Genomic DNA, 57671 nt, shown 5'->3' with positions numbered 1-57671 from the left:
CCCGCGGTTCCGATTGCCTCTCAATTGCTTCACGCAACTGGTACAGCTTGGGCTGAAAAAATGAAAGGGACAGACCATGGCTCGATTGCTTATTTCGGGGATGGTGCGACTTCAGAAGGGGACTTTCACGAAGGCTTAAACTTTGCGAGTGTTTTTGATGTTCCAGTCGTCTTCTTTAACCAGAACAATGGGTTCGCGATTTCGGTACCTGTCGAAAAACAAATGAAATCAAAGACAATTGCTCAAAAAGCGGTTGCATATGATATTCCTGGAATCCGACTTGACGGAAATGATGTATTTGCGGTTTATTTCGAAACGAGAGAAGCTATGAAAAATGCACGAAACGGAAATGGACCGACGTTGATTGAAGCCGTAACGTATCGTTATGGTGCACACACAACAGCTGATGATCCAAGCAAATATCGTGACCAGGAAGAAAGTAAGCGTCGTCGTGAGCAAACCGACCCACTCGTACGAATTGAACGCTATATGGAGCATAAGGGCTTCTGGGAAGATTCTTGGAAGGCTAAAGTAGAAAATGAGATCACAGTTGAAATCGAGAAGGCTGTTGAAGAAATGGAAGCGTTCGGAGCGGCTCCATCTACAGATATGTTCACGCACGTATTTGAAACACCAACATGGACAATACAGGAGCAGTTGGATGAATTCGAAGCTCGGGCAAAGGAGGAAGTGTAGATGAGTACGGCAGTTAAGACGCAAAAACAAACGATGGTTCAAGCAATCACGGATGGCATGAGGACGATGATGCGAGAACACGATGATGTTATCGTATTAGGAGAAGATGTTGGCCGCAACGGCGGTGTTTTCCGTGCAACTGATGGACTGATCGATGAGTTTAGTGACAAGCGAATCATTGATACACCTCTTGCAGAATCGGGAATTATCGGAACATCCATCGGACTGGCAATGAACGGTTTTCGCCCGATTGCAGAAATGCAGTTCCTTGGATTCATTTATCCAGCTTTTAATCAAATCATGACACACGCTTCTCGAATTCGTTCACGTACACTCGGGCATTTCACTGTACCTCTGGTAATCCGTGCACCTTATGGGGCAGGAGTTCGTGCACCTGAAATTCACTCGGATAGTGTGGAGGCACTCTTTACACATATGCCTGGAATTAAGGTCGTTGTACCATCAAATGCATATGACGCAAAAGGATTGTTAATTGCGAGCATCGAGGATCCAGATCCAGTTATCTTCCTTGAGCCAATGCGTTGCTACCGTTCGCATAAGCTAGAAATCCCTGAAGAAAAGTATATTGTTGAAATTGGTAAGGGAGCACGTCTTCAAGAAGGAGAGGATATTACCCTAATCGCTTGGGGCGCAATGATTGATGTAGTAAAGAAGGCGGCTAAAGAAATTGAAGAGAGCGAAGGTATCACGTGTGATGTTCTTGATTTAAGAACATTGTTCCCGCTTGATCGTGACCTAATCGCGGAATCGGTTCAAAAGACTGGTCGTGCGGTTATCGTACATGAAGCACCCGGCACTGGTGGTGTTGGAAACGATATCGTATCCCTAATAAATGATACATCCTTCCTGCATATGCGCTCGCCAATTAAGCGTGTAACAGGCCATGATACACCAGTACCAATGTTCGCAATAGAAGATGATTACCTGCCAAATTCAGACCGTGTAAAACAAGCCATAATTGATACTGTACGTTTCTAAGATAGGAGGAGTAAGATGATCGAAGTAAAGCTTCATGACATTGGCGAAGGAATTACAGAAGGAGAGATCATCCACTTTCATGTTTCTCCTGGGGACACTGTTAAGATCGACCAGCCTCTTGTTGAGGTTCAAACTGATAAAGTTACTGCGGAGCTTCCATCTCCAGTTGCAGGTAAGGTAATAGATATTAAAGCTTCTGAAGGAGACGTCGTTACGGTCGGAACAACGATTGTCTTAATTGAAAAAGAAGGTAGTAAGCCTTCTAGTGAAACACCGGAAGAAAAGCCGGTAAAAGAGAAGGTTGCAGTCAACCAAGTCTCCTCAGCTAAAACAGAATCAGTAAGCTCAATCGAACCGATGACTCGATTAACCCGAAGAGTACTAGCTGCACCATATACCCGAAAAGTAGCACGTGAAAATAAAATTGATATCGAACAGGTAAATGGAAGCGGTCCTGCAGGAAGGGTCACAGAGGAAGATATAATCCGTTTCGTAAACGGTGAACAACAAGATACACATGATGAAGCCGCTGAAGATTCTGTAACAACTGCGCAAATAATCAAACCGACGATCGAAGTGAAGGAAATCCCATTTAAGGGTAGAAGAAAGCAAATTGCCCAAAAGATGACGCAGTCACTCTATACGATACCGCATGTTTCACATTTCGACGAGGTCGATCTAACAGACCTTCTTGAATTGAAGAAAACATTGAAACAAGCAGATCCCGATGGAACGAAGGGCATGAACGTATCCCTTGCTGCATTTTTCCTGAAAGCGATACAGCTATCATTACGTGATTATCCTATTTTCAATGCAAAGCTTGATGAAGAAAATGAAGTCATTCGTCTCGAGGGCGAAGTGAATATGGGTCTAGCAACAGATACTGACGATGGACTTATCGTTCCTGTAGTTAAAAATATCGAGCAAAAGTCTATTTCTACAATTAACAGTGAAATGAAGGAATTAATTAAAAAGGCGAAAACAAACCAATTAAAGCCATCAGAAATGAAGGGTGGTACATTTACGATCAGTAATGTTGGGCCACTTGGAAGTACTGGTGCTACTCCGATAATTAATCACCCAGAAGTTGGTTTAATGGCTTTTCATAAAACAAAGAAAATGCCAGTCGTCATTAATGATGAAATCGTCATTCGTTCGATCATGAATGTTTCCATGACATTTGATCATCGAGTTGCTGATGGTGCGACGGCGGTAGCTTTTACAAATCGTTTTATACACTATATCGAAAATCCTGCAGCAATGACATTGGAGCTGATATAACATGGTTGTCGGTGAAGTGATACAAGAACGTGAGCTGATTATTGTGGGTGGCGGACCTGGAGGATACAATGCAGCAATCCGTGCTGCTCAACTAGGCATTGAAGTTACGTTAATCGAAAAGGGAGATCTCGGTGGAGTTTGCTTAAGTAAAGGCTGTATTCCTTCCAAGCTCTCTGCTCACACAGCAAGTAAACTATCAGACTGGAAACACTTGCAACAGATTGGAATTGAAGCAGGTGAGCCATCTTTTAACCTGGAACAGCACCATAAGTATATGGGACAAATCGTTTCCTCACTGCAAAAAGGTGTGGAAAGTCTTTGTAAGGCGAACAAAGTAGAAGTGATCAACGGTACCGGTTCTTTTATGACTGGAAATCGAATCGGTGTTGAAGTAGGCGATACGTTTGAAATGTACAAATATGAAAAGGTGATTATTGCGTCTGGTGCGAGTTCATTCATCCCCGAAGTGTTTAAGGTAGATTCAGAGCGCACTTTTTCTGCACAATCGATATACGGTATTCAAGAGATTCCTGAACACCTTTTCATTTATGGTACTGATTACATTGCGCTTGAAGCGGCAACTAGCTTTAACGCTCTCGGATCAAATGTATCGATCGTAATGGATGATGCTGGATTTGGATTTGATGCGGATATAGAGAAGGAATTAGGCAGAGTATTGAAGAAATCCAAAATTAAAGTTATTAAAAATAGTTCGGTTGATTCTGTTGAAGAGAAGGATGGGCAGGTGATCGTTCATCTTACAAAAGGAGAGGACGAAAAGCTTTCTCTTGAAGGTAGCCATCTACTTGTTTCAGCAGGTTTTACACCGAATACGAAAGAAATTGGAATCGACGCACTGTCTATCGAGACAGATAAAGATGGGTTTATTGTCATCAACGAAAACAGTGAAACTTCTGTAAAAGGAGTGTATGCTGTAGGAGATGTCACGATTGGTCCTTCACTTGCAGTGAAAGCCATTAAACAAGGGAAAATTGCTGCAGAGCATTGCGCGGGACGTAACAGTGAACTAAACCTTCGTTATATACCAGCGATCGTGCATACCTCCACACCTATTGCAACGGTCGGTCTGACAGAAGCAGGAGCTGTTGAAGAAGGATTCTCAGTGACAACCGGTCAATTTTCAATGTCCGGAAACGGTTATGCGGGCATTACTGGGAATAAAGAAGGCATTGTTAAAGTGATTAAAGATGCTGAAACAGACCTTCTACTCGGTGTTCATATGATCGGTCATGGTGCTGTAGAAATGATAACATCAGGTGTGACTGCTATGGAAATGGCAGCACGCGATGAGGATCTTATGTATGGATTCTATCCGCATCCAAGCTTTAATGAAGGCTGGCTTGAAGCACTGGAATGCTTATCTGGGGAAGCTATTCATTTACCACCAAATAAGCAACAACAGAAAAGTGCACCTGAACCAGTTAAATCGTAAACCATTAAAATTGTGCTACCACAGTTTTTTATGAGAGCTGTGGTAGTTTTTGCAGTGTTTCGGAAGCTATAAAATTGTTAGCGTTGTATAAATTTACTAGGGCAGGTACTTGCAGAGTTATAAGCTATTAGGACTGGGCAAATGGTATTTGCGGTCCTTGTAACTACCTGTAAAGGGAAGGTTTTGAGAGATCAATAAACCTTTTGCAATGGATCGAGATGTTTGTAGGAACTCCGTACACTGTTTATTTGTAATGGTTGTATCAATTAAAAGAGCATAGTCGTACAAAGTGTGGATATGGGCATCTTTGTATATGCTCTCACAGTAAGCACAACTCCACTTTCCACGTAATCTCATCATCGGTATTTTGTAGCAAGATGGACAATGTACCCCTCTCGTTATTTCAGACTGATCCAAACCAAATTGTTCAAGTATGTTGGTGTCTAGTGACGTATCCTTTTTGATTAGTAGGCGTGACAATCTTTTTACGTCTTTTTGGGATACGATTTCTTTTTGAAAACGTAAGCTTATCCCTTCAATTCGTTCGGGGAGGGTAGCTGCATGGAGAACTTTCTTAGTAATATCGGGTTGATTACTCAATGTTCTGAATCCTGTTCGTGGGTTACTGATTACTACAAAAGGAATGATCGGTATTTGGGGAAATTTAGCTTTTTGAATGAGAGTGGAGAGTTGATTTTGTTGCCGATTAACTTGTGTAATAGGATCAGGAAAAATATCTTCACGATCATCGATTTCCCGAATAAGCTGTTTAGTATTTTGATCAAAGGTCAGCATGCCAGAATAATTTTTCACTTCTAATAATAAGAAAACACTTGTGGATAAAATAAGGGTGTCGATTTGGAAGAAATGGCCTTTTTCATCTGGGAGTCTTAAACCGTTCAGAATAAAGTATCTGTTTTCGGGGAGATAAGAAAGATGAAAGTCGGAGGATTCCTCACCTCTATGTCCTGAGGATCTCTTTCTTAATTCCTCTTTAATTCTTTGTATCTTCGGATGTGTTGGGGATATACGTCGGAGTAAAGCATCCAGCTTTTGAATTATTAAAGGAACCTTTCGTTCTATTTTCAAATAACCACTCCTTTTTTAAAAATAACATATAAATTCTGTTAAAATAATAGAATTCCTTTTAAAAAAGCGTTTTTATGCAAAAAGTTGATTCTAATATGTAAAAGGAACTCTAAAAGTGAAGGTTGACTGTTGTCAACCCTCAATATTGGTCGTATTTAATAATTTTTATATTGTAACTCGAAAAATACGATCGCAACTTGGAAAATACGAGCGTAACTCGAAAAATACGATCGCAACTTGGAAAATACGAGCGTAACTGGAAAAATACGATCGTAACTTGGAAAATACGAGCGTAACTCGGAAAATACGAACGTAACTGGAAAAATACGATCGTAACTCGGAAAATACGATCGCAACTGGAAAAATACGATCGCAACTCGGAAAATACGTGCATAATCAGAAGATACAAGTGCACCTGGAAGTCTCAGTACAATCGGATGTTTTTTCACGTTAAGAAAGGTATCAGTGTAATTAACGCTCAGCTTAAGCAAAGGTTGGCATTACTTAATATTCTTGTGGCGGTAAGTACGTATTTGTCGAGGGGTAAGGGCATAATCCGAGCATAGGAGAGACCCGTCCATTCTACATAATACAAAATATTCGTCCTTATCTTGTATGGACTTTCATCATTAAAGCCGCTATTGATATGAATAATAGATAATCATGAGCAGAGTACATGCTTCAGCTGTATCATTTTTATATTCATGTTCATAGTTTGCTGAAAATCGAAGGACCTCATTTTCCTTTAAAGGGTGCGAGTGATCTTTAACAATTAAAGTCATCTGTCCTATTTGAACGAATACATACTCTTCTACACCTTCGCCATGTGCTGCACTTTTATAGCTGCATCCAGGTTCCAATGTAACCGAATACGCCTCAAACCGTCGATTGGCTTCAGTCGGAAATAGCATACGTACGAGATACCTTCCTTGATCCTCTAACAATGGTTCTACATTTTCAATTTTCACTTTTGAAAAGGCTGGCTTTTCCTCTTCAACAAAGGATGAAAAAGAGACGCCAAGGCCGGATGCGATTTTCCACAAGGTACTTACAGTAGGACTTGAAACACCACGTTCGATTTGACCAAGCATCGCCTTACTTACCTCGGTTTCCTTAGATAAATCCTCAAGACTTAAATGACGTTGTTTTCGAATTGATTTAATTTTATTTCCAATCATTTGATTCACTTCTTGTGACATATTTTTTCTCCTTGACCTTAATGGATGTTATAACATACAATAAGTATAATATAACATATATAAATTGTAATTATAAATGAGGGAGGGACATTGAATGAATACAGTACTTGCCGGACGGTTGTCATCATCACTGCTAAGTCAGGGGTTAAAAAGCGGTATCGGAATTGCGATCGGCTACATGCCTGTTGCTTTTACATTCGGACTTTTAGCGAAAAGTTCTGGGTTATCGTTATTTGAAACGGTAAGTATGAGCGTTTTGGTCTTTGCAGGAGCGTCACAATACATTGCACTCACGTTAATTGCAGCAGGTATTGGAGCACTAGAAATTATTACAACAACGTTTATTGTAAACATTCGTCATTTATTAATGAGTGCCTCCATAAGTGAAAAGGCAGAAGCGGATCCCAAATGGCTTAAAGCACTTTATAGCTTTTTTATAACTGACGAAACGTTCTTAGTTGCAGCTACTCGAAACGAGAAAATACAAGCGGCCTATATGCTTGGCATCGGGATCATTGTCTATGGTAGCTGGGTTGTGTTTTCAGGTGTTGGTTACTTGATAGGAGCTGGACTCCCTACAATCCTACAGGAAAGTATGGGTATCGCTCTTTATGCAATATTTATCGGACTGCTCGTTCCAAGTGCGAAAACATCAAAGAAAGTTATTATGTTGGCAGCAATAGCAGCAGTTATTAATAGTATTTTAACGTTTGCGAGCACAATGTCAACGGGATGGACAATTATTTTATCAACACTTATCGCATCTATAGTAATTGAAATGCTTTGGAAAGGGGAGCATCAAAATGCTTGAATCATATATTTGGGTGATTATCGGAATGGCGGTTGTAACATTTATCCCGAGAATGCTTCCACTCGTAGCATTCCAAATGGATACGATTCCACCGTTTGTTAGAGGTGTACTGAAAAATGTTCCCTATGCGATATTGGGTGCATTAATTTTCCCAGGTATTATCACATTTAATGAAAATAGTTGGTTAGGAATAATCGGTGCAATCACAGCATTTATCGCAGCATATCTTGGGGCAAGCCTGATTATCATCGTATTGGTGTCCATTCTTTCTTTAAGTTTAATAGGATTCGTGCTGATTTGACAGCCTTTTTGCTTTTTTAATTATCGAAAAGGTGGTATAGTGAGAATACTCTAAAAGGATGGTGAGCAATAATGATGTTGCTTCGTTATCTAGTAATAGGATTTTTTTCAGTAACAGCTGTTTCTTTAATTGCCTTTCAATCAGTAGAAGTATTTCAAGCATTCATGGAAATGTTTTTTCACGACATAAGAAAAAAATAAAGCGTTTTCACAAAAGAGCTCATAATGAAAGCTCTTTTTTTCTTTGTTAATTTGAGGGATTTGATTTCCTATAAGTGTGTCGGGTTTTCTTTTATAAGGGTTGGGAAAACTAAAACAGAATCTAAAAAAAGGAACTGATAACGTGAAATTAATAGCGATTGATATGGATGGAACACTTGTAAACAATGAGATGTCTATCAATAGAGAAAATGTTGAAGCAATAAAGCTTGCACAAAGATCAGGAATTAACGTGGTAATTGCCACCGGTAGATCTTATGAAGAGGCGATCACGCCAGTAGAAGCAGCAGGATTAACATTGCCAATCATCTGCATTAACGGCGCTCAATTTCGTTCATCGGATGGAACGATCTTGGATAGTATTCCGATTTCAAAAGAACTTTACAAGGAAACGGCTAAAGTTCTCAACGCACATTCAGTTTATTATGAACTGTACACTAATAAAGGAACGTATAGTGATGATGGTGATATGGCGATTGAAATCATTGTTGATATCATTCGTAGTGCCAACCCAGAGATTCCGGAACATAAAGCCCATGAACTTGCAGAATATCGTGTTCGGAATGGCCGACTAGAAACGGTAGAGCACTATAGCTCGGTACTTGAGAACCCGGATATGGAAATTTATAAATTATTAAGTTTTTCAAGAAATGACGAAGATCGAAGCAACGCATTTAACTCATTGTTAACATTCAGTGAGTTAGCAATTAGTTCATCAGCTAAAGATAACATTGAGATCACACACCGTGATGCCCAAAAAGGAATCGCTATACAAAAGTATGCCGAGGAGCTAGGAATTGATTTGAAAGAAGTCATGGCAATTGGGGATAATTACAACGATGTTTCCATGTTCGAACTTGCGGGGTATAGTGTGGCAATGGGAAATGCGGAAGAGGATATTAAGAAGCTCTGTTCATTTACAACGAAAACAAATGATGAAAGCGGAGTTGCGCATGCAATCTATACATTTATGAAGCAAAATGACAAGGTGCTTTAAAATGGAAATGGAGGGAGCCCGACTTGAGAGCTTCCCCTGTTAAATTAAATATGCATAGATGTAATGTCTAGCTCCAGCGCCCAGGTGTTCGAGGTCGCTTCGATTATTCCACAAACACAAAAAGCGTGTTATGTTGCAGAATCTCCAGCGCTTGCACCACAGGCATAAGGGCAACTAAGGTAATCGCCTTAGCGTTTACCAAGTTTTCTTTATCACACCTGAACAGGGCGCTTCCGCTTTTCTAATATTACACAATTCGTTTCCGGATAGCCGAACTGATGTAATCGATGATACTTACGAATACGATGATAACGAGTAAGATCATACCGACTTCATCCCAATTACGGTTTCTTGATGAGATAACGAGTAATGTACCAATACCACCAGCACCAATAATACCGAGGATAGTGGACGCACGAACATCAATTTCGAATCGATAAATCGCATACGACATGAACTCAGGTATAACTTGTGGGATGATTCCATAGAAAAAGATTTGAATCTTATTAGCTCCATTCGCTTCCATCGCCTCAACGACATTCATATCAATTGATTCGATTACCTCAGAATAAAGTTTACCGAGCATACCAACTGAGTGGATCGCTATCGCAAGTACACCAGCGAAAGCACCGGGTCCAATTGCTACGACAAAAATTAAGGCGAGTAAAATTTCAGGGAATGTGCGATCTGCATTTAGAATCCATTTTCCTATAGTATTAAAAACAGGATTGCTATTAATGTTCGAAGCTGCTAAGAACCCAAAAGGGACAGCAAGAATAGCGGCCATGAACGAACCAGCAAATGCAATGAACAATGTTTCCATCATATAGTCCATTACCTTAGAAGCAAAGGTGAAGTCAGGGCTGAATAGCTTAGGAATTACACGATCAATGTTGATCAACGTACGTTCACTGAATATCCTGCCCCATGGTACTTCAATCGTAGCAAATGTCCAAACATATAGTACAGCTAATCCAATGCTAATGACGATGTTTCTAAGTATTTTGAGTGAGTTTTTCTGCGGTTTAGGAGGTATATTGATGTTCACTATACAAGTTCCCTCCTTAACTTGTTACTAATGTAATCAATGACAACAACGACAACAAACGTTATAACGATTATCGTACTTACATTTTGATAGCTCAGAAAGTTCAGCTGCTGACGAAGAATTAATCCGATTCCACCAGCACCAACAAACCCTAGAACAACAGAAGCACGTACGTTGATTTCGAATACATATAAAGTAAACGATACGAACTGTGGAAGCACTTGTGGAACGACTGCATACCAGATTACTTGAATTGTGTTGCCACCAGATGCACGGATTGCCTCCAGAGGGTTCATGTCAATCGATTCGACCGTTTCACTGATTAGCTTGGCGAGAATTCCGAGTGAGAAAATAATCAATGCTAGAATACCTGGAAATATACCGATTCCGAATAACCCAACAAATACAACGGCAAGGATGAGTTCAGGAATGGTTCGCATAATATTTAAAAACATTTTTATAAAGTTATAAAGGAACTTATTTTGTACAATGTTGTTAGCTGCAAGTAAGCTGAATGGAATACATAAAATACCTGCGATTGTCGTAGCAACTAAAGCCATTTTCAGCGTTTCAAGAAGCTTCTCCCATACGATACTTGCATACGCCCAGTTTGGTGGAAAAAGCTGAATGACCATGTTCCATACGTTAGTAAAGAAAGCTTGATCAAAGCGAAGTACCGATGCGTTTGTCATATATGAACTGAAAATATAGAAAGCAAGCACAATCACCATAATTACATTCATCTTTAGCTTTGTTCGACCCGAAACGAGACTCGTAGGAACTCGTCCTGTAGGGTTAAGGGGTTTCGACATCTTCCTTGCCCCCTCGAATATCATCCTCTTTAATTGGACGACCGTAGATTTCTTCAAATGTCTGTTCATTTACTTCACTGGCAGGTCCATCAAAGACGATCTCACCTGCGCGCATCCCGATGATTCGGTCCGCATATTCCATCGCCATGTCAATAAAGTGGAGATTAACGATTGTCGTAATATTATCCTCTTGATTGATTTTCTTTAAATACTTCATTACCTGATGAGACGTCGGAGGGTCGAGACTTGCAACCGGTTCGTCAGCAAGGACAACTTTTGGCTGCTGGGTCAGTACACGGGCAATTGAAACACGCTGTTGTTGTCCACCACTGAGCTGATCAGCACGGGAATAAATCTTGTTTTCGATATTGACTCTCTTTAAGCTTTCATACGCAAGTGCCATATCCTCTTTGGAGTAGAGGTTTAGGATGCTTTTCAATGTTCCTGTATGACCTAAACGCCCAGATATTACATTTTTCATAACTGTCGAACGTTTAACGAGGTTATAGTTTTGAAAAATCATACCAACCTTCGTACGGAGGTTCCGAAGGTCTTTCCCACGGTAATCGAGGATATTCTCGTTATCTATGAGTAGGTCGCCCGAAGTAGGAGTAACTAAGCGGTTTATGCTACGAATAAAAGTAGATTTCCCAGCCCCTGATAATCCTACAATTACAACAAACTCTCCATCATTTATCTTTACATTTACATCCTTTAATCCTTGTGTCCCATTCGGATAAACCAGTGATAAATCCTTCAATTCAATCATACGAACTCCCCTTTTGAAGCAATTAAAAAAAATGTTCTGACATAAAGAAAACTTGGCAATGCCAAGCCTTTGGCGCAGGGTGAGCCTTAGTTGCCCTTATACTATAGAAGGTATTTTTATACTTTCTTAACGTGTGAAAAAGGGGAGAAGGCTTGCTCCTCCCACTTTTAACCGTTAGTCTAGTGAAATTGAATCTTTAAACTTTTCGTATGTGTCTCGAACGACATCATATTCACTATCTTCAGCCTCAATGATTGCATCCCAAGTATATACATCATTCATGATTTTGATCATTTCTTTATCTTCATTGAATGAAAGGAATGTTTCTTTGATTTTCTTTTTGAATTCGTCATCAAGTTCTTTCGTCAAGGAAATGGTGTCATTTGGAATTTCTTCTGTATACTCAACAACCTTAAGCTTCTCCATCACGTCTGGGTAATCTTCTTTAATGGTGTCACGGGCATCATCAAACGTTGTTGCGACGTCAGCTGTTCCGTCGTATACAGCGATTAATGCGTTATCATGTCCACCAGACTCAACGGTTGTTTTAAAGAAGCCAGATTGAACATCCTCCACATCAAACATGTCCATGATTTGAGCTGCCGGGAATAAAAATCCACTTGTAGAAGTCAAATCGGGAATTGCCCATGTTTTCCCTTTCATATCTTCGAGAGAATCGATTTCAGAATCTGCCCGGACAACATATTGTGCTTTGTATGAACCGCTTCCATGTCGCTCGGACTTCAAGATAACCTCAACACCATGCTTATCATTAGCTAGAACATAACCGAAAGCTGGTAGGAATCCGATCTGAACCTTGTTACTACCCATTGCTTCAACAAGAGCAGAATAGCTGGTCATTACTTTTCCTTCGACTTCCATACCAAGTTCTTCTCCAAGTTTATCTGCAAGTGGCTTAACTGTATCCGCAATTTTATCTGAATCCTGTGATGGCACGAATCCCATAACGAGTTTCTCTGGTTTTCCGTCCCCTCCGCCGCCACCGTTTGAACTATCGCTAGTGCCACATGCTGCTAACCCAATCGTAAGCAATGCTGCAAACAATAGTACAATAAATCTTTTCATCCCTTTTCCCCCTAAAAAAATTTAATTCAACACTTTAATTATGCAATAATTCTGTAAATTTAGCTATAGAATTTTTACATATTTTACACTATATTTACAGTTCCTTTTTGCTATAGATTGCTAGAAGCTTTATAATTGCAAGAGATTAAGGGGTTGAAATTTTTTGATAAGGGATGAAAAAAATGAAGCATTATTATCCAGAAAGTAAATTGATTATTTTTGACTTAGATGGAACATTATACGAGGATACTGATCACTTCGATTATTATGCTTCTTTATTAAAGGAAAAAGTGGCAATAGACTTAAGAAGTCGTTTTCAAGCGGATTACGAAGCGATGAAGTGTGGAGAACATCCAATTGGGATTGGGAAAGCATATGACGTTGACCGAGATGTTGTGTTGACACTCGATCCATTAACATTACAAGTGACACACGTTCAAGAATGGGATGGAACACAATGGAGCGCGGAGAAAATTGATGCCATCTACTCAGACCACCTTATCTTTGATTTTGAACATATGATTGCGATTGGTGACGGTTGGTGGCTACCATTTGCTGCAGCCAAGCATTACGGAGTCACAGGTGAAGAGACGTATTCCTGCTATACGAAAACAAAGGACTTCATGGTCACCGATCAATTTCAGCTGACAAAAACGCCTGGATTAATTGACGGACTTAAACGATTGAAGAACGAAGCAGAGATTGTTTTAGTAACAAATAGTGAAGCGGATGATGTCGGCCGTTTATTAAGTGAGCTAGAATTGGATAGCCTTTTTCAAGAGATCGTACCGCTTGCCCAAAAGCCTGTGCAAACGAAAAAAATCTTCCTAGAACTCTTTGATAAGCATAACGTAAAGCCTCATGAAGCTGTTTCAGTAGGGGATAATCTGATTAATGAAATCGTACCCGCTTTGTTGTTAGGAATGAAAACAATCTATATTCAACCTACTGGTATCGAACTCGAACATGAAAATTTGAAGGTTGTATCAAGCCTTTCAGAAATATTTAGCGAAATAAAATGATAATGACAAAATAGATGAAACGATTGAGCCGAAAGGGTATTCATGCATGCATTTAATATAAAATGAGGCACGTTTGCTCCTCTGGCTTATTTTTTCAGAAAACATTGATAATGATTCTCAAATTCATTGACAATGATTATCATTTGAAATAAACTTAAGAAGGAGATTAAAGAAGAAGGTTAAAAAGTACTTTAAAAAAGGGGAGAAATATATGTTTTCTCTTGAAACAAAAAACATAACGCTTTCTTATAATGAAACAAACATCATTGAAAACTTAAATTTAAATATACCTAAGGGCAAGATAACTGTATTAATCGGGAGCAATGGTTCAGGGAAATCCACTCTTTTAAAGGCAATGGCCAGATTATTAAAGCCCAAGCAAGGTAATATTAATATTAATGGTAAAGATATACATCATTCCTCTACAAAAAAAATTGCAAGACAGCTTGCGATTTTGCCACAGTCACCCGTAACACCTGAAGGACTCACCGTTCTTCAGCTTGTGAAGCAAGGGAGATACCCTTATCAAAACTGGCTTCAACAGTGGTCAACAAAGGATGAAGAGGCTGTTCAATCTGCATTAAGTGCAACGCGTCTTGTTGAACTTGCAGACCGCCCAGTCGAAGCTCTTTCAGGGGGACAAAGACAAAGAGCATGGATTGCGATGGCTCTTGCTCAAAATACAGAAACGATTTTACTGGACGAACCAACGACTTATTTGGATCTCGCACACCAAATTGAAGTCCTCGATCTACTGTTTGATTTGAATCAAATGGAACAACGTACTATCGTAATGGTTCTTCATGACCTGAATCTTGCTTGTAGGTATGCAGACAATATCGTTGCAGTCCATGATAAAACAATTTATGCACAAGGAGCACCAGAACATATTGTTACACCGACTATGGTGAAGGATGTTTTTGGTTTGGAAGCTCAGGTTTCTTGTGATCCTATGTTTGGAACTCCGTTGTGTATTCCGTGCGGGAAGGGTCGTAGAGCAAACAATGCCATACGCGCAGCTCACGCCTGAACATCAGTCATTTCTAGCTGAAAATTGTCGTCTATGTCTTAAGAAGCCCTCTGATGGTTACTCTATTGCAGCAGAGGATTTGCTGCATTTACATACAGCCGAGGCATATATTGAAAAGATTATGCCGCTCATCAAAGCGCCTAATCAGCTAGTGACAGCTTCACAGTTTTCAAAAAGGTATGCGTTTTTGATGGTTGCCCCGTTTTTTTCTAGTTTTAGTTTGTTAAACCGTGTATTAGATATACAACCAAATAATTGTGTGGTGGAAGCCAAACAAAGTGATGGTCACTTTTTACCGGAACTATCACTACTTTCACTTGAAGCCAAACAAGTCAATAAGGACCGAAAGATAGAGATGGAATCAGGTCTTGAACAGTTGTTTCGCAATCACATATCGGTTATTTGGGGAAACTTAGCGAAAACGAGTAATGTACCTTTTCCTGTTTTATGGGAAAATACAGCGACTTATATATATTGGCTTTACGAAACTACGTTTGCAAAGCATGCTGAAGGAGAACTAAAGGCTACAATTGCTGAGGATTTTCAAAATATATTAGACGCACCTGGCGAATGCTTTGGTCTAAAATATAATCCTTTCAAAAAGTATTACTTTGAGAAACAGCCACTTATCAAGAGTGATCCGGGGATACGAGTCCGGAAAACATGTTGTCTTTACTATGAAATAAGCCCTGATCGAACATTTTGCAAAAATTGTCCTAGATGTTTATCTGGCTATGTTCCTCAACCTACAGAGTAACCAATACAGCACAAGGCATTTGTCCGTCAAAACGGCAAATGTCTTTTTTATAGTATCAAAATTTATAAGTTGAACTGGATTTAGGTATTGTCTTTTTGAGATTTGTAGTGGGCATTTTGATGAGGTATTGGACTATAACGAGGAATAAATCGAAGGAACGTCAACTTAACGATGTAAAGTTCATCCGTTGCCACCCATTTAGGTGGGAAAGTCATATAACGTTTGAGTTGAGATGCCTTTTTGGGGAATTAATATGAATTTACCTCCGCCCCAAATATTAATTCGGCCACGAAATCCAATATATCGGTCGCGGATTGAATTATATCGGCCACGCATAGTAAAATAATCTTAATTTTTCACTGTGTCCCTTGATGAAAAAATTTTAAACTCCTAATATACAAGAGAAAGAACGGATCTCCATACGATGGCCGATCCGTTTTTTCTTAGGTGGTTATAGAAAATATGAAACTTTGTTGTATAGATTAAGAGCGTTTCCGTTTTTCTTATCAGCCCAATTCCAAATTGATAATCAAAATCAAGGGGCTGGGTTAATAACTAAATTCACATCCTCCGACAGAAGTTGTTTTTTTGCTGAACACCAAAATATTGATATTAATGAATGTACACACTAATGAGGGTACGTACAAATGAGTACTTCACCGGTTCTAAATATGGACAGGATTCACTAGAATAGGTAATGGGACAAACGATAAAGGGGTGAATAAATGAAAAATAAAAAGGCAGTATGGATAGCTGGCGGATTCATATTGTATGCGTTCGTTATGACTTGGTATTTGTTTATGGGAGCAGATACATCCGTTCCAGCTCAATATCAGGGAAGTTCTGCAGACCCATCTGTGTTTATGACCGAGCGTGAAATCGAGTTGAGTCATGATTTTTCACGAATTAAACACTTATTGTATTTCCTTTCAGTACCTTTGGAATGGATGATTTATTTATTGGTGCTTGGGTTCGGCTTGTCGAAGTGGTTTCGAAACAGAGCAACGGACGTGTCGCGATTCCCGATTGTTCACAATGCACTTTATGTGGTGTTTTTATCGTTAACTGCCTTTATACTTGCATTGCCAATCGATTATTATAGCTACACGGTGTCATTGGATTATCAAATTTCTACACAGACATTTTCCAGCTGGATGAGGGATAATGTCATTTCATTTTGGATTAACACCCTGTTTCTTTTTGTAATTGTTCAAGTACTGTACTGGCTGATGAAAAGGTCGGAAAAACGTTGGTGGTTCTATGGATGGTTGCTTTCAATTCCGTTTACATTATTCATGTATTACATCCAGCCTATCTGGATTGATCCGCTATACAATGACTTTTACCGACTAGAGGATAAAGTGCTTGAAGATAAGATTCTAGCACTTGCAGATAAGGCAAAAATATCAGCCGATCGAGTTTATGAAGTAAATATGTCTGAGAAAACGAATGCATTAAATGCCTATGTGAACGGTATTGGTTCAAATCTGAGGATTGTCTTATGGGATACGACCTTAGAAGAGCTTGAGGATGAGGAAGTCCTGTTTGTTATGGCTCATGAGATGGGGCATTTTGTAAAAAACCATCTTTTATGGAATCTAATTGGCTCGATTGTATTTTCGTTCTTCGGGTTATGGCTCGGATCGAGGGTTTTTTACTGGATGCTTAATAAATGGGGCAGACATTGGGGAGTTGAAAAGCCTTCGGATATTGCCTCGCTCCCAGCACTATTACTCGTTTTCTCAATCCTGTCGTTTATAGCAAGTCCAATTGAAAATACAATTTCACGTCAAGCAGAACATTCTGCAGATGAATATGCGATAGAAATGACCAAAGACCCAGAGGCTGCGGTGGGTGCATTTCAGAAATTATCGGTTTCAGGATTAAGCGAAGTAAATCCCCCATGGCTCGTAAAAGTATTTTTGTATGGTCACCCTACGATGTTAGAGCGTATTCACTTTCTAGAAAAATGGAATCAAAAGGAATCGGTCGACCAAAGTCTTAATGAAAATGAGAAAATTGAACAATAATAATAATTATGATAGATGTGGTTAAGGACTTATGTGACGGAGAAAGTCAGTCCTTATCACATCATGTTTCAGAAGTATGTGAAAGGGGAATTACTCTTCTAACGAATTAAAAAAGCAGAGGAGTGATGTTATGGATCGACGAGACCACCATGATGAGATGGACGTTCGTGAAGAAAGAGTCGAGAAAAAGAAAGATTCTGGTAGAGTCGCATCAACATTTATAAAATATGCAGCGTATCTAATCATCTTTTTCGGACTATTATACTTTATCGTGAATTATATACTGCCAATGTTCTAGGAAATCTCCGCGATTCTTCGCGGGGATTTTTTTGGGTCTAAAAAAAACTATTAAAAAATGTTGTGAGCTTGTTCATTTTTTTACCTATTCCGTCCTATAGTATAGAAACGAGTTCTTTTTGAGGTGAAAAAATGAAGGGGAAGTTTCAATACGGATTGTTGATCAGTTTAACGGTTCTTTTCGGATTCTTAGCTTGGCAGAACCCGAGTGTGAGTGAACGTAGTAAACAGGAGATTGATAAGGCGAATACAATTAAGGTTGGCTCAGTCGTTTCAGGTGCAGCAGAGATAGGCCGTAAAGCTCCCGATTTTACACTAAGTACGATAGATGGAAAAAACGTTTCCTTATCTCAATTCCAAGGGAAAACGGTAATTCTGAATTTCTGGACGACTTGGTGTACGTACTGTAAAGATGAAATACCAGAACTGATCAACTTTTATCATTTGCACAAAGAGGATGATGTGGTTGTACTAGCCGTAAATTTGAGTTCAGAAGAGGAAAGTCTTGAACCTGTAGCAATGTTTGCCCACGACCTTGGGATTCCCTTTCGTATTCCCCTGGATAAGGAAGGGAAAGTAGCTACTGCCTATAAGGTTGTCATGATTCCGACGACCTTTGTCATTGCTCCAGATGGAACGATTCAGCATAAAATTCTTGGTCCCGCTAACCTTAAGCAGCTCGAGAAGCTTCTTTTCAAATAGGATGTTTTGATTCCCATCTTAGAGAAAAGGCTTTTTCATCGAATGTCCTGTTAATCTACCCAATTCATCTATTTTTTCATTCAAATAAAGCTTATCCATATTTATTAATGTAGAGCGATCAATTCCTTCACATATGGCTTCAGCAAATTGCCAGAGTGTCTGTTGGGTGGGTGGTTTAGGGCTCTTTTCGGCTATCAAAGCCAGTGCTTCAAAAATAGCAGCAAGCACAGATACATCCTGCCTTCCGTAGTGTCTGATTTGGTAAAAGCTTTTATAAAGTACGTGAGCAAAGGACTCTTTGTTCAAAATGATCCGAAGGTTTTGTTTTTCATCATAAAAGTACGGTTCTTCTAGAGATTTTTGGGGGAGGCGTGATAAGACCTTCCCTAGACGGTGTATGCAAACGATGGCAGTATAAGGATCATTAACGGCAGGTGAGATCGCACGTAAAGCAATTTCGGTTAGCTTTTGGATTCCATATTCGAGGTCCTGTTCTGTGGTCCGATTATGACCAATTCGAATGTTTTCTAAATACGTCTCAATCGAAAATTTCCGATCATCAAGCGACCAGTATAAAAAGAGAGTGGACCCCTTATCTATGTAGTCTCCAATGTTCTTTTCCATCCTTATCAGCAGGTCATCCTTTTGGGCAAGCTGGATGATCATTTTAAGATTTATGTGCTGTATATATCCTGATTGGTAGGATTGGGCCTTCCTACATTCCTTTAACCTTACTTCCTCATCTTCCCAACTCGACCAAGGCGAGGAGCTTGTAGACTTTAAATTGGTACTTTGCTGCTCATATGTTTCAAGGATGACCAAGCAATTATCAGTAATGTTCTTTATGAGGTTATTTACTTGGATCCACGTTCCGACATGATGAATGAAATAGACAAAGAAACCGAGGCAGAGGGCAGCAACTAATATAGAAAAGGTTGGCACAATAAGAAAACTCGCTTGGTCTGAAATGTTCATCCATAGCAATAAAAGGAGAAAATAAAAGAACGAACCAATAAAGACTCCTAATACTCTGCGTGTGATCGGATCACTCAAAAAATTATCAAGGGTACGAGGTGAGTATTGAGATAAATAGGTTGATAAAAGGACCATAATTGAAGAAAATGTAATGGCCGTCATTGTTAAAATGGAAGTCGCCAATGCACTCAGGATTAGACGAGACGTATCACGGTCTGTTAATAGGAACGAGGGGATGTGTTGATGGATATCGATACGTTCCATCCACATGTCCACTTCAACCGATAGTAAAGCAAACAATATGGCGAGAAAACTATAAAAGGCAGGTAGAAACCAGAAGCTGTAATAAATTCTATGTAGCCAGATCTTAATACTCATCGGATAACAATCCACCTAACAAATGATATTGAAGGTCGGTTATAATGACCTAACTATGTTAGTGTTTGTTATATAAAGATAGATTATAATTTAATTTGGGTATATTCAGATTCTCTTTCAACTGTTTTTGCAAGCCGTTTTATTTTCTCATTGATAAAGTTGAGATCCCAATCCAGTAAGACGTCTTTATCAATACCCTCGACAAAGTAAATCGCGAAATCCCAAATCGTCTTTCGAATTGAAAGGTCTTTATTCTTTTCAACAATACCATGGAGCACGGATAAAGTAGATGCACAGACTGAAACATCTTGGCGACCATAGTGCCGGATTTGATAGAATGATTTATACAAGAGCTCACGATAGGACTGGATGTCAATGATAATACGTAATTCATCCTTTTTGTCATAATGATAAGGCTTCGGAAAAGAAACGGTTCCTAATTCAGCAAGTAATGTACCAATTCGATTGATACAATTAATTGCTGTATGAGGGTCATTTATTGCGGGTGATATGGCCCTTAGTGCAATTTCAACAAGCTTTTGCAAGCCGAATTCCACATCTTGTATCGTCGTTCGCTCTGTTCCAATTGAAAAGAATTCATGGTATTTTTTTTGCGTTTTCTCACTTAGTTTCTTAGGATTTATAACCGTAAATAATGAAGTGCCCTTAATAATATAGTCTCCGATTCGACGCTCAATTTTGATAACGAAATCATCATCACAAGCTCGTTTCATCATTGTTGGAAGGTCGATCATCTGTAAGTAACCTGACGTGTTGGAAAGGATCGTTATTGCATTTGAAGAATCCATATTATCTACATCATTAGAAGCGGACAATTCTTTCATTTGGGTCTTTTCGTCGCTAAGATGAAAGCTGTTATTAATCGTTTTTTGTGTGCTACTGGTAATTTTGTCAATTAAATTATTTACCTGTGTCCATGTTGCTACATGATGGATGAAATAAACAAAGAACACGAGGCAAATAATAGCCCAGATGACAGCTAGCCCAGGTGCAATAAATAAGTTTTTATCACTGACTCCTTTTAGAAACAAAAGCAATAATAATGAAAAAATGATTCCACCAGTAAAAATTCCAAGCACCCGTTGCGTAATCACATCACTAATAAAGTCCTGTAATGTACGAGGTGAGAATTGGGAAGAGTATGTTGTTAATACAACCATAATGGATGAAAAGGTGATCGTTGTCATCGTCAAAATAGAAGTTGCAATCGCACTAAGAATCGTTTGGCCTAGCTTCATATCTGTCAGCAACACATTAGGTATGTAATCATTGATAGAATCAGATGGTACTATTTCTTCAATTGTAATCGTTAGAATGGCTAATAGAAGGGCAAGTGTTCCATAAAATGTTGGTAGGAACCAAAAACTCCGTCTAAAGGTAATCCAATTTTGATTTAATTTCATCTTTTGCTCCTTTAATAGGAAGTTCGAGTACATCTACTTATCGTTATACCCAAAAAAGAAGAGGATGACTCCTATAATTGAAGTCATCCTCTGAATTTACCTTTATATTTCGTAAACGATATTAACCTTTAAACATTTGTACGAACATTTTACCGTATTGACCGCCATCTACAATACCAATTCCCACTTCTGTGTATTGGCTACCAAGGATGTTTTCGCGGTGTCCTTGAGAGTTCATTAGAGAAGTATGTGCACCCTCAACTGAACCGTTTCCGGCAATGTTTTCTCCAGCTGTGTTGTAGTCAACTCCGAATTGCTTCATCATATCGAACGGAGAACCATATGTTGGAGAGTTGTGGCTAAAGTAATTGTTTTCAATCATATCTTTTGCTTTAATTCGTGCAACTTTCGTAAGTTCTGGATCTACTTTTAATGGAGCTAGTCCAGCCTTTTCGCGCTCTTGGTTTACAAGATCGACCATTTGTTGCTCATCTGCAGTTAAAGCAAAGTTTGATTCGTTTTCAGCTGCAGGTTCTTCAGCTGGTTGTTCTGGCGCCGGTTTTGGAGCAGGTGCTTGCTCAGGTGCAGGCTTTTGCTCAGGTGCAGGCTCAGTTTGTTTTTGTGGTTCAGGTTGCTTTTCAGGAGCTGGTTCAGCCTTTTTTTCTGGAGCTGGTGCAGGCTGCTCAGCTTTTTCCTCAGATTGTTCTTGCTTAGGCTCGTCTGCCTTCTGTGGAGCTTCCTTTTGCTTCTGTTCTTGAAGCTGTGCTTTTGCTTTCTTAAGAAGTTCATCAATTTTGTTTTGAGTAGCAGGGTCAAGTTGACCGTTTTGCTTCTGCTTTAGACAGTTTTGAATAAACTCCTGAGTTTTATCCTGATCTATTTGAACCTGTGCGTATTGCTTGTATACTTCTACTTGAGGTTGCTGCTGTTCAGGCGTCGATGCCTCACTTATCCCAGCGTTCACCCCAAAGATTGATGCTGATAGTAATGATGTGACAAGAATTTTCTTGAACAAATTATCCAACCTCCTTGAGTAATAGTTACATAGACACATTTCGGTTATGATTCTATCACCATGGGGGTAAGGAATTAATTGGAAGTCACCTCCGACACCCAACCTCTTTTTTTACATTAAAATATGGACCGTTTTTATGAGAAGATAAGAAGGTATACAGTTTTATCGCACCTAAGCAGGACGCTTACGCTTTTCTTAATAATTTCAATTCTTTAAGATTTAATGTAGGATAAAGATCATTTTATAACGAAAACAAGAAACTGTGTACGAAGAGTATAGTAGTTAAGAAGTATTTAGGGAGGAATTAGCTTTGTACCCAGAGTTGGTTAAATATAAACAGATTAAAAAACAATACGAGGAACAATTAGAACGACTGACGCTAGATCAGGGTGACCTAGAAGAAGAAAAGGAAGAATTATTAAAGAAGTATGAAGAGATTCTCGAAAAGGTAGGAAAGCAAAAACATCTTGATAATCAATCGTATGTATCTCAATTAAGTTCTGAAGTGCAGGGTTTGACGAATGAAATCGGCGATGTAATGGAACAGATTGCGAATTTGTCGCATGCGAAGAAAGATAGATTGAGCGAATGGGCAAAGCCATTACAAAAAGGCTTAGACCGTGAAGTTATAGCTGCAAAGCAACATTTAAAATTGAAAAAGAATGAATTTAAAAGATACCGTATGGAGTTGTTTCTACTTATCCAACAGGTGTTTGAAATTGAAGAATATGTGTATGACATCCACCGCTCTTATTCAGAAGCGTGTGTGGAGCATATGACAGATGATGAAAAGAAAACTCTTAAATTACAGGCAGTCCATATTCGAAAAGAGGCAAAAGATATGCTGCAAGAACTGCAAAAAGATTTGGAACATATCATACATACAGAGAAAATGCCTGAATGGTTTAATGAAAAGATGAAATTCTAATAAGTCCTGAGTTCGTACTGTTTACCATAGTGTTAGACAGCTATTCCGAATCCAAATAAAAGAAAGCCATAGCTTGGGGGAGGAGCCATGGCTTTCATACCGAACAAGATTGGAAGGGAAATAGTAAATTACAGATTTTTATGCGCTTGTAACCAACTATTAAGGAATAGGGGAAGTACATTATTAATTAATATACAAACGCAGTACCTACAATGATCAACAAGATGAACAATACGACGATTAACGCAAAACCTCCGCCGCCTCTAGAGTAACCCATAAATCCACCCCCTTCGAGCACTTAAATCCGGTGAGGTAGTTCCTCACATTATTACAATATGCAGATTTAATGGATTGGTATGGACAAGTGAATTAGGACAAATATGGATTTTTTGATAAAGGGGGTAAATTTGTTCTTTTTTATCTGAAGGAAAGACGTAGGAAGCGAAGTCAGTTGAACAATTGCTTTTCAGTGATATGTAAATAAATACCCTTCGTATATATTTTACCTTATGCTGTATCCTTTATACTTGGTATGATTGGACTTACATCAATTAAAAATGCAATTGATCAAGCAAGGAAAAACGCTAGAAATATTGGAAGAGCAGCCTAAAAATTAATTTGGGCTGTTTTTAGTTTGTTCAAATTAAACAGAACTATGTAAAGTTGACTACATTATGTGAAAAAAAGGGTCGAATTAAAGATATACACTAGTATGACTGGTTGTTTTACCATAATAAACAGCGTGTGATAACTGCGGATCCGGTCATGCTAAACATACATCCCAAGAAAATGGGGTATGATAATGAAGAAAATATCGACTGTATTGTTGTGTTCTTTTTTATTAACGGGATGTGCTGATGGTTTAACGGTTTCCCAAGAATCGTTGAAGTCATCCAAGTCACATGATGTAGAGTTAGCATCGTCAACCGATCATGTAATACCTCAAAAAAAGATTATTAATGCACCAATGATCAACCAACTTCCGCAATTACCTCGGGGTTGTGAAGTTACAAGCCTTGCGATGCTATTGCAGCATGCCGGTGTAAATGTAGATAAGATGACACTTGCAAAAGAGGTAAAAAAAGACCCGACGAGCTATCAGAAAAGAAACGGCCAAGTCTTTTTTGGTAATCCGAATTCTGGATTTGTAGGGGATATGTACACAAAGAACAAACCAGGATTAGGTGTGTATGAAAAGCCAATTGCCACGCTAGCAGAAAGTTATCTTCCAGGTAGGGTTGTCAATTTAACGGGTTCTGATTTTAACAAGATTCTCGAATACGTTCAGAAGGATAAGCCGGTATGGATAATAAGTAACACAACCTATTCAAGGCTTCCTGATCAATATTGGCAAACGTGGAATACACCAACCGGAAAAATAAAAATCACATATAAAGAGCATTCTGTCCTTGTGACAGGGTATGATGATCAATATGTGTATTTTAATGATCCATTACGAGGGATTAAAAACCATAAAGCGCCAAAACAGCAATTCATTAAGGCATGGGAACAAATCGGAAAACAAGCGATAACTTATGAAGACTAAAATGCATGTAGGCAGGTTCACTCATTTGAGTGAACCTGTTTTTGTATGTATTTAATTTTGGTAGATTCAATAAATACCTTGACTTAAGTAGGGAAAACTTGAAGAATTAGTAGCAGAGTAGTCGAATATAGTCGAATTTCTACAATTATAAAAGTAGGTGATCGTGATTTTTAAAAGAAGATGGCTGACTGTACCAGTTATAGTAGCGGCAATTTATACATATCAATCATTTGATTCAGGTCCACCATTTGAAGGTTTGTTCGAAGCGAAAGAGCCCGCGGAAGCTCTTCAAGAAGAATCTTCGAATCCTGAAAAGGAAATTAAATCTAGTAACCTCTCTAAACCTTCGGATGCCGAAGAGAAAAAGAACCCTGAACCATCTTTAACACATGATGATGGAGGAGTGGGTAATGATACGGCAATAGAGGTCAAAGCAGGGGCGAAGAAGGAAAGGACAACTTCACAAGATAATGTCGAAGAAAACACTGTGTTGTTGGATGTTCCTTATCTTTTGCAACTGCCTGAGCTTCAACGTGGCTGTGAAGTTACCTCGCTCGCGATGATGCTACAGCATGCAGGTGTTAATGTGGGGAAAATGGAGCTCGCTGAAAATATCCATAAGGTTCCGTATTGGACGGCCGATGGCTATCGGGGAAATCCTCACAAAGGCTTTGTAGGTAATATATATACATTTGAAAAAGATGGCTATGCGGTTTACCATGAACCCATTGCGGATTTAGCTGAGACGTATTTGCCTGGTAGAATAGTAGATTTATCAGGACAACCCTTTCAAACTGTACTAGATCAAGTGAAACAGGGATCTCCTGTCCTAGTGATTACCAATAGCAAATTCCGGCCACTTCCTGAAGACGAGTTTCGATATTGGAAAACAAATGCTGGTGAAGTGAAGATTACCTGGAATGAACATGCCGTTGTGATAACAGGCTATAGTGATGAACATATTTACATTAATAACCCACTCGGTGGTGAAGATGTAAAGCTTAATAAAGAATCGTTTATTGGTGCCTGGAAACAGCTCGGTAGTCAGGCTGTTTCATATAACTGATATAGGATTTTCAAAAAGTATCTGCATGATAAACTACGAATAATTACCATTACTGAGATGCTTCAAAAAGGTTGACTCCAGATGTTCCGATTATACATTGTGGATCGGAACATCCATTTGAATCAACCTCATTTTGTAATTCTTACACGTTAAGAAATACTTCCGAAACGGCTTAGTTGCGTTCGGATTGTTTGCTTTTTGTCTTCTGATTCTGCTTGTTTATAGGAATCAAGCAGCTCATCAATTTGATCACGCAAAATTCCATTACTCCAAAGTACATAGGACCGATATTCAGTGCTTCGAATGAATTTTTTGAGCATATTGTGTTCAGGACCAAAGTAATACGTCAAATCACTATGAAACTCATGAAAATCCCCAATATCGACTGCAAGAATCGTGTCATCAAGCAGGAAAAGTGTCGCTTCCTTTCTTCGCATCAAAACCGGAACAGCATAAAGTTGGTTTTCAGGAAGTACCCCTTTGGAAGTTGGTAAAAATAAATATGGATTATCCTTATTGTCAAAACCTACGAAAAAATCAGCTGCGGACTCATGGAGACTTGCTTTGCGAAGCATTGTCAAATGAACCATTAATCGTTGAGATTCAATCATTTCCCCGCTCCTCCTATTAATCTAATTTGTATCAACAGAATGTCCACAATCGTCTCTTTTTATACGTTTGAAAATGTTTACGTACGTCTTCGAAGTTTAATGAGTTTAAGTATAGGTTCTGTAGTAGCTCGTCCCATTTAAAAAGTCTGTTTGACAATTTTGCTAGAAAGCGTTTACACTAAGAATAATATTAGAGAACTTAGAAAATTATGAAGGAAGTTGTCCAAAATGCAAAACTTTTTTAGAAAACGAAATAATAGGGATACAATTCAATTGCTAAATAAAGAGCCGATGTCCGATTAAACAATCGAGGCAGCGGCTTTTTTTAATGGAAATTTTATCTCGCTAAATTGGTAGCGCATTAGGAAGGGAGGAGGAACGTATTTGATTACACTTACAGGTAATACGTTAACGTTAAAAGAAATCAGGCACGTCTTATTTGACTTAGAGTATGTTCAAGCCTCAAAGGAAAGTCTTGCAAGGGTTAAGGAGAGCCGAAAAGCGGTAGATGAAATCGTAGCAACTAATAAAGTCGTCTATGGCATTACAACAGGGTTTGGAAAAATGAGTGATGTGTGGATTGAGCCTAACCAGGTAGAAGATTTGCAGCTGAATTTAATTCGCAGTCATGCATGTGGAGTAGGTGATCCGTTTCCGGAAGTTGTCAGCCGTGCCATGCTGTTGTTGCGTGTAAATGCATTGTTAAAAGGATTTTCCGGAGTACGTGTGGAAGTGATTGATATATTAATTGAATGCATAAACAAAAGAATTCACCCGGTCATTCCCCAGCAAGGCTCACTTGGTGCCAGTGGGGATCTTGCCCCGTTGTCCCATCTCGCGCTTGTTCTACTTGGGGAGGGTGAAGTTATATATAAAGGAAAAAGGATGCCTTCAAAGGAACCTTTGAAACGTGAAGGTGTGGATCCAATCGTTCTCAGTGCGAAAGAAGGACTTGCGCTGATTAATGGTACACAGGCGATGACAGCGATGGGAGTCGTCGGTTATTTAGAAGCTGAACAACTTGCTTACCAGTCGGAAGCAATCGCGGCTATGACATTTGAAGGGTTAAAAGGAATTATCGATGCCTTCGACGAGTCCATTCATTTGGCAAGAGGCTATCCGGAGCAGGTTGATGTTGCGGAACGATTTCGGATGTATGTGAAAGGAAGCAAACTCACTACGGAACAAGGTGAAGTTCGTGTGCAAGATGCCTATTCGTTACGGTGCATCCCGCAGGTCCATGGTGCTACCTGGCAAACTTTGAATTATGTAAAAGAAAAGCTTGAGATTGAAATCAATGCAGCTACAGATAATCCGCTTATTTTCGATAGTGGTGAAAAGGTTATCTCTGGCGGGAATTTTCATGGCCAACCGATAGCGTTTGCGATGGATTTTATGAAAATTGCAGTTGCAGAGCTTGCTAACATCTCAGAACGGAGAATCGAACGTATGGTGAATCCGCAACTAAGTGGATTGCCACCGTTCCTATCAGCAAACCCAGGTGTTGAATCTGGTGCAATGATCTTACAGTATTCGGCAGCTTCGCTTGTTTCAGAAAATAAGACGCTGGCACATCCAGCCAGTGTGGATTCAATCCCATCATCTGCCAATCAGGAAGACCATGTCAGTATGGGGACAATCGGTTCACGGCATGCCTATCAGATCATTCAAAACACAAGAAGAGTTCTCGCGATAGAATGGTTTTGCGCAATGCAGGCTATTGAATTTAACGGTATAGAAAACATGGCGCCAAGAACACAAAAGGTGCACAAAAAAGGCCGGGAAGTGGCAGAGAGTATAACGACAGACCGTGTCTTCTCCTACGATATCGAACGTCTCACTACTGAATTAAAGGATAGTGATTGGAAGCGTTTATTAATTCATCAATGAGGTATGCAGTCAAATAAAAGAAATGGAGGGATTTTGATGAAAAAGACAATACAAGCTCCTAGAGGAACGGAATTAACGACAAAAGGATGGGTGCAGGAAGCGGCTCTCAGAATGTTAATGAATAACCTTGATCCTGAGGTAGCCGAAAATCCTGAAGAACTCGTTGTATACGGTGGTATCGGGAAAGCGGCTCGGAATTGGGAGAGCTTTGATGCGATTGTTTCGGCTTTAAAAAGATTAGAGAACGATGAAACGCTGATGATCCAATCAGGTAAGCCTGTTGCAGTTTTTCGCTCACATAAAGACGCGCCTAGAGTATTGATCGCAAACTCTAACCTTGTACCAGCATGGGCCGATTGGGAGAACTTCCGTGAGCTCGAAAAGAAAGGCTTAATCATGTACGGACAAATGACTGCTGGAAGCTGGATTTATATTGGAACACAGGGAATCCTTCAAGGAACTTATGAAACATTTGCAGAAGCAGCTCGCAAGCATTTCAATGGATCACTAGAAGGAACACTTACAGTTACAGCAGGATTAGGTGGAATGGGTGGTGCTCAACCACTTGCCGTTACTATGAACGGGGGTGTCGTCATCGCCATCGAAACCGACCCAGTGCGGATTGAGCGGAGAATCCAGACACGCTATTGTGATACGAAGGCAACCAGTTTAGATGAAGCCCTTCAATTGGCGAAGGAAGCAATGGAAGAAAAGAAACCGCTATCGATTGCCTTACTAGGTAATGCAGCTGAAATACTTCCTGAACTAGTCAATCGTGGTGAGAAACCTGATCTAGTGACAGATCAAACATCAGCGCATGACGTTCTGAATGGTTACTTGCCAATTGGTTTTACATTGGAGGAAGGTGCGGAACTCCGAGAACGAGATCCTGAAGCGTACATTTTAAAATCCAAGCAAAGCATCAAGCAACATGTTCAAGCAATGGTTGATCTACAAAAAGCTGGATCCATCGTTTTTGATTACGGAAACAACATTCGTCAAGTCGCAAAGGATGAAGGCTTCGAGGACGCATTTGCTTTTCCGGGATTCGTACCTGCATTCATTCGACCGATGTTTTGTGAAGGTAAAGGACCATTCCGTTGGGTTGCACTATCCGGTGACGAGCGGGATATCCATGCGATTGACGATAAGATTTTACAAGAATTTGCTGATGATGAACATTTATGCAATTGGATCAAGATGGCCAAAGAAAAGGTTGCCTTTCAAGGATTACCATCACGAATTTGCTGGCTTGGGTATGGTGGGCGAGCACGGTTAGGAAAGATTATTAACGACATGGTTGCCAACGGTGAGGTGAAAGCTCCAATTGTCATCGGTCGTGACCACCTCGATTGTGGATCAGTAGCCTCCCCGAACAGGGAAACAGAAGCGATGAAGGATGGCAGTGATGCAATCAGTGACTGGCCAATTTTAAATGCAATGATCAATGGTGTGAACGGAGCTAGTTGGGTATCGGTTCACCATGGCGGCGGTGTAGGTATGGGTTACTCACAACATGCTGGAATGGTTATTGTTGCAGATGGTACAGAGGAAGCAGCCGAACGCTTAGATCGTGTACTCACTTCAGATCCCGGTATGGGAGTAGCAAGACATGCTGATGCAGGGTATGAGCTAGCCATCCAAACTGCAAACGATAAAGGGGTTCAAATCCCGATGCTGGATGCACAAAAACTAACGAAAGGAAGTGCTGAGTAGTCGTGACAAACCAAGTAGATACTTTACTTTACAATATAGGACAATTATTAACAATGGACGGCAAAGAGGGAGTTAGAAAAGGACCGGATATGATGGAGATTGGTCTTGTTGAACAAGCGACCGTTGCTGTTAAGGACGGGAAAGTCATTTATGCGGGACCAGCAGAGAACGCTCCTCAGTTTGAAGCAAATGAGGAAATCGATTGCCATGGGAAGCTCGTTACACCGGGACTTGTGGATCCACACACCCACCTCGTCTTTGGGGGATCACGTGAACATGAACTCGCGCTTAAGCAACAAGGCGTACCATACCTTGATATTTTAAAACAAGGTGGCGGAATCTTATCGACTGTTAATGCGACACGTGATGCAAAGGAAGAGGAGCTATACAATAAGGCACTTTTTCATCTCGATCGCATTATGAGCTATGGAGTAACCACGATGGAGGCGAAAAGCGGCTATGGTCTTGATGAATTAAATGAGCTGAAGCAGCTAAGGGTAACTAAGCAGCTCCAAAAGGATCATCCGCTCGATATCGCTTCTACTTTTCTAGGAGCTCACGCTATTCCGCCCGAATATAAGGACGATCCTGATGCTTTCTTAAGCGAAATGCTTCGGGTGATGGAAGTGGTTAAGGAAGAGAATCTCGCACAGTTTACCGATATTTTCTGTGAAACGGGTGTCTTTACGGTCGAACAGTCCCGTAAGTATTTAGAAAAGGCAAAGGAATTGGGCTTTGAAGTCAAAATTCATGCGGATGAGATTGACCCCCTTGGTGGAACGGAAATGGCTTGTGAAGTGGATGCCATTTCAGCTGACCATCTTGTCGGTGCTTCTGAAAAGGGAATTGAAAAGCTTGGGGAAAGCAGAACAATCGCTGTACTTCTTCCAGGCACCACTTTTTACTTGAACAAAAATGAGTTTGCGAAGGCTCGCGATATGATTGAACATAATGCAGCTGTGGCACTTGCAACTGACTTTAACCCAGGTAGTTCGCCGACTGAAAACTTGCAGCTCATTATGAATCTAGCAGCCTTAAAGCTAAGGATGAAGCCTGAGGAAATTTGGAACGCTGTAACCGTCAATGCTGCCCATGCAATTGGTTATGGAGAACGGGCAGGTAAGATCAAAGAAGGCAGAAATGCAGATATTGTGATCTGGGATGTTCCGAATTACCTCTATATTCCTTATCATTACGGCGTGAACCATGTGAATACGGTTATAAAAGGTGGAGCAGTGGCTTATAAAAGGGGTGAGCAGCTTGGGCGAGTTACCGTATCTTAAAACGTCAGGTCAGGCAGACTCCGGGATAGCCACGTCACCAAGCTCACGAGATTATACGTGAATGGGATAAATCTGAAAAGGTGAGCGGTGTAATCCTTACTTTTTTAATCAATCGAATATAAAGTGTGGGCTTGTAGAGATGATCGATTCTCTACAAGCCTTTTCTGTGTTTTTAAGATGAAAATCATTCATTTTTGCTGCTTTTTCTAAATCTTTAAATAGGACAAGCGGTACATATAACTGAATTCCCTCTGCAATAAATACACCGGATTACATAGTTTTAAAAGTTGATTAGTTCCCTCTAATTCCTCATTCCATAATAGGTCTAATGTATTACGATTTAATTACATAATGTTTCAAAAACTCTATGAAAAAACAATTTTAAGAGGTTGTTCAAAAAGTCCGGTAAAAATAGCTGTCGAATTTCTTCGTTCCTTGGAAAAGGAGTACACTTTTCCGGCGTGCGAGGCAATGCTTCCGTAGAATATTCTTGTGCTCGGTCTCTTCGGACTTGCACACGGACGTGCTGACTTCGACGTTTTCACAGGACGTGAAGTACTAAGTCGAAGTTCCATATGTACCTGCGTCTACAAGCGTATTCTTGGATGTAAGCTTCCTCGGTACAACTCGTAGTGTTTATGCAAGTACCGCTCGTCGTTCCGGTCCTCGAGACTTTTCGCGCCTCGAACTTCTCGGCTCTTTTTATCCTCTTTTTTGAACACGCACTTTAAGGGAGGAAAAGGAATGAAAAAGAAACATGTTGTCGCTTCTGCCGTTTTGGCGACGAGTATGCTGTTCACTTCACTCGGAGGTGCCGGTGCCGCCGACCATGAAAAGAAAGCTCCGACAAAACCGGATATGGCACCAGCTATGGTCAACTTAGACAACAACAAAATTTTTGATAATCTCGAAGTTAAGCTCGCAAAGAAAGAGGCAAATGAAAAGATTCCGGTCATCATTCAGTTCGATGAATCAAAGACAAATGGAAAGGCGCAAAAAGCGATCCAGAAAAGTCTAGGGAAATTCAAGACAAAACACGTGTATAATAGTGCACTCAATGGAGTAGCAGTTTCAATGACGAAAAGGCAAATCAAGATGCTTGAAAAGATTCCATTTGTAAAATCGATTGAATTCGATGCACCTGTAAAGGCTTTAAATGGGTCTGCAAATAAATGGTTTGGAACAGAGAAGGCTCGAAGTGATTTCAACTTAACTGGTGACCTCGATGGGAACCCGAATTCCTACTCGAAAGACGATGCAGTTGTCGCAGTTATAGACACAGGTATTGATGCGAGTCATGTGGACCTTGATGAGGGAAAAGTGATTGGGTGGTTGGACTTGGTTAATGGCCGTTCAACACCTTATGATGATCAAGGTCACGGCACACACGTTTCAAGTACGGTCGCTGGTGACGGAGATGGCAATGCGGATCATAAAGGAGTAGCACCTGAAGCAGCATTGGTAGGTGTAAAAGTTCTTGATAGCCAAGGAAGCGGAAGTATGAGTGATGTTACAGCTGGTATCGACTGGGCTGTTCAGAATAAGGACAAATACGGTATCGAGGTGCTTAGCCTAAGTCTCGGAACTTCAGGAAGCTCTGACGGAACCGATTCTACTTCCCAGGCTGTAAATAATGCAGTGGACGCGGGACTTGTCGTTACTGTAGCGGCTGGTAATTCTGGACCTAGTAAACAAACGGTTGGATCTCCCGGTGCGGCTGAAAAAGTCATTACCGTTGGTGCAGGTTCGGACCTCGGTGTAGGTGGTTACTTCCTAGCTGACTTCTCCAGCCGCGGTGAAACAGCAGATGGACGAATTAAGCCTGACATTGTTGCACCTGGATATCAGATAACCGCGGCTGCAGCAAACAGTGGTAATGGATATGCAACCTACAGTGGTACAAGTATGGCAACACCTTTTACAGCTGGGACGGTAGCGCTAATGCTTGATGCGAACCCTTCTCTTACACCCAATCAAGTTAAAACCATTCTTGCGGATACTTCACAGGATTGGGGTCCAGCAGGGAAAGATGTAGATTACGGGCATGGGATGCTTGATGGTTATGCAGCGATTGAGGATGCAGGAAATCTGAACGGCACAAATATTGCAAAACCAAACCATTTTGCCAAACAAAATTCACTAGGCAATACGGGAAGCGCTGATGAGTATTCCTTTAATGTTACAAATACGAACTATCCGGTTGCCGTGACGATGATCATTCCGGAATGGCAGCCAGGCTTCTGGTTCTGGGGGAGTGAACCAGACTTTGATGTATACGTTTATAATCAGTCCGGGCAGGTCGTTGCGGAAGCAGAAGGAGCAGAACGCCAAGAAACCATTTCGTTTAATCCGACGAGCACGGGAACGTACACTGTAAAAGTTTCTTCTTATGACGGAAGTGGCGATTACTATCTTGATTTAAGTGCGGGAGCCAGTGGGTTAAATTTGACTTCAGATCAGTAAACAAAATAAGTGCGAGGAATCGCGAATTAAGATTAGAGGGTTCCCCGATAACGAAAACACCTTCGATTCTCTACGGTAAGGAATCGAAGGTGTTTTTATTGCACGTTAAGAAAGTATAAAAGTTTGCGGCATGGATGTAATGTCCAGCTTCAGCGCCCAACCACTTGGATCACTTCAGGCCTCCTGCGGCGGCAACAGCCTCCTCGTCGGTCTTCCAGTGACCTTCGTGGCTAAGCAGGGCGCTTGCGCTTTTCTTAATGAGTATTTTTCCTAATCATTTTAATTTTCTAAAAAAGTAGTTGACCGATAATTAGCACTAATCTATACTATTAATAACTTCACAGGAGAAACTAATAAAAATATAATCATTTTTCTAAGTTATATTTATGTTTTTTGCTTTATATACCATTTTTTAGTGATAGTTAATAACATGATGTGAATAGGTGATGTAATGAAAATAAAAAACCAAGACTTTTTGAAAAAAGAAAATCAAAGCTTAGTATTGGAAATTATTCTTAATCAAGGGCCGATTTCTCGTGCTGAAATTGCTAAACGGACAATGATGAGCCCAACTTCGGCATCACGGATCGTTGCTTCTTTACTTGAAGTAGAATTGATTCGTGAAGTCAATTTAATAAGTGACGGAATAGGTAGGAAAGCAACTTACTTTGTTCCTAATGAAAATTCAGTAATATCTATTGGCGTAGAGATTGACCAAAACGCAATACGCATTGGTTTCATGAATTTTGTCGGTAATTTAGTTGTGCTTGAACATTTTAATTACCAGCCGGTTGATCCGGGCGAGACGATTCAATATATCACTAATAAAATTCGTAATATTATTAATCGAGAAAATATAACTTTCGAACAGATTGCTGGAATCTGTTTGGGATTACCTGGTCTAATTCAAAACGAGACAGGGATGATTAAATTATCTGCACAATTTAACTGGAAACAGGTTCCTTTAGGTGAAATGTTAGAAGAGAAAATAGGTTTTCAGGTGTTTGTCGATAATGAATTAAAGTTAAAAGCACTTGCGGAATACATCACTAATCCAGAGCCGGAAAAAGAAAATATGGCAATGATCGGATTTGGTAGTGGTGTAGGATCTGCTTTGGTCACTAAAGGTGATATTTACCGTGGAGAAGGAAATTTTTCGGGAGAGATTGGACATACAATAGTTGATCCTTATGGAATTTATTGTCCTTGTGGTAATTTCGGATGTTTACAAACATATATCGCTGAAAAATTTCTGTTAGCGGAAGCATCCAAAACGAAGTCTATAGAAAATATCCAAGAGTTAATTTCTGAATCTGAAAATAAGGAAAAATGGGCAATAAACATATTGGATAAAGCTATTACATATGCGGCAATTACGATTAATAATGTGGTTTGTGTATATAATCCAGACACTGTGGTCTTATCTGGTAGTTTAATTGAAAATTATCCAGTAATAAAAGAAAGAATTCTAGAAAAGTGTAAAAATCAAATATGGACCCCTGTGAATAATACATTTGAATTACGAACGACAAAAACAGGTGTTGAGGGTGTAGTAGTTGGAGCAGCAATAAGTGTTCAACGTCATTTTATTAAAAATATTCAATTTAATAGAGAGGTTTAAATTATGACATATCCAATCATTGCAGAAGAATACAGGGGTGGAAAGTTAGAAAATACCCATCAAGGACTTGTTTGTGTTCTTAACGATAGAAAGGAAGTCGTTTTTGAGAAGGGGAATTCTGATCATCATGTTTTTTACCGGTCAGCAATGAAACCGCTTCAAGCTATACCTATATTTACAACCAATGTGATCGAAAAATATTATCTCAATAATAAGGAAGCGGCTTTATTTACTGCTTCACAGCGAGGAGAGCAATATCATCAAGATGCATTAGAAAGCCTTATAAAGAAACTGAAAATATCGGAGGAACTACTTGTCTGTAATCAAAGCTATCCGCTTAATGAACAACCGAAACAAAAATACATTTGGGAACATAAACCACAGCGTAAACTGTTACATAATTGCGCAGGTAAACACTTAGGTTTTTTGGCGTATGCGAGAGAAAGAGGATTCGGGCTAGATAGATATGAAGAGATGGAGCATCCTCTGCAACAGGAAATCCTCCATCATGTAGCTGATCTATCTGAAACTTCTATAAGTCAAATAAATACTGCTATCGATGGATGCGGTGTCCCAGTACATGGGGTTCCTTTGAAAAATATGGCTATTTCTTTTTTGAAATTTATGGCTCCAGAATTAATTGAAGATATGCAAACAGCTAATGCAGTAAAGAAAATCGGTAAGGTAATGAATGAACATCCAGAAATAGTGGCATCACATAATTTCATCTGTACCGTACTACTTGACGACCATAATATTATTGCCAAAGGGGGTGCGCAGGGAGTTTATTGTTTAGCGTTAAAAAAAGAAAGAATAAGCATTGCCTTAAAAGTCTTAAGCGGATCTGAACTTATTTGGCCAGTCTTGGTTGCTGAAATATTAAAAAAGCTAAATTACAGCAATAAGGCAACGATTGATCGTTTATTACAACTTCGATCAAAAAACATAGAAAATGACAATGGAAAGATCATTGGTGAGACCAAAATTTTATTATAAGTAGGGGAGGATAAAAATGAAAAAACGTTGTTTAAGTTTAATGTTTCTTCTAGCAACACTACTAGTTGTGAGCACCGCTTGTTCATCTAATTCTGCTTCAGATGGCAATAATGCTAAAAACGACGATAAGGAAATTACAATTGCAATTGATCAAAATTTTGTAACGCTGGATCCACATAATGCTGGGGACACTGTTTCTATTTTTGGTACAAGGGCAATGTATGAAGGGCTTGTGGGTTTTGACAAAGAAATGAATGTAGTGCCTGTTTTGGCTGAGGATTATACAGTTAGTGAAGATGCTCTGACATACACGTTCAAACTTAGAAAAGATGTAGTATTCCATGATGGTGAGCCGTTTAACGCTGAAGCAGTAAAAGTAAACTTTGATCGAATAATGAATGAAAATAATGATTTACGAGCTAAACGAAATTTTCAATACGTAGAGAGTCTAGAAATCGTTAATGAATATGAAGTTAAATTTACCCTTAACCAACCGTTCAGTGCAATGTTGAATAAATTTGCGATGGTACCTTTTATCAGTCCTAAGGCAATAAATAACAAAAGTAAGGATGTCGGCTTAAATCCGGTAGGAACAGGTCCATTTAAATTTAATGAATGGAATCAAGGTGATTCTCTAGTGGTAGAAAAGTTTGATGATTACTGGAATCCTGATACCACCAATGTTGAAAAAGTAACATTTAAGCCAGTCCCAGAAAATGGAGCACGTGCCGCAATGTTAAAAACAGGTGAAGCTGATTTTGTCTATCCTGTGCCTCAACAAAAGGTAAAAGACTTGGAAAATGAAAATGGAGTCGTAATTGAAAAAACCCCTTCAACGATAGCAAGATATGTATCTATTAATACATTTAAAGAACCATTTAATAATGAAAAAGTTAGAAAAGCTATGAACTATGCAGTAAATAAAGATGCATATATTAAAGTTGTTAAAAATGGATATGGAGAAATTTTAGATTCAACAATGTCTTCTGAAACTCAGTATTATTCTCAGCAAGAGCCATACGCCTTTAACTTGGATAAAGCTAAACAATTAATGAAAGAAGCAGGATACGAAGATGGATTTGAAGCGGAAATTTGGGGAAATACAAGCTCTGAAACAATTAAAGGTATGGAATTTGTGAAGCAACAACTAGCTCAAATTGGTATTGATGTAACGATAAAGTCAATGGAAGAAGGAACATTATCAGACGAAATTTATACACCTAAGACGCCAGAAGAGTCTAAGGTTCAAATGTGGTACGTAAGTTGGTCTCCTTCTTCAGGTGATGCAGATGGAGCAACGCGTTCTCTATTTAGCAGTGATTACTTTCCACCGAATGGAGCAAACACAGCTTACTATAATAATAATCAAGTAAATAATTGGATCAATGCAGCAAACGAAACGTCTGATACAACTGAACAAGAGAAAATCTACGCTGATATCCAAAGTACAGTATATGATGATGCACCATGGATTTTCTTAGCTTCAGATACTATATTATCTGGATATAACGAAAAGTTAGAAGGAGTTTATGTTTTACCAGATGGATCCGTCAGCATTAAAGAAGCTCAATTAAAATAAATTTTAAATGTGGGAGCTGACCAATGTTAGCTCCCCTTTATTGGAGGTGCTGAATGATATGTGGCAATACATAATAAAACGTGTTCTTGGTCTTATACCTCTTATACTTGTTGTATCTTTTGTAATTTTCATGTTTATTCATTTAATTCCTGGAGACCCTGCTAGATTAATAGCTGGTAAAAAAGCAACATTAGAAGAAGTACAGGTGATCAGAGAAAACCTAGGTCTGAATAAACCTTTAATTGAACAATATATCGTCTATTTAAAAGACTTGCTAGCTGGTAATTTGGGGTATTCTATCCAATCCGGTGCTCCTGTGAGCGAGTTAATTGGAGAACGGATAATGCCAACGCTTGGATTAACCTTTATTAGCATTGTTTGGGCGCTCGTTGTCGGTATTTTATTAGGCGTGATTTCTGCGGTTTTTCGAAACAAGTGGCCAGACCACATTGGTATGGTTACGGCTGTATCTGGTATATCACTTCCAAATTTTTGGGTAGGACTTGTATTGATTCAATTATTTTCAGTCCAACTAGGATTATTACCAACTGGCGGAGCAGAGGATTGGAAAAGCTACCTTATGCCTTCGTTCGCCTTGGGAGCGGGTATTATGGCAATGATTGCAAGGTTTACGCGTTCGTCGCTTGTAAATACATTAAAGCAAGATTACATACGTACTGGTCGTGCAAAAGGGCTAAGTGGCAATGCAATTGTCTTTGGACATGCTTTAAAGAATTCCTTAATTCCTGTAGTTACTATTGCAGGGCTTCAGTTTGGCTTTCTATTAGGGGGTTCGGTAGTTGTTGAAACCGTTTTCAGTTTCCCAGGACTAGGAAGACTACTAATTGATTCCATTCAAATGCGTGATTATCCAGTAGTCCAAGCAGAAATTTTACTTTTTTCACTACAGTTTATTTTAGTAAACCTACTTGTTGATATCATTTATAGCTTTTTAAACCCTAAAATACGGTATGAATAAAATAAGAAAAGTACTATTGGAGGTTGAATATGAGCAACATTCAATCAGAAGTTGTCACTAGAGAACAAATAGTGAATGAAAAAAAGGAAATTCGATTCTATAATTTCTGGAGAGATTTCCGTAAAAAGAAGCCTGCACTAATTTCTTTATTCTTCATTCTTTTTTTGATAATCACGATGATCATTGGTCCGTATGTTGTACCGTATGAACCTGCAGAACCCGATTATAATAAAGTACTTGAGTCTCCTACACTACAACATATTTTTGGTACGGATGCATTTGGTAGGGATATATTAAGTAGATTAGCAGTAGGAGCAAGAGTAACATTATCTGTCAGTATATCGGCAGTATTGTTAGGTGCGGTAGTTGGAACAATTCTTGGATTGGTGAGTGGCTTTTTCGGTAAATGGGTTGACCGTGCGGTTATGCGGGTATGTGATGTGCTATTTGCATTCCCTGATTTAATTTTAGCGATTGGAATTGTTGCAATTTTAGGGCCTGGTTTAAATAACGTTGTCATTGCTGTTTCCTTTTTTAGTATACCTTCATTTGCTCGTATTGTCCGCAGTGCAACATTAGAGGCAAAAGAAATGCTTTTCGTTGAAGCTACAAGATCTATTGGTGCAAGCAACCGCCGGATTATTTGGAAACACATTTTTCCTGAAACGGTGCCAACCATTATCGTTTACTTTACTATGAAAGTCGGTACAGCAATATTAGCTGCGGCCAGTCTAAGTTTTCTAGGACTAGGAGCAGAGCCCTCTTCTCCGGACTGGGGTGCAATGCTTAGTAAGTCAAGAGATTATATAGATTCATCCTTTCACCTTGTTTTTTTCCCAGGGCTGATTATTTTTTTAACCGTTTTAGCGTTTAATTTGTTAGGTGATGGGCTGAGAGATGTGTTAGACCCTAAAACAAAAGACTAAAGGAGTGTACATGATGGATCAGCTGCTCCAAGTGAAGAATTTAAAAACCGCTTTCAGAACAGACCATGGTATGCAAACTGTTGTACATGGGATTAGCTTTCATGTTAATAAAGGTGAAATAGTTGGGATAGTCGGAGAGTCAGGGTGTGGAAAAAGTGTAACGTCCCTGTCCATCATGAGACTTTTGCATGATACTCCTGGAGAAATTATAGATGGGGAGGTTATTTTTAAAGATCAGAATTTACTTCCACTACCAGAGAAAAAAATGAAAAGTTATCGGGGTAAAGAATTATCAATGATATTTCAGGAACCAATGACATCATTGAATCCGGTTTTAAAAATTGGCAAGCAGCTAAGAGAACCAATTCAACTCCATTTAAAAGTGTCAAAGCCAGATGCGCATCAACATGCGATAAAAATACTAGAATCTGTAGGTATACCACGCGCAAAGGAAATAATGGAAGAATATCCTCATCAGTTATCAGGTGGTATGAGACAAAGAATTATGATTGCGATGGCGGTTTCTTGTAAACCATCTTTATTAATAGCAGATGAACCTACAACAGCATTAGACGTCACCATTCAAGCACAAATATTAAATTTAATGAAAGATATTCAACAACAGAGTAACATGGGGATTTTAATGATTACACATGATTTAGGTGTGGTCGCTGAGGTATGTGATCGTGTCATTGTGATGTATGCTGGAAGAATTGTCGAAGAATCCACTATAGTCGAACTATTTGAGAAACCAAAACACCCTTATACGAAAGGGCTAATTGCATCTGTTCCAAAAATCGGTTCAGGTGTTAACAGGTTACATTCAATCCCAGGAACAGTTCCAAGCCCAACAAACATGCCTATAGGATGTAAGTTTGCACCAAGGTGTAAAGATGTGTTGGATATGTGTCATATAGAAGAGCCGAGTTTAATAGAAAAAGATGGACATTCATGTCGATGCTGGCTATATCAAGACCAAAGACAGGGGGCGATTATAAATGAATGATGAAATATTAATTGATATTAAAAATGTTAAAAAGTATTTCCCTCTCTCAAAAAAGTGGTTTGCTGAGAAAAGGTATGTAAAGGCGGTAGATGGAATCTCATTTTTTATAAAAAAAGGGGAGACGTTTGGATTAGTAGGAGAATCTGGCTGTGGTAAGTCAACTACCGGACGTTTGATCAATGGCTTAATAAAAGTTGATTCTGGCGAGGTCAATTTTAAAGGAACCAACCTAGCAAACGTTTCTGAAAAAAGTTGGAAACAATATCGAAAACCAATGCAAATGGTTTTTCAAGATCCTTATGCCTCCCTCAGTCCACGAATGAAGGTAAAAGATATTTTATTAGAGCCACTATTGATTCACTATCCTAAAATGCCGAGAAATGAGAAAAAAATGCTTGTCACAGAGCTTCTGGAAAAATGCGGAATTAGTGAGTTCCATTTGGATAAGTACCCTCATGAGTTTAGCGGGGGGCAAAGACAAAGAATTGGAATTGCTCGATCATTAATTTTACGTCCTGAACTGATTATTGCTGATGAACCGGTTTCTGCTTTAGATGTTTCGATACAATCCCAAATCTTAAATTTAATGAAGGATTTGCAAGAAGAATTTGGTCTTACATATTTATTTATTTCACATGACCTTAGTGTAGTTGAGCACATTAGTGATAGAGTCGGGGTGATGTACTTAGGAAGCTTAGTAGAGATAGCGACTAAACAACAAATATTTGAAGACCCTAAGCACCCCTATACACAAGCATTATTATCATCCATTCCCCAACCCGATCCTAAGAAAAAGCGTGAATCAGTAATTCTAAGCGGAGAAATTCCAAGCGCTTCCAATCCACCTAGTGGTTGTAAATTCCATACAAGATGTCCAGTTGCTATGGATATTTGTAAAGAAAAGGTGCCCGAATTACAACAACTAGATATAGAACAGAATGTAGCATGTCATTTATATTGATTTAAAAGTTCATATTCAAATCCTCTTAAAGTGCGTGTTCAAAAAGGAGGATAAAAAGAGCCGAGAAGTTCGAGGCGCGAAAAGTCTCGAGGACCGGAACGTATGCTATTAATACGTGAGGACCGAAGAGACCGAGCAACGAAGAAATTCGATAGCTATTTTTACCGGACTTTTTGAACAACCTCTTAAAGGAGTTTTATTGGGTGAATATTACAATCGTTCCTATTAATGATGTTGAATATAAAGAGGATCTTATCGTCCATAGTCGTATGAAGTTTCTGAAAGTCTATCGTAATGCGATTTTTAAAGGAAGTTATACAAGGCGGAGGTTGATTAAAAGTATGATGATTGAAGTTATCGTTCAAAACGGCCAGGAAGCAATTCAAGCCGAGAAGCTCGGAGCAGACAGAATTGAATTAGTATCAGCTATACAGGAGGGCGGCTTAACCCCAAGTTATGGGACTGTAAAGCAAGTGTTGGGAAGTGTATCTATCCCGGTTCAGGTAATGATTCGTCCTCACAGCTATCATTATTGTTACACAGATGGCGATTTGCAAATTATTCGTGAAGATATCAAAAAAGTATTGGAGCTTGGCGGGACAAATATCGTTTTTGGGACGCTGAATAAAAATAACACGATTAATGAACGAATCCTGGAGAATATTATTGGGGTATCCCCGCAATTAGACATTACTTTTCACAGAGCATTTGATGAGGTACCCTCATTAAACGAAGCATATGAAACATTGAATAAATACAAAGAGAATGTTAAACGTATCTTAACTTCAGGTGGCGAAGAGAGTTGTGTGGATGGTAAAAAGAAACTTCGGGACCTTGTAAGTACTGCTAAAAAAAAGGATGGACCTAAAATAATGCCTGGTGCGGGTCTAACGCACGATAATATTCAAGACATTCATAACACGGTAAATGCGGATCAATATCATTTTGGAAAAGCTATAAGGGTGGACCATTCCTTTGCGAATGATTTTGATGAAAATTTGTTTAAGTTCATTAATAATAAACTAAGAGGATAAATATGCTAGATTTATTCAAGACCATTCTGAAATAGGTCATTCCCTTGCGCTTATACTATAGAAAGTATAAAAATACTTTCTATAGTATAAGCGCAACTAAGGCTCAGCCGGCGCCAAAGGCTTGGCTTTGCCCAGTTTTCTTTAAAATACTTTCACTAGTTAAGAAAACTAATAATGCTCCATGTGGTATAATATAGGTTGAAAGGGAGTGACCATTTATGAGGTGCAACCTTTATAACAATGGTGATATTGTCAAAATTCACAAAACTGGTGAGTCAGTAACAATCTTGAAATGGCAATATGTCGAACATATGAAAAGATACTCTTATATAGTTCAAGAACATCCAGGTACATTTTATTTTGAAGAAGAATTTCAAAATGAAAAAACAACAAACAAAAAATAAATTGACAGATAAATTGTAAAAAGACCTCATATTCACCTGGAATATGAGGTCTTTTTACTGTTATGAGTAAATACCAAGTTTCTTTATTGACCTAAACGGGCGCTTACGCTTTTCTTACACGTTAAGAAAGTATAAAAGTTTGCGGCATGGATGTAATGTCCAGCTTCAGCGCCCAGCCACTTGGATCACTTCAGTCCTCCTGCGGCGGCAACAGCCTCCTCGTCGGTCTTCCAGTGACCTTCGTGGCTAAGCAGGGCGCTTGCGCTTTTCTTAAGAGGCATCAGCAGTACGGTTCCGGTTGACAAATCGTTGAATCAAACTAGTTTTCAACTCAATGATTGGTTGCGCGAATGTAATAATCGGTTTGGATGACAATGCTAGTGTTACAACTACCGCGAGTCCAAATAGAACAAGATAATTACCTGTTTCATCAACTAAGCTGTAGAACGGTGTTAGTGAGAATAGTTTAATGATAAATCCGTGTAAAAGGTAAACGTAAAGTGTTCTTCCACCGAGATGTGTGAAAAACATTTTTCTTCTCGGTACAATCGTCATAAAGCTAAACGTTGCAATGAACATTAAGCCATACATCAAGAGTCGCATTACTGCTGCCTGACCTACATCTACCCCAAGTTCTTCATAGGAAGAAGATGCAAGCAACCAATCCTTTGCTTCCTGCGGGAAGAAGAAGAAATAGCTGACAAACATACTAACAAGTAAGACTCCCGCTGCAATTCGTTTTTCAGGTTGTAACAATGCATAGAAATGTTCCTTTTTCAGCAAGAAGCCTAATAAAAAGACTGGGAAGAATACAAAGGTTCTGGATAAGCTTAGGTAAGTACCGATATCCTGAATATAACCCGCAAATACTCCAATCGTAAGTGCGACCCCCATCATTATTGCTGGATGTTTGAAGCGTGCAAACAAGATAAGGAGTACATTCCAAAATACCATGCTTAGTAAAAACCACAATGTCCAATACGGGTCAAAAAGGCTGAAGCTCTCTTCACCATTCTTTACTGTGTAGAACACGAAATAAACCAGTTGAAAAATAAAATATGGAATCAAGATCTTTTTGAAAATCTTCTTTAGATAGCCTTCTTTAAAAATTCCTTTCGAGAAGAATCCCGCTATCATAATAAAAGCAGGCATGTGGAAAGTGTAGACAAAGTTGTATACTGTATATAGTAATTCACTGTTTGATTTGTGTGGACTAATAAAATGCCCAAATACAACAAGGAAAATTAAAATGAATTTTGCATTATCAAAGTAATATTCTCGTTGTTTCGTTTTCATAATCCGTTCCTCCAGATGCTTATATATTTTTGTGCAATAGAATCTGTAAGATCGTTCTATTGTAGAAAGTCGGCTGAAAATAATAATTTACAACTTAAATGGGTCCTAGCCATTCTTTCTTAAGGATGGGTTGCCTGTTCTCTAACATACCCCATCAGATTATGAATCAATCCTCTGTCATTAATTTAATTCGGAATTGTAATCGTTTTGGTGGAGGTTGTAAAAGGTTCTTAATAAAAGGGCATTTTTTGTAACAAACATGTAACGATTAGGATGGATTTATATGGATAAAACGTATTATAAAATAACTTTCAGGGATCAAAATTAAAGTTTGTTTTTCAATAATTTTGTCATTTATTATAAAGTGAATAAATTATTCAATATTGGGTTAAAGATCAAGGAAATAATCAATTTTTATAAAGAATAAATAATACTAACTTTTTGCTACCTTGAAATGATTAGATCAAAGAAATAGGTATATGAAATTAAGAAAATAAAGAAATATCCGACTAATTAATTGGTTTTGGCATGAAATTTGCAAATATAAAAAGACGAAAATAAAAATTAAAGAAGGAGGATTTTATGAACCCAGCCAATTTGAGTACAATTCAAACTAGAAAGTTAGAAAAGAAGGATATACCCCAATTATTACCTCTTATGTATGAATACATTGTCGACTTTTACAAGTGTCCTCGTCCAAGTGAGGGTTCACTTGAAAAGTTAGTGAATCATTTACTTGATAATCCTTCAGAGGGTATTCAGTTTGTTGCGGAGTCGGAAACAAACCAATTAGTTGGATTTGCTACATTATACTTTACGTTTAATACGCTAGAGGCAAAACGAATGGCTTTTTTATATGATTTGTTTGTATCACCCAATACAAGGGGCCAAAAGATCGGTGAAAGACTATTCAAAACTTGTCTTTCTCACATAAGAGAAAATGATTATTCTCATATGACTTGGGAAACTGCGCATGATAATGTAGTTGCTCAAGCATTATATGACAAGATGGGCGCAGATAAGGCTGTTTGGTTAAACTATGAAATAAAGTAGTTAAAAGATTTTCAATGTAAAAAAGGGAATGACTAAGCGTCAATCCCTCTTTTACTATAAAACTATTAACCTAAAATTTGTACTTCGACTGTTTGACGACCCCAGTTAACTGCTGTGTCTAACGATTGGAAATAGAGGTCAATTTCATTTCCGTCAATTCCTCCACCGGTATCTCCAGCAATCGCTCGACCATATCCCTCAACATATACTTCAGTGCCAAGTGGAATTACATCAGGGTCAACTGCGATAACTTTTTGATCAGGATTAGCATTTAAATCAATTCCTGTTGCTGTAACACCTGAACAACCATTACAGTTTGCTGTATAAGCGGTAGCTTCTACTGTAATTGTTTCCGTTGCCTCATCAGCAGGTGCTGTTTCTGAAGCAGGTTCCTCTTTTGGTTCTGGTTCAGCGGGCTCTTTTTTAGGTTCCGGCTCAGCAGCTTCTTCCTTTGGTTCTGTAGATGCTGCTACTGAATCTCCTTTAAGGTTGAATAAAGCTGCTTTTGTTACTGGACCTGCAATACCATCTATATTAAGATCGTTCTTTTCTTGAAAATCAATAACAGCTTGCTCTGTGATTGATCCGTATATACCATCAATATGGTAGTTATATAGTTTTAACTCAGCTAAGTATTTTTGAAGATGAGCAACTGCTTTACCGCGATCGCCTTTTTCTAATAGAGAAGTAGCTTCCTCCAGTACTTCAGCTGTCTCTTCATTCACTTGTCCAGTTGGTGTGATTCCATAATCTTCTTGGAATGCCTTAACACCGTTATAAGTAATATCTCCAAAGAAACCAGTTGATTTATGGTAGTCGAAGAATCCAATCTCTTTTAGGTCCTGTTGTAGTGTGTGAACATCGTCATGCCACATGTCCTTCTTCAGCGGGGTTTCAAGGTCCACTGCTTGTGTTGCAGCTGGTGCAAGTACAGCTGTGCCTGCAATTGCTGCAGTAAGTACCATTCTTTTTAGCATATAGAATGTTCCCTCCTTTTATGTTGAAACGCTTGTTATGCGTCCCATTTGCACATTCTACTAGCACAATGTAACATGACAATAATAAAACGATTACAAGCTCATTACGATTTAAAGACATGTCATTTTAGCATTGTCATAGTCCCAAAAGTAAGGTAAGATACCTTTAATTTACAACAAATTTGTAGTAGTAGGAGTTTGCGTAGGGGGTTCACAATGAAAAAATGGAAACGACCGTCCAAATGGGTACTCGTTGGAGTTCTATCAATCTTATTTATCCTGGTAATAGGTGGCTGGACCAGTTTGTCGTTGTTAAAAGATGTTAATGATGAAAAAGCATCATCGCTTGCAGAAGCAAAAGAACTCGGTAAAGTTAGAGCTGCATCTAGCGAAACTATTTTTGTGAATTCGGATAAAGAAGGAGAAATACACGCTGAAATAGGTCAAATGCATAACTATTTGAATGATTTACTTGGATGGGGAGCCTGGCAATCTGTTAATCCGGATAAGATGCAGGAGGAATTGGAAACAAAGCACAACTATATTGTAGAAACTCTAGTTCCTGAAACAAAAGGTACCTTGAAGAAAGATCTATTACGTGCTGCAAATGGGATACAAAAGGCTCTTGAAACAAATAAGGTGAAAAGTATGTTTGATACACATAGAATCTTTCATGATCTGGACGTGGTGATGAATGATATTGTCGTTGAGGATTATTGGGGAGTTACTGAAACCTTCGGAGCCACAAGTCCTTAATCGTAATAAAATTGTCATTTTTATCCTGTCCACTTTCCATTAATCTATGATAAAGTGTCAAGGTACGTGTTAAGGTTACATGGAGGGTGAGAATCTATGTTTAAAATATTGCTAATAACAATTTTGATTATCATTTTCGTCCTTGTTATTTTTTCTGTCGCCATTTCGAAGGGTTATTCATATAAACATACGGTTGATCCGATTGATAGTGATCAAAACCATGATAGAAATGGTGAAGATGAGGACAAGTTCAACGGATAAAGGCAGACTTTAATAAGTTTAAAAGTGTTTAGATTGGCTGTATACTTCAGTCAATCTTTTTATTTTGCTTTTTTTGCACATTAAGAACGGGGGAATAATAAATAATTAAAGAGGTGATTCTTTGAAAACAATCGTATTAGATCCAGGTCATGGCGGACAAGATACTGGAGCAACGTATCGACAGTATCGTGAAAAGGACTTTAATCTTGAGGTCGCATTGTTGGTGCGGAACTATTTATTAGAATCTTACTCGGCAAATGTATTGATGACACGAACGACAGATAAAACATTAACGCTCGCTGAACGGACTGAAATTGCTAATGATAAAAATGCGAACTTTTTCTGTTCTATTCATCACAATGCAGCGGGTGGTAGAGGATTTGAGAGCTATATTTATAGCGGTTCTGTTCCAGATAGCACAAAACGGATTCAAGACATCGTCCATCAAGAGGTTTATTATGCCATCGATCAATATGGTGTTGTGAACCGTGGACAGAAACGTGCAAACTTTTTTGTGTTACGAAACACGGAAATGGACGCTCTTCTTTTGGAGATCTTATTCATCGATAATGAACAAGATCTTCAATTGATATTAAATGATGAGTTCGTAAATGATGTTGCTAAAGCAGTTGCACAAGGTATCGCAAAGGCACTTTCATTACCTCGGAAAACGACAAAGCCTCCTGCAGGAAAAGTATTGTATAAAGTGATTGCGGGGTCTTTTAATGAAGAGGTGAACGCAGAAGAGCGCGTTGCATTTTTAAAGGATAAAGGTGTCGATGCTTGGATCTATCCTGTAACAATTGAGGGGCAGTTATTTTACCGAGTACAGGCTGGGGCTTTTGCAGAGAAAGAAAATGCACTCGAACAGGAGGTTAAAATTCAGCAGCTCGGTATTACCGATGCTTTCCTCGTGACTGAAGGAACATCGGAACCACCAGAGTCAGATAAACCAAGTAACCCTGAACCAGTCAAAGGCTTTTCCATTCTAGGACCGACACTATTGAGGCCTGAAACACTTCATCAATTTTTGGAAAGGGTAAACCCAAATGCTCCTGATTTAGCAGCACTTTACGTCGAATTAAGTCGGGTTTATGGTATTCGTGGTGATGTGGCATTTGCACAAGCCGTTCATGAAACGAACTATTTCCGTTTTACAGGTGTTGTTCAGCCTGGCCAGAATAATTACGCAGGTATTGGTGCGACTGGACCGAATGAACCGGGAGCAACATTTGCCACACCAAAAGAGGGTGTCCTAGCGCACTTACAGCATCTATTTGCTTATGCATCTACAGAACAGCCTCCATCTGAATTTGAAATCGTTGACCCTCGCTTTTCCTTAGTGAAACGCGGCTCAGCTAAAACGTGGATCCAACTCAATGGCAAGTGGGCAGTACCAGGCACCACTTACGGCCAACAAATCCTTGATTTATATGAAAGAATGCTCCAATTAGAAATTGAGTTAGTGAATGCACATATCGATCAACTTGAAAAGGCGAAACAACAATTGGATTAACAACATAATATTAAGTATCGCGGTAAAAATCCACTTTTCGCGGCATAAAACCTAGTATAGCGGCAAAATCTACTTTATCGCGGTAAATCTCCCATTGCCGCGGCAAAAACAATTTTTCCGCGGCAAAGTACCTTATTTGGAGAAGAACTAATATCTTATCTGTGTATGTACTCATCTCAAGCACGAAAACAGGCGACTATCCTGATTAGTGTTACAATTAAAGGTATGATATCGCAGTTTTAAGTGAGCTAAGGGATGAGCAGCATGAAAAATTGGAGACGCAGTGCACGATTTTTATGGTTGTGTAATTTTATAATAGTAGCAGCGATGACAATGGTTCTTCCATTTTTACCGTTATTTTTGGAAGAACTAGGGGTCACGAATGAGAAGCACCTGAGTATTTGGACAGGTGCCATTTTTTCTGCCGCTTTTTTATCTGGGGCAATAATGGCTCCAATATGGGGCATTTTTGCGGATAAATATGGGCAAAAGGCGAATTTAGTACGAGCGGGAATTGGAATGGGAATTATGACTTTCCTAATGGCGTTTGCATCGGGGCCTTGGATGCTTCTGGGTTTACGGTTTTGTATGGGTTTTTTCTCTGGCTTTATTACAGTTTCCTTTTCCTATCTATCGAGAATTACTCCAAAGGAACATACTGGAGCAGCACTCGGCATGCTGCAAACCGGTGGGATTTCCGGTGGAATAATTGGACCTCTAATTGGGGGCACATTGTCAGACCTCTTTGGCTTTCGCCCGGTTTTTGCTGTAACTGGAGTTAGTATTTTAATGGCTCTACTCCTCGTCGTTTTTCTAATTCCAAAGGACGAACCTCTTCAGACGACAAAAGGGAAAAGTGGAACGTTTATGGATGTTCTCCGCCAGAAGGAACTTCTCGTGTTATTTGCCGCAACGTTTCTTTTACAGGCAGCTATGTTGAGCACGAATTCGATGATGACTATTTTTGTAACGGAAATTGTTACGAATCCTGAAAATATAGCGTTCCTTTCCGGTCTAGCCGCTTCGATCCTTGGAATAGCGACAATAATCGGTTCTCCTTATCTCGGCAGATTAGGCGATCGAGTGGGGCATGTGAAAATGCTGCCCGGAGTTATGTTGGTAAGTGGGATCCTATTCTTTCCCCAACTTTGGACCGATCATGTGTATGCTTTATATGCGTGGCGTTTCTTGCAAGGACTTATATTGGGAGGTGTCTGGCCAGCACTTCAAACGTTAATCCATAAAAAGACACCAGAAACGATCCAAGGAAGAGCATTTGGAGTGACAGCCAGTTGCCGATTTTTAGGAAACTTGATTGGACCAATTATTGGAGGGTGGATTTCAGGAGGACTTGCTACCGCTTATGTATTCGGCTTTGCAGGTATTCTTCTTATCATAGGAAGTGTTCTTGTGAAATTCGGGTTACACGAGACATAGTTGCTCAATTCATGTAAATTCGAATATAGAACATAAAAAAATGTTTAATGTAGAAATTTTATCAAATAATAAAATAAATAATAGTAGGGAGGTACATTATGGAACAAGAAGAAAAATGGAAAACTGCTGCTATCTCAATGGCAAGCGATTTAAAGGTACAGACTTTTGGTGGAGCGGAAAAGGTAACCCAAACTGTAGAAGATATGGAAAATGTTCAAGCGATTATTAGTGATTGGAATGCTATGTCAAAGAAATCGGCAAATCTTACAATTGAAAAATATGGTTCTCCGAATGAAGCGATTCCAAGCCGATTAATCTGGTACAACAACGCACCGTGGAAACGGACTATTGTCTATCGTGATGAAATCCCACATGATTTTCCTCAACCCCATACCGATGTTATCGAGCAAGTTATTAATTATAACGTCCCCAAAGAGATGTTTAATGAGCTTGCCAAGTTTGATGGTAGTATAATCGTTGAAAAGACAAGGGGTGAGGTATCTTCCCGCTGTGATATGGAGGCTGCCAATTTTACTGCGATTAACGTAATGCACGATATTTGTACAGGAAAGTTAAATGCCGAAAAAGGACGCGAACTTCTCTGTGAAGTTATGTCGGCTCATATGATGAATAGACCAGCACCTTATGCGGAGAAACTTCAATTTGATGTCCAAACAGAAGAAAAATTCGATACGGACACAGTTATGATTGCCGATGAAATGGTTGAACAAGCGATTGAAAAAGGTAAAGATATGGTTAACCCTAACCAAGATATTAACTATCATTAATATATGGCTCTGTGTCCTCTAAAACTGTCGGAAACCTCCACAGTTTTTTAGTTTCCCCTAATAAGACTTGTGTTTCTTTTACACGTTAAGAAAGTATAAAAATACTTTCTATAGTATAAGTGCAACTACGGCGATCACCTGCTCTAAGGCTTGGCGCTAGCCACTTTAGAAGTATCCTGTCCCGTTAGTTAAGTAGAAACCTTCACAATCTCAATAGGGTAAAACCTATTGAGATACAATCAAATCACCTCTAAATTAGGCTTCAAAATCTCTCATAAAACTTCTACCAAAATCTAATCGTTGTAAATCCTCTCTTCCTGATGCTATACTACACGATTATCTAAAAAAATGTGTGAGTGTGATTCAATACTTCTTGGAGTATGTAAGAGACCATGGCACGGGAAGTATGTTAGGTACTTTCTTATTTCTTGATACGTATTTTAAACAATATTTAAATGGTTGGATGTAAGCCTGATTACAGATTGGATTTACAATATTCGTTATCATAGGGTTATCTCAGTGTTGAAGGGTTGATGAAATGAAAAAATATTGGGGTATCTTGATAGGGCTATTGGTTTTATTATTGATAACAGCTTGTTCAAATAATACGAATCCTACACAAACCTCCAAAGAATTAATGAAGAAAGATTGGTCAGAGATTGAAAAGGATGTAAAAGGTACGAAGGTAAGAATTTATATGTGGGGTGGTGATGAAGGGATCAATCAGTACATGGATGAGTGGGTGGCACCACGATTAAAAAAACAATTCGGAATCACTTTGGAACGTGTTCCTATGGATGCACCTGAATTTCTAAAAAAACTAATGAATGAAAAGAAAGCAAATCATACTGAAGGAAACATGGACATTATTTGGATCAATGGCGAAAATTTTAAAAATGCAAAAGAAAATGATTTATTATTCGGCCCTTTTGCTAACCAGTTACCAAATGTGAAAAAATATGTAGATACAGAAGCATTAGATGTTAAATATGATTTTGGTACGAAAGTTGATGGTATGGAAGCACCATGGGGGAAAGTTCAGTTCGTCTATCAATACGATCAAGCCAAAGTACCAAACCCACCAAAAACATTCGCAGAATTAAAAAAGTGGATAAAGGAGAACCCCGGCAAATTTACCTATCCAGACCCAACAGACTTCACAGGAAACGCGTTTTTACGCCAAATATTTTATGAATCGGTTGGTGATGTACAAACGATATTAGATAAAGGATATGATGAACAGTTTGCAGCAGAAAATAGTAAGAAAATGTGGGAGTACCTTAATGAAATTGAACCGTATTTATGGCGACAAGGTAAAACTTATCCCAATGATTTAACAGAGCTTGACCGTCTTTACAGTCAAGGGGAAGTGTACATGACAATGGGCTATAATGAAGCTCGTGCCGAAAGCTTTATCGATAAAGGAATTTTTCCCGAAACAACTAAAACGTTCGTACTAGAATCTGGTTCAATTGGGAATACACATTTCTTAGCAATCCCTTTTAACAGTCCGAATAAAGAGGGGGCATTGACAGCCATAAATTTCTTACTTTCTCCAGATGCTCAATTAACGAAATTAGAGCCTACCTATTGGGGAGAAAATATGTCTTTAGATCCTAAAGCTCTTTCGGAAAAAGATCAAGCGAGACTAAACTCCATTCATCGAGGGGACTCCGTTTTACCTGCAGAAACGTTAAAACAATATTTACAGCCAGAAGTAAATGCTCAATATGTAACGTGGTTGAAGGAGAATTGGATCAATGAAGTGGTACAAGAAAAGTAAACCATATGTAATGATTGGACCAGCACTTCTGCTGATCATCATTCTTGTAGGCTATGGTTTAGTGATGGCATTTTTAGAAAGTATTCAATATAATCATTCACCTAGCCTGCAAGTCTATCAACAACTTTTGCAACAAAAAAGTTTTGTCGATTCATTTCTATATAGTTTTCGTACATCTTTAATTTCAACACTTTTATCTGTAATAATTGGCCTCGTTCTTGTTAGAATAACTTACCCGTTATTAAAGCGATCGTTTCCTAAGCTCATGGCATGGTTACCAATGCTATTCCCTCACTTTGTTTGGGGTTATATGCTGTTTCTTCTCTTTTCGCAAACTGGTTTTTTATCTTCTTTATTAAACGTTATCGAGATAATAAAGGAGCCAGCAGACTTTCCGATATTATTTAAAGAGTCGTTAGGGGTAGGAATAATTCTGACTTATATATGGAAAGAGGTACCTTTTGTTATTCTCATGCTGTTACCTGTGTACGAACAACTTTCTCAAACCGGACGAGAACTCGTTTATACATTAGGTGGAAGAGACTGGGCTGTGTTCAGGCATGTGGAATGGCCTTATGTATTTCCTGTATTACTAGAAACCTTTTTTATCATCTTTGCATTTGTATTTTCTGCCTACGAGGTACCAGCTTTAATGGGGGCAACATACCCGAAAATGGTATCCGTTTTGAGTTATGATTGGTTTTTTAGTTCAGATTGGACAAAACAGTCCTATGCATTTGCAGCGATGATGGTAACCACAGTAACGATAGTAGCATTTGTTTGGATTGCATTTGCAGTAACAAAAAAAAATAGGCTTCATCTTAATCAAACTTATGGAGATGGGATAAGAAATATAGAGCCAGTACGGTTTTCTAAAATAATATTTTTATGTATTACATTGGTGACAATTGTCCCTTCTCTTCTTGTTATATTAACAAGTTTTGTTCGTAGATGGAAGTTTGGACACCTCTGGCCAGATTGTCTCTGTATAAGAGCATGGCACATACTATTGAATTATGAACCTCAGCTTTGGGAGGCTGTTTATACATCAATAGGAATCAGTCTTCTAGTCTTACTTATTAATTTGCTAATTGGTTTACCAGCAGCAAAAGGATTAGCTTTTTATGTATTTAAAGGAAAGACCACAATGGAAACGATCCTTTTGTCTCCTATCTTAATACCAACACTAGCAGTATCAATGGGAATTCATCTTACTTTTATCAGATTAGGACTTGCTAATCAATTGGCAGGAGTTGTAATCGTCCATTTACTTCCTACTCTACCTTATACGATAAAAATCCTTCGAGCTGGATTTGAAAGAATAGGTAAGAAGCAAGAAGAGCAGGCTGTTTCCCTTGGTGCATCACCCTTTCACGTGTTTTATTCCATCTACTTGCCACAGCTTATGCCAAGTATTCGAAGCACCGTCTTTCTAGTCACTGTGATTTCATTAGGACAGTATTTGCTAACGGCATTCATTGGTGGTGGAAGTGTAATCACATTAGCAATATTATACTTTCCATTTTTCCAATCAGCCGATGATGCGATTATTGCAAGCTTTTCTGTTTTGTTTGCCCTTATTCCCGTTGTTATATGGATCGTATTTGAAGTATTTCTGCGAGTAATTATCTTATATCGAACTAGGTGATAGTATGATATCTAATTATATTGAACTTAATAATTTAACAAAATATTATAATAAACAACCTATTTTTAACATCCCACATATATCCATTGAGAAAGGTGAAATCGTCTCAATTGTCGGTCCTTCTGGAACCGGAAAATCCACTTTATTACGCATAATAGCAGGATTAGTAGAACCAGATTCAGGTGAAATATTCATAGACGGTTATTCCATGGATAGGATCTCCCCTCAGAAACGACCTGCTGTCTATATGTTTCAAGAGTCTCTGCTATTTCCACATATGAACGTAATTGAAAACATTGCTTTTGGATTGAAAATGGCAAATGTAAAAAAGAAAGATCGCTCAAAATGGAGTGAAAATATGCTTAGAAAAGTAGGGCTAGAGGGATTTCAAACGCGGTTTCCCCATGAAATATCCGGTGGGCAAAAGCAACGAGTTGCTCTGGCAATGTCACTGATCGTGAAGCCAAAAGTTCTCCTACTAGATGAACCATTCTCAAATCTTGATTCAGAATTGAGAAAGGAAACAAGAAGATGGATTAAACAGTTATTAAAAGATGAAGGAATGACCGTTTTATTTGTTACACATGACTTAGAAGAAGCGATGGCAATTGGAGATCGCGTCGCCATTTTGGCAGATGGTTTATTTCAGCAATTCGCACATCCAAAAGAGTTATATGAATCACCTGCTAATCATTTTGTATCAACTTTTCTTCAAGCTGGCATTTGGTCAAATGATCGTTTTATTTCAGTAAATAGGCTAGCTATTTCAGCAGAAAGACCGATTGGACTAGAAGGTACGTGGGAAGCAGAAGTCATCGAAAATTATTACCAAGATGGAAAATACCACCTTGTCGTGCGTCTATCGGAATCCGAAGATTTGTTGACAATTGAAATTGATAAGGAAGTTGATTTAGGAAAATCTATCTTTTTGTATATAAAGTAACAAATGATTACTCTTTCTTGTTTCATTTTGAAAACGAATGTTTAGTCAAAAAAAATGGAGGGCTTAGATGAATAAGTATGATGTCATTGTTATCGGAGGAGGAGCCGGTGGTTTAACTGTAGCATCTGGTGCCAGCTCCCTAGGAGCAAAAGTGGCGTTAATTGAAAAAGAGAAGCATCTTGGTGGAGACTGTCTTCATGTTGGGTGTGTTCCTTCAAAAGCGTTTATTCAAGCTTCAAAAGAAATTTATTCAGCAAGGGTAAATGCTTCAAGTCTAGGTCTTGAAGTAACCGGTCACGTTAGTCTAAAGAAAGTAAATGAACGTGTTCAACAGTCCATTGCAACAATACAAGAACACGATAGTGATGAACGACTTTCAAGCATGGGGATTGATTTATATAAAGGGTTAGGGCGATTCACCTCAAATCATACTGTTGATATTAATGGGAAAGAGATTTATGGTAAGAGAATTGTCATTTCAACAGGTTCACGTCCATTTGTTCCAGCAATTGAGGGATTAAAGGAAGCAGGGTACTGGACAAATGAGCAAATTTTTCATCAAGAGAACCTTCCAAAAGAATTACTTGTCATCGGAGGGGGGCCGATTGGATTAGAACTTTCACAAGCCATGGCACGGTTAGGTGCACAGGTGACAGTTGTTGAAAGAAATAAAACCCTTTTAAATAATGAAGATGATGCTGTTCAAAAAATTGCATTAGATGTGTTAGAACATGAACTATCTATTTGGTTTAACTCGGATGTTAGAGAAGTCGAAATGAAAGAGGGAAAAAAAGTCGTTACCATTAATAAAAACGGTGAAATGACACAACTGACTGTAGATGAAATTTTAGTGGCGGTTGGTCGTTTGCCTAATAGTGATCACCTTCAGCTAGAGAAAGCAGGGATTAAGAAGGATAGACGTGGCTTTATACCAACGAATGAAAAATTACAAACGAATATTTCACACATCTATGCGATTGGTGACCTTAATGGAAAATTTCTATTTACTCATGTAGCAGGAGAAGAAGGGAAAATTGTTGTACAAAATGCAGTTCTTGGAATTCCTAAAATAATGAGCTATGAACAAATTCCATGGATAATATATACGGATCCAGAAATTTGTCATATTGGTTTAACGGAAAAAGAAGCAATAAAAAAAATAAAGGGTATTTCTATTTATGAAATTCCTCTTGGAGAAGTAGATCGCTTCCTTGCAGACCATGCACCCAATGGAACCGTTAAGATTATCACGGATTCTAAAGCGAAAATTGTAGGCGCACATGGCATTGGGAAAGGGGCAGGTGATTGGATGCAAACCGTTATCTTTGCAATGAAACAAGGAAACAAGATTGGGGACCTCTCAAAAATGATGTACCCATATCCAAATCATGCTGCAGCCCTCCAACGTACAGCCGATTTATACTGGAGAGAAAAGTTATTTAAGGGTCCGATTCCTAAACTAACTAAGAAATATATTCAATGGTTTAGATAAATAAAGTCTCACTGTGTGGGTGATTACAGTGGGACTTGCTTACATGTTAAGAAAGTATAAAAATACTTTCTATAGTATAAGCGCAACTAAGACTCAGCCTGCGCCAAGGCTTGGCTTTGCCAAGTTTTCTTTACACGTTAAGAAAGTATAGAGCGTCCGAGCATAGGTGATATTCCATAATGGGTGGGAACCCCATCAGGTAAGAACTAGCCATTCACCTGTAGCGAGTCTTGGAGGGTTGGAGGTAACTCCTATCTTTAAGCGTAGACAGCAAGACAGTGGGCCGAAAACCAAATGGCTGAAGGGATGGAGCCCCGAAAACT

At 38.9% G+C, this 57671-nt stretch carries 52 protein-coding genes (1 of these 52 running past the window's edge); 39 read left to right on the top strand and 13 right to left on the bottom strand.

Annotation, left to right across the window (positions count from 1 at the left end):
* The 4 genes in view from pdhA to lpdA are tightly spaced (at most 15 nt apart) and all read left to right on the top strand, a layout consistent with a single transcriptional unit that may run on beyond the window.
* Positions 1-696: the 3' portion of a pyruvate dehydrogenase (acetyl-transferring) E1 component subunit alpha gene (gene pdhA, locus NON16_RS12115; RefSeq protein ID WP_257349343.1), read on the top strand. 372 nt of this gene lie to the left of the window's left edge; 696 of the gene's 1068 nt are visible here — the last part of the coding sequence; its start codon lies off the left edge, out of view; its stop codon occupies positions 694-696.
* Positions 697-1695 (top strand): alpha-ketoacid dehydrogenase subunit beta, encoded by a 999-nt coding sequence (locus NON16_RS12110; protein ID WP_257349342.1) that lies wholly within the window; start codon positions 697-699, stop codon positions 1693-1695.
* Between the two features lie 15 nt (positions 1696-1710).
* Positions 1711-2976 (top strand): dihydrolipoamide acetyltransferase family protein, encoded by a 1266-nt coding sequence (locus tag NON16_RS12105; RefSeq protein ID WP_257349340.1) that lies wholly within the window; start codon positions 1711-1713, stop codon positions 2974-2976.
* A 1-nt stretch (position 2977) separates the two neighbouring features.
* Positions 2978-4429, top strand: coding sequence for a dihydrolipoyl dehydrogenase (gene lpdA, locus NON16_RS12100; protein WP_257349338.1), 1452 nt, complete (start codon positions 2978-2980; stop codon positions 4427-4429).
* 117 nt (positions 4430-4546) lie between these two features.
* Here the strand turns inward: lpdA and NON16_RS12095 are convergent, their stop codons facing one another.
* Positions 4547-5518, bottom strand: coding sequence for a nuclease-related domain-containing protein (locus NON16_RS12095; RefSeq protein ID WP_257349337.1), 972 nt, complete (start codon positions 5516-5518; stop codon positions 4547-4549).
* Between the two features lie 638 nt (positions 5519-6156).
* A complete protein-coding gene (locus NON16_RS12090) occupies positions 6157-6717 on the bottom strand; it encodes a helix-turn-helix domain-containing protein (RefSeq protein WP_257349335.1) in 561 nt (186 codons plus the stop codon).
* A gap of 94 nt (positions 6718-6811) precedes the next feature.
* Here NON16_RS12090 and NON16_RS12085 point away from each other — a divergent pair, with 94 nt between their 5' ends.
* The 3 genes from NON16_RS12085 to NON16_RS12075 all read left to right on the top strand — a co-directional run bounded on the left by NON16_RS12085 (position 6812) and on the right by NON16_RS12075 (position 9044).
* Complete coding sequence (locus NON16_RS12085) at positions 6812-7528, top strand: AzlC family ABC transporter permease (RefSeq protein ID WP_257349333.1); 717 nt, start codon at positions 6812-6814, stop codon at positions 7526-7528.
* The gene (locus NON16_RS12080) at positions 7521-7829 is read left to right on the top strand and encodes an AzlD domain-containing protein (RefSeq protein WP_257349331.1); all 309 of its coding nucleotides are present in this window, start codon (positions 7521-7523) and stop codon (positions 7827-7829) included. The genes NON16_RS12085 and NON16_RS12080 overlap by 8 nt, the downstream gene beginning before the upstream one ends.
* Before the next feature lie 342 nt (positions 7830-8171).
* Positions 8172-9044 (top strand): Cof-type HAD-IIB family hydrolase, encoded by an 873-nt coding sequence (locus tag NON16_RS12075; RefSeq protein WP_257349330.1) that lies wholly within the window; start codon positions 8172-8174, stop codon positions 9042-9044.
* A gap of 247 nt (positions 9045-9291) precedes the next feature.
* On the opposite strand, the gene phnE (NON16_RS12070) is transcribed toward NON16_RS12075, so the two are convergent.
* The 4 genes from phnE (NON16_RS12070) to NON16_RS12055 all read right to left on the bottom strand — a co-directional run bounded on the left by phnE (NON16_RS12070) (position 9292) and on the right by NON16_RS12055 (position 12759).
* Positions 9292-10092 (bottom strand): phosphonate ABC transporter, permease protein PhnE, encoded by an 801-nt coding sequence (gene phnE / locus NON16_RS12070; protein ID WP_257349329.1) that lies wholly within the window; start codon positions 10090-10092, stop codon positions 9292-9294.
* Complete coding sequence (gene phnE, locus NON16_RS12065) at positions 10092-10904, bottom strand: phosphonate ABC transporter, permease protein PhnE (RefSeq protein WP_257349328.1); 813 nt, start codon at positions 10902-10904, stop codon at positions 10092-10094. The genes phnE (NON16_RS12070) and phnE (NON16_RS12065) overlap by 1 nt, the downstream gene beginning before the upstream one ends.
* The gene (gene phnC / locus NON16_RS12060) at positions 10888-11673 is read right to left on the bottom strand and encodes a phosphonate ABC transporter ATP-binding protein (RefSeq protein WP_257349327.1); all 786 of its coding nucleotides are present in this window, start codon (positions 11671-11673) and stop codon (positions 10888-10890) included. The genes phnE (NON16_RS12065) and phnC overlap by 17 nt, the downstream gene beginning before the upstream one ends.
* Before the next feature lie 174 nt (positions 11674-11847).
* Complete coding sequence (locus NON16_RS12055) at positions 11848-12759, bottom strand: phosphate/phosphite/phosphonate ABC transporter substrate-binding protein (RefSeq protein ID WP_257349326.1); 912 nt, start codon at positions 12757-12759, stop codon at positions 11848-11850.
* A 182-nt stretch (positions 12760-12941) separates the two neighbouring features.
* On the opposite strand from NON16_RS12055, the gene NON16_RS12050 reads away from it, so the two are divergent.
* From NON16_RS12050 to NON16_RS12025, 6 genes are all read left to right on the top strand, one after another.
* Complete coding sequence (locus tag NON16_RS12050; protein WP_257349324.1) at positions 12942-13781, top strand: HAD family hydrolase; 840 nt, start codon at positions 12942-12944, stop codon at positions 13779-13781.
* 211 nt (positions 13782-13992) lie between these two features.
* Positions 13993-14811, top strand: a complete 819-nt coding sequence (locus NON16_RS12045) for an ABC transporter ATP-binding protein (protein WP_257349323.1) — start codon at positions 13993-13995, stop codon at positions 14809-14811.
* Entirely contained in the window at positions 14738-15568 is an 831-nt protein-coding gene (locus NON16_RS12040) for an IucA/IucC family C-terminal-domain containing protein (RefSeq protein WP_257349321.1), read from the top strand. Before NON16_RS12045 ends, NON16_RS12040 begins: the two co-directional genes overlap by 74 nt.
* Before the next feature lie 725 nt (positions 15569-16293).
* Entirely contained in the window at positions 16294-17598 is a 1305-nt protein-coding gene (locus NON16_RS12035; RefSeq protein ID WP_257349319.1) for a M48 family metallopeptidase, read from the top strand.
* A gap of 130 nt (positions 17599-17728) precedes the next feature.
* Complete coding sequence (locus NON16_RS12030) at positions 17729-17896, top strand: hypothetical protein (protein ID WP_257349318.1); 168 nt, start codon at positions 17729-17731, stop codon at positions 17894-17896.
* 131 nt (positions 17897-18027) lie between these two features.
* Positions 18028-18597 (top strand): peroxiredoxin family protein, encoded by a 570-nt coding sequence (locus NON16_RS12025; RefSeq protein WP_257349317.1) that lies wholly within the window; start codon positions 18028-18030, stop codon positions 18595-18597.
* Between the two features lie 18 nt (positions 18598-18615).
* Here NON16_RS12025 and NON16_RS12020 read toward each other — a convergent pair whose 3' ends face one another.
* The 3 genes from NON16_RS12020 to NON16_RS12010 form a co-directional block, all read right to left on the bottom strand.
* Positions 18616-19950 (bottom strand): DUF2254 domain-containing protein, encoded by a 1335-nt coding sequence (locus tag NON16_RS12020; RefSeq protein WP_257349315.1) that lies wholly within the window; start codon positions 19948-19950, stop codon positions 18616-18618.
* A gap of 83 nt (positions 19951-20033) precedes the next feature.
* Entirely contained in the window at positions 20034-21374 is a 1341-nt protein-coding gene (locus NON16_RS12015; RefSeq protein ID WP_257349313.1) for a DUF2254 domain-containing protein, read from the bottom strand.
* A 121-nt stretch (positions 21375-21495) separates the two neighbouring features.
* Positions 21496-22389: a CAP domain-containing protein gene (locus tag NON16_RS12010; protein WP_257349312.1), complete on the bottom strand. Its 894-nt coding sequence runs from the start codon at positions 22387-22389 to the stop codon at positions 21496-21498.
* A gap of 310 nt (positions 22390-22699) precedes the next feature.
* On the opposite strand from NON16_RS12010, the gene NON16_RS12005 reads away from it, so the two are divergent.
* Positions 22700-23317: a hypothetical protein gene (locus NON16_RS12005; RefSeq protein ID WP_257349310.1), complete on the top strand. Its 618-nt coding sequence runs from the start codon at positions 22700-22702 to the stop codon at positions 23315-23317.
* A gap of 187 nt (positions 23318-23504) precedes the next feature.
* On the opposite strand, the gene NON16_RS12000 is transcribed toward NON16_RS12005, so the two are convergent.
* Positions 23505-23594: a YjcZ family sporulation protein gene (locus NON16_RS12000; RefSeq protein ID WP_257349308.1), complete on the bottom strand. Its 90-nt coding sequence runs from the start codon at positions 23592-23594 to the stop codon at positions 23505-23507.
* A 525-nt stretch (positions 23595-24119) separates the two neighbouring features.
* Here NON16_RS12000 and NON16_RS11995 point away from each other — a divergent pair.
* Together NON16_RS11995 and NON16_RS11990 are read left to right on the top strand one after the other, a co-directional pair.
* Positions 24120-24863, top strand: coding sequence for a C39 family peptidase (locus tag NON16_RS11995; RefSeq protein WP_257349307.1), 744 nt, complete (start codon positions 24120-24122; stop codon positions 24861-24863).
* 163 nt (positions 24864-25026) lie between these two features.
* On the top strand, positions 25027-25929 hold the full coding sequence (locus NON16_RS11990; RefSeq protein WP_257349306.1) for a C39 family peptidase: 903 nt from the start codon (positions 25027-25029) through the stop codon (positions 25927-25929).
* Between the two features lie 149 nt (positions 25930-26078).
* Here NON16_RS11990 and NON16_RS11985 read toward each other — a convergent pair whose 3' ends face one another.
* Entirely contained in the window at positions 26079-26540 is a 462-nt protein-coding gene (locus tag NON16_RS11985; protein ID WP_257349305.1) for a hypothetical protein, read from the bottom strand.
* A gap of 384 nt (positions 26541-26924) precedes the next feature.
* On the opposite strand from NON16_RS11985, the gene hutH reads away from it, so the two are divergent.
* The 13 genes from hutH to NON16_RS11920 all read left to right on the top strand — a co-directional run bounded on the left by hutH (position 26925) and on the right by NON16_RS11920 (position 43398).
* Complete coding sequence (gene hutH / locus NON16_RS11980) at positions 26925-28430, top strand: histidine ammonia-lyase (RefSeq protein WP_257349303.1); 1506 nt, start codon at positions 26925-26927, stop codon at positions 28428-28430.
* Positions 28431-28466: 36 nt separating this feature from the next.
* Positions 28467-30146, top strand: a complete 1680-nt coding sequence (gene hutU / locus NON16_RS11975; RefSeq protein WP_257349302.1) for a urocanate hydratase — start codon at positions 28467-28469, stop codon at positions 30144-30146.
* Between the two features lie 53 nt (positions 30147-30199).
* Complete coding sequence (gene hutI, locus NON16_RS11970; RefSeq protein ID WP_257349485.1) at positions 30200-31429, top strand: imidazolonepropionase; 1230 nt, start codon at positions 30200-30202, stop codon at positions 31427-31429.
* Between the two features lie 744 nt (positions 31430-32173).
* The gene (locus tag NON16_RS11965; protein ID WP_257349301.1) at positions 32174-33892 is read left to right on the top strand and encodes a S8 family serine peptidase; all 1719 of its coding nucleotides are present in this window, start codon (positions 32174-32176) and stop codon (positions 33890-33892) included.
* A 451-nt stretch (positions 33893-34343) separates the two neighbouring features.
* Positions 34344-35513 carry an ROK family transcriptional regulator gene (locus tag NON16_RS11960; RefSeq protein ID WP_257349299.1) on the top strand — a complete coding sequence of 390 codons (1170 nt, stop codon included), beginning with the start codon at positions 34344-34346 and terminating at the stop codon, positions 35511-35513.
* Between the two features lie 3 nt (positions 35514-35516).
* Positions 35517-36509 carry an asparaginase gene (locus tag NON16_RS11955; protein WP_257349298.1) on the top strand — a complete coding sequence of 331 codons (993 nt, stop codon included), beginning with the start codon at positions 35517-35519 and terminating at the stop codon, positions 36507-36509.
* 16 nt (positions 36510-36525) lie between these two features.
* Complete coding sequence (locus NON16_RS11950) at positions 36526-38088, top strand: glutathione ABC transporter substrate-binding protein (protein ID WP_257349296.1); 1563 nt, start codon at positions 36526-36528, stop codon at positions 38086-38088.
* A 58-nt stretch (positions 38089-38146) separates the two neighbouring features.
* The gene (locus tag NON16_RS11945) at positions 38147-39067 is read left to right on the top strand and encodes an ABC transporter permease subunit (protein WP_257349294.1); all 921 of its coding nucleotides are present in this window, start codon (positions 38147-38149) and stop codon (positions 39065-39067) included.
* Between the two features lie 29 nt (positions 39068-39096).
* Complete coding sequence (locus NON16_RS11940) at positions 39097-39993, top strand: ABC transporter permease (protein ID WP_257349292.1); 897 nt, start codon at positions 39097-39099, stop codon at positions 39991-39993.
* A gap of 10 nt (positions 39994-40003) precedes the next feature.
* A complete protein-coding gene (locus NON16_RS11935) occupies positions 40004-40999 on the top strand; it encodes an ABC transporter ATP-binding protein (RefSeq protein ID WP_308216606.1) in 996 nt (331 codons plus the stop codon).
* Positions 40992-41960 carry an ABC transporter ATP-binding protein gene (locus tag NON16_RS11930; protein WP_257349288.1) on the top strand — a complete coding sequence of 323 codons (969 nt, stop codon included), beginning with the start codon at positions 40992-40994 and terminating at the stop codon, positions 41958-41960. Before NON16_RS11935 ends, NON16_RS11930 begins: the two co-directional genes overlap by 8 nt.
* Before the next feature lie 203 nt (positions 41961-42163).
* Complete coding sequence (locus NON16_RS11925) at positions 42164-42994, top strand: copper homeostasis protein CutC (RefSeq protein ID WP_257349287.1); 831 nt, start codon at positions 42164-42166, stop codon at positions 42992-42994.
* Positions 42995-43212: 218 nt separating this feature from the next.
* On the top strand, positions 43213-43398 hold the full coding sequence (locus NON16_RS11920) for a hypothetical protein (protein ID WP_257349286.1): 186 nt from the start codon (positions 43213-43215) through the stop codon (positions 43396-43398).
* Between the two features lie 270 nt (positions 43399-43668).
* On the opposite strand, the gene NON16_RS11915 is transcribed toward NON16_RS11920, so the two are convergent.
* Positions 43669-44694, bottom strand: a complete 1026-nt coding sequence (locus NON16_RS11915) for an acyltransferase family protein (RefSeq protein WP_257349285.1) — start codon at positions 44692-44694, stop codon at positions 43669-43671.
* Positions 44695-45276: 582 nt separating this feature from the next.
* Between NON16_RS11915 and NON16_RS11910 the strand changes: the two genes are divergently transcribed.
* Positions 45277-45747 (top strand): GNAT family N-acetyltransferase, encoded by a 471-nt coding sequence (locus NON16_RS11910; RefSeq protein ID WP_257349284.1) that lies wholly within the window; start codon positions 45277-45279, stop codon positions 45745-45747.
* A 65-nt stretch (positions 45748-45812) separates the two neighbouring features.
* Here the strand turns inward: NON16_RS11910 and NON16_RS11905 are convergent, their stop codons facing one another.
* On the bottom strand, positions 45813-46724 hold the full coding sequence (locus tag NON16_RS11905; protein WP_257349283.1) for a peptidoglycan-binding protein: 912 nt from the start codon (positions 46722-46724) through the stop codon (positions 45813-45815).
* A 216-nt stretch (positions 46725-46940) separates the two neighbouring features.
* Between NON16_RS11905 and NON16_RS11900 the strand changes: the two genes are divergently transcribed.
* The 9 genes from NON16_RS11900 to NON16_RS11860 all read left to right on the top strand — a co-directional run bounded on the left by NON16_RS11900 (position 46941) and on the right by NON16_RS11860 (position 57348).
* A complete protein-coding gene (locus NON16_RS11900) occupies positions 46941-47480 on the top strand; it encodes a hypothetical protein (protein WP_257349282.1) in 540 nt (179 codons plus the stop codon).
* 96 nt (positions 47481-47576) lie between these two features.
* Positions 47577-47741 (top strand): YtzI protein, encoded by a 165-nt coding sequence (gene ytzI / locus NON16_RS11895; RefSeq protein WP_257349281.1) that lies wholly within the window; start codon positions 47577-47579, stop codon positions 47739-47741.
* Positions 47742-47862: 121 nt separating this feature from the next.
* Positions 47863-49257 carry an N-acetylmuramoyl-L-alanine amidase gene (locus NON16_RS11890; protein ID WP_257349280.1) on the top strand — a complete coding sequence of 465 codons (1395 nt, stop codon included), beginning with the start codon at positions 47863-47865 and terminating at the stop codon, positions 49255-49257.
* A gap of 264 nt (positions 49258-49521) precedes the next feature.
* Positions 49522-50694, top strand: coding sequence for an MFS transporter (locus NON16_RS11885; protein WP_257349278.1), 1173 nt, complete (start codon positions 49522-49524; stop codon positions 50692-50694).
* Positions 50695-50792: 98 nt separating this feature from the next.
* Entirely contained in the window at positions 50793-51482 is a 690-nt protein-coding gene (locus tag NON16_RS11880; RefSeq protein ID WP_257349277.1) for a hypothetical protein, read from the top strand.
* Positions 51483-52020: 538 nt separating this feature from the next.
* Positions 52021-53265 carry an ABC transporter substrate-binding protein gene (locus NON16_RS11875; protein ID WP_257349276.1) on the top strand — a complete coding sequence of 415 codons (1245 nt, stop codon included), beginning with the start codon at positions 52021-52023 and terminating at the stop codon, positions 53263-53265.
* Positions 53243-54913 carry an ABC transporter permease gene (locus NON16_RS11870; protein ID WP_257349275.1) on the top strand — a complete coding sequence of 557 codons (1671 nt, stop codon included), beginning with the start codon at positions 53243-53245 and terminating at the stop codon, positions 54911-54913. The genes NON16_RS11875 and NON16_RS11870 overlap by 23 nt, the downstream gene beginning before the upstream one ends.
* A 4-nt stretch (positions 54914-54917) precedes the next feature.
* Complete coding sequence (locus NON16_RS11865) at positions 54918-55856, top strand: ABC transporter ATP-binding protein (RefSeq protein ID WP_257349274.1); 939 nt, start codon at positions 54918-54920, stop codon at positions 55854-55856.
* Positions 55857-55923: 67 nt separating this feature from the next.
* Positions 55924-57348: a dihydrolipoyl dehydrogenase family protein gene (locus tag NON16_RS11860; RefSeq protein WP_257349273.1), complete on the top strand. Its 1425-nt coding sequence runs from the start codon at positions 55924-55926 to the stop codon at positions 57346-57348.
* Positions 57349-57671: the final 323 nt, after the last annotated feature.

Source organism: Pseudalkalibacillus decolorationis (genome assembly GCF_024609785.1).
GTDB classification, from domain to species: domain Bacteria; phylum Bacillota; class Bacilli; order Bacillales; family Fictibacillaceae; genus Pseudalkalibacillus; species Pseudalkalibacillus decolorationis.
This window is presented reverse-complemented; position numbering and strand designations above follow the sequence as displayed.

Excerpts from the sequence above, each read along its gene's own strand:
- NON16_RS12110 (WP_257349342.1), top strand. The coding sequence starts at position 697 with ATGAGTACGGCAGTTAAGACGCAAAAACAAACGATGGTTCAAGCAATC.
- NON16_RS12105 (WP_257349340.1), top strand. The coding sequence starts at position 1,711 with ATGATCGAAGTAAAGCTTCATGACATTGGCGAAGGAATTACAGAAGGA.
- lpdA (WP_257349338.1), top strand. The coding sequence starts at position 2,978 with ATGGTTGTCGGTGAAGTGATACAAGAACGTGAGCTGATTATTGTGGGT.
- NON16_RS12090 (WP_257349335.1), bottom strand. The coding sequence starts at position 6,717 with ATGTCACAAGAAGTGAATCAAATGATTGGAAATAAAATTAAATCAATT.
- NON16_RS12085 (WP_257349333.1), top strand. The coding sequence starts at position 6,812 with ATGAATACAGTACTTGCCGGACGGTTGTCATCATCACTGCTAAGTCAG.
- NON16_RS12080 (WP_257349331.1), top strand. The coding sequence starts at position 7,521 with ATGCTTGAATCATATATTTGGGTGATTATCGGAATGGCGGTTGTAACA.
- phnE (WP_257349328.1), bottom strand. The coding sequence starts at position 10,904 with ATGTCGAAACCCCTTAACCCTACAGGACGAGTTCCTACGAGTCTCGTT.
- phnC (WP_257349327.1), bottom strand. The coding sequence starts at position 11,673 with ATGATTGAATTGAAGGATTTATCACTGGTTTATCCGAATGGGACACAA.
- NON16_RS12055 (WP_257349326.1), bottom strand. The coding sequence starts at position 12,759 with ATGAAAAGATTTATTGTACTATTGTTTGCAGCATTGCTTACGATTGGG.
- NON16_RS12050 (WP_257349324.1), top strand. The coding sequence starts at position 12,942 with ATGAAGCATTATTATCCAGAAAGTAAATTGATTATTTTTGACTTAGAT.
- NON16_RS12045 (WP_257349323.1), top strand. The coding sequence starts at position 13,993 with ATGTTTTCTCTTGAAACAAAAAACATAACGCTTTCTTATAATGAAACA.
- NON16_RS12035 (WP_257349319.1), top strand. The coding sequence starts at position 16,294 with ATGAAAAATAAAAAGGCAGTATGGATAGCTGGCGGATTCATATTGTAT.
- NON16_RS12030 (WP_257349318.1), top strand. The coding sequence starts at position 17,729 with ATGGATCGACGAGACCACCATGATGAGATGGACGTTCGTGAAGAAAGA.
- NON16_RS12025 (WP_257349317.1), top strand. The coding sequence starts at position 18,028 with ATGAAGGGGAAGTTTCAATACGGATTGTTGATCAGTTTAACGGTTCTT.
- NON16_RS12020 (WP_257349315.1), bottom strand. The coding sequence starts at position 19,950 with ATGAGTATTAAGATCTGGCTACATAGAATTTATTACAGCTTCTGGTTT.
- NON16_RS12015 (WP_257349313.1), bottom strand. The coding sequence starts at position 21,374 with ATGAAATTAAATCAAAATTGGATTACCTTTAGACGGAGTTTTTGGTTC.
- NON16_RS12000 (WP_257349308.1), bottom strand. The coding sequence starts at position 23,594 with ATGGGTTACTCTAGAGGCGGCGGAGGTTTTGCGTTAATCGTCGTATTG.
- NON16_RS11995 (WP_257349307.1), top strand. The coding sequence starts at position 24,120 with ATGAAGAAAATATCGACTGTATTGTTGTGTTCTTTTTTATTAACGGGA.
- NON16_RS11985 (WP_257349305.1), bottom strand. The coding sequence starts at position 26,540 with ATGATTGAATCTCAACGATTAATGGTTCATTTGACAATGCTTCGCAAA.
- hutU (WP_257349302.1), top strand. The coding sequence starts at position 28,467 with ATGAAAAAGACAATACAAGCTCCTAGAGGAACGGAATTAACGACAAAA.
- hutI (WP_257349485.1), top strand. The coding sequence starts at position 30,200 with ATGGACGGCAAAGAGGGAGTTAGAAAAGGACCGGATATGATGGAGATT.
- NON16_RS11965 (WP_257349301.1), top strand. The coding sequence starts at position 32,174 with ATGAAAAAGAAACATGTTGTCGCTTCTGCCGTTTTGGCGACGAGTATG.
- NON16_RS11960 (WP_257349299.1), top strand. The coding sequence starts at position 34,344 with ATGAAAATAAAAAACCAAGACTTTTTGAAAAAAGAAAATCAAAGCTTA.
- NON16_RS11955 (WP_257349298.1), top strand. The coding sequence starts at position 35,517 with ATGACATATCCAATCATTGCAGAAGAATACAGGGGTGGAAAGTTAGAA.
- NON16_RS11950 (WP_257349296.1), top strand. The coding sequence starts at position 36,526 with ATGAAAAAACGTTGTTTAAGTTTAATGTTTCTTCTAGCAACACTACTA.
- NON16_RS11945 (WP_257349294.1), top strand. The coding sequence starts at position 38,147 with ATGTGGCAATACATAATAAAACGTGTTCTTGGTCTTATACCTCTTATA.
- NON16_RS11940 (WP_257349292.1), top strand. The coding sequence starts at position 39,097 with ATGAGCAACATTCAATCAGAAGTTGTCACTAGAGAACAAATAGTGAAT.
- NON16_RS11935 (WP_308216606.1), top strand. The coding sequence starts at position 40,004 with ATGATGGATCAGCTGCTCCAAGTGAAGAATTTAAAAACCGCTTTCAGA.
- NON16_RS11930 (WP_257349288.1), top strand. The coding sequence starts at position 40,992 with ATGAATGATGAAATATTAATTGATATTAAAAATGTTAAAAAGTATTTC.
- NON16_RS11920 (WP_257349286.1), top strand. The coding sequence starts at position 43,213 with ATGAGGTGCAACCTTTATAACAATGGTGATATTGTCAAAATTCACAAA.
- NON16_RS11915 (WP_257349285.1), bottom strand. The coding sequence starts at position 44,694 with ATGAAAACGAAACAACGAGAATATTACTTTGATAATGCAAAATTCATT.
- NON16_RS11910 (WP_257349284.1), top strand. The coding sequence starts at position 45,277 with ATGAACCCAGCCAATTTGAGTACAATTCAAACTAGAAAGTTAGAAAAG.
- NON16_RS11905 (WP_257349283.1), bottom strand. The coding sequence starts at position 46,724 with ATGCTAAAAAGAATGGTACTTACTGCAGCAATTGCAGGCACAGCTGTA.
- NON16_RS11900 (WP_257349282.1), top strand. The coding sequence starts at position 46,941 with ATGAAAAAATGGAAACGACCGTCCAAATGGGTACTCGTTGGAGTTCTA.
- ytzI (WP_257349281.1), top strand. The coding sequence starts at position 47,577 with ATGTTTAAAATATTGCTAATAACAATTTTGATTATCATTTTCGTCCTT.
- NON16_RS11885 (WP_257349278.1), top strand. The coding sequence starts at position 49,522 with ATGAAAAATTGGAGACGCAGTGCACGATTTTTATGGTTGTGTAATTTT.
- NON16_RS11880 (WP_257349277.1), top strand. The coding sequence starts at position 50,793 with ATGGAACAAGAAGAAAAATGGAAAACTGCTGCTATCTCAATGGCAAGC.
- NON16_RS11875 (WP_257349276.1), top strand. The coding sequence starts at position 52,021 with ATGAAAAAATATTGGGGTATCTTGATAGGGCTATTGGTTTTATTATTG.
- NON16_RS11870 (WP_257349275.1), top strand. The coding sequence starts at position 53,243 with ATGAAGTGGTACAAGAAAAGTAAACCATATGTAATGATTGGACCAGCA.
- NON16_RS11865 (WP_257349274.1), top strand. The coding sequence starts at position 54,918 with ATGATATCTAATTATATTGAACTTAATAATTTAACAAAATATTATAAT.
- NON16_RS11860 (WP_257349273.1), top strand. The coding sequence starts at position 55,924 with ATGAATAAGTATGATGTCATTGTTATCGGAGGAGGAGCCGGTGGTTTA.